This window comes from Roseburia zhanii, from assembly GCF_014287635.1.
In the GTDB taxonomy this organism is placed as follows: Bacteria; Bacillota; Clostridia; order Lachnospirales; family Lachnospiraceae; genus Roseburia_B; species Roseburia_B zhanii.
The window spans coordinates 1-47,003 of the sequence record NZ_JACOPH010000018.1; the positions used below are offsets into that span (position 1 = coordinate 1).

At 40.4% G+C, this 47,003-nt stretch carries 29 protein-coding genes; 2 read left to right on the top strand and 27 right to left on the bottom strand.

What is annotated here, in order from left to right; genetic code table 11:
* Positions 1 to 240: 240 nt before the first annotated feature.
* From H8S17_RS14220 to H8S17_RS14305, 18 genes are all read right to left on the bottom strand, one after another.
* Positions 241 to 4,242: an efflux RND transporter permease subunit gene (locus tag H8S17_RS14220; protein WP_186867720.1), complete on the bottom strand. Its 4,002-nt coding sequence runs from the start codon at positions 4,240 to 4,242 to the stop codon at positions 241 to 243.
* 82 nt (positions 4,243 to 4,324) lie between these two features.
* Complete coding sequence (locus tag H8S17_RS14225; protein WP_186867721.1) at positions 4,325 to 4,726, bottom strand: hypothetical protein; 402 nt, start codon at positions 4,724 to 4,726, stop codon at positions 4,325 to 4,327.
* Positions 4,727 to 5,201: 475 nt separating this feature from the next.
* Positions 5,202 to 5,918, bottom strand: coding sequence for a hypothetical protein (locus H8S17_RS14230; protein WP_186867722.1), 717 nt, complete (start codon positions 5,916 to 5,918; stop codon positions 5,202 to 5,204).
* A gap of 303 nt (positions 5,919 to 6,221) precedes the next feature.
* Entirely contained in the window at positions 6,222 to 6,383 is a 162-nt protein-coding gene (locus H8S17_RS14235) for a hypothetical protein (protein WP_178052100.1), read from the bottom strand.
* Positions 6,384 to 6,663: 280 nt separating this feature from the next.
* Positions 6,664 to 7,149, bottom strand: coding sequence for an HD domain-containing protein (locus H8S17_RS14240; protein ID WP_186867723.1), 486 nt, complete (start codon positions 7,147 to 7,149; stop codon positions 6,664 to 6,666).
* A 13-nt stretch (positions 7,150 to 7,162) separates the two neighbouring features.
* Entirely contained in the window at positions 7,163 to 7,696 is a 534-nt protein-coding gene (locus H8S17_RS14245; protein ID WP_178052098.1) for a methylated-DNA--[protein]-cysteine S-methyltransferase, read from the bottom strand.
* A 165-nt stretch (positions 7,697 to 7,861) separates the two neighbouring features.
* Positions 7,862 to 8,560, bottom strand: coding sequence for a hypothetical protein (locus H8S17_RS14250; protein ID WP_186867724.1), 699 nt, complete (start codon positions 8,558 to 8,560; stop codon positions 7,862 to 7,864).
* Between the two features lie 59 nt (positions 8,561 to 8,619).
* The gene (locus H8S17_RS14255; RefSeq protein WP_186867725.1) at positions 8,620 to 8,907 is read right to left on the bottom strand and encodes a site-specific integrase; all 288 of its coding nucleotides are present in this window, start codon (positions 8,905 to 8,907) and stop codon (positions 8,620 to 8,622) included.
* A gap of 270 nt (positions 8,908 to 9,177) precedes the next feature.
* Complete coding sequence (locus H8S17_RS14260; RefSeq protein ID WP_186867726.1) at positions 9,178 to 12,177, bottom strand: MFS transporter; 3,000 nt, start codon at positions 12,175 to 12,177, stop codon at positions 9,178 to 9,180.
* A gap of 30 nt (positions 12,178 to 12,207) precedes the next feature.
* Positions 12,208 to 13,155 carry a phosphatidylglycerol lysyltransferase domain-containing protein gene (locus H8S17_RS14265; RefSeq protein WP_186867727.1) on the bottom strand — a complete coding sequence of 316 codons (948 nt, stop codon included), beginning with the start codon at positions 13,153 to 13,155 and terminating at the stop codon, positions 12,208 to 12,210.
* Positions 13,156 to 13,167: 12 nt separating this feature from the next.
* The gene (locus H8S17_RS14270; RefSeq protein ID WP_186867728.1) at positions 13,168 to 15,330 is read right to left on the bottom strand and encodes an ATP-binding cassette domain-containing protein; all 2,163 of its coding nucleotides are present in this window, start codon (positions 15,328 to 15,330) and stop codon (positions 13,168 to 13,170) included.
* 13 nt (positions 15,331 to 15,343) lie between these two features.
* Complete coding sequence (locus tag H8S17_RS14275; protein ID WP_186867729.1) at positions 15,344 to 17,494, bottom strand: NHLP family bacteriocin export ABC transporter peptidase/permease/ATPase subunit; 2,151 nt, start codon at positions 17,492 to 17,494, stop codon at positions 15,344 to 15,346.
* Positions 17,495 to 17,505: 11 nt separating this feature from the next.
* Positions 17,506 to 18,417: an HlyD family efflux transporter periplasmic adaptor subunit gene (locus tag H8S17_RS14280; RefSeq protein WP_178052092.1), complete on the bottom strand. Its 912-nt coding sequence runs from the start codon at positions 18,415 to 18,417 to the stop codon at positions 17,506 to 17,508.
* Positions 18,418 to 18,437: 20 nt separating this feature from the next.
* The gene (locus tag H8S17_RS14285) at positions 18,438 to 19,559 is read right to left on the bottom strand and encodes an ABC transporter substrate-binding protein (protein ID WP_186867730.1); all 1,122 of its coding nucleotides are present in this window, start codon (positions 19,557 to 19,559) and stop codon (positions 18,438 to 18,440) included.
* An 85-nt stretch (positions 19,560 to 19,644) separates the two neighbouring features.
* Complete coding sequence (locus H8S17_RS14290) at positions 19,645 to 19,791, bottom strand: hypothetical protein (protein WP_178052090.1); 147 nt, start codon at positions 19,789 to 19,791, stop codon at positions 19,645 to 19,647.
* 14 nt (positions 19,792 to 19,805) lie between these two features.
* Positions 19,806 to 28,217: an Ig-like domain-containing protein gene (locus H8S17_RS14295; RefSeq protein WP_186867731.1), complete on the bottom strand. Its 8,412-nt coding sequence runs from the start codon at positions 28,215 to 28,217 to the stop codon at positions 19,806 to 19,808.
* 54 nt (positions 28,218 to 28,271) lie between these two features.
* Complete coding sequence (locus H8S17_RS14300) at positions 28,272 to 29,030, bottom strand: prolipoprotein diacylglyceryl transferase family protein (protein ID WP_186867732.1); 759 nt, start codon at positions 29,028 to 29,030, stop codon at positions 28,272 to 28,274.
* Positions 29,031 to 29,044: 14 nt separating this feature from the next.
* Positions 29,045 to 32,773, bottom strand: a complete 3,729-nt coding sequence (locus tag H8S17_RS14305) for an AMP-binding protein (protein WP_186867733.1) — start codon at positions 32,771 to 32,773, stop codon at positions 29,045 to 29,047.
* 201 nt (positions 32,774 to 32,974) lie between these two features.
* On the opposite strand from H8S17_RS14305, the gene H8S17_RS14310 reads away from it, so the two are divergent.
* Together H8S17_RS14310 and H8S17_RS14315 are read left to right on the top strand one after the other, a co-directional pair.
* Complete coding sequence (locus tag H8S17_RS14310; protein ID WP_186867734.1) at positions 32,975 to 33,706, top strand: LytR/AlgR family response regulator transcription factor; 732 nt, start codon at positions 32,975 to 32,977, stop codon at positions 33,704 to 33,706.
* Positions 33,703 to 35,070, top strand: a complete 1,368-nt coding sequence (locus H8S17_RS14315) for a sensor histidine kinase (protein WP_186867735.1) — start codon at positions 33,703 to 33,705, stop codon at positions 35,068 to 35,070. Before H8S17_RS14310 ends, H8S17_RS14315 begins: the two co-directional genes overlap by 4 nt.
* Position 35,071: 1 nt before the next feature.
* Here the strand turns inward: H8S17_RS14315 and H8S17_RS14320 are convergent, their stop codons facing one another.
* The 9 genes from H8S17_RS14320 to H8S17_RS16600 all read right to left on the bottom strand — a co-directional run bounded on the left by H8S17_RS14320 (position 35,072) and on the right by H8S17_RS16600 (position 46,756).
* Entirely contained in the window at positions 35,072 to 36,259 is a 1,188-nt protein-coding gene (locus H8S17_RS14320) for a MalY/PatB family protein (protein ID WP_186867736.1), read from the bottom strand.
* The gene (locus H8S17_RS14325) at positions 36,240 to 37,415 is read right to left on the bottom strand and encodes a trans-sulfuration enzyme family protein (RefSeq protein ID WP_186867737.1); all 1,176 of its coding nucleotides are present in this window, start codon (positions 37,413 to 37,415) and stop codon (positions 36,240 to 36,242) included. Before H8S17_RS14325 ends, H8S17_RS14320 begins: the two co-directional genes overlap by 20 nt.
* Before the next feature lie 144 nt (positions 37,416 to 37,559).
* The gene (locus tag H8S17_RS14330) at positions 37,560 to 38,471 is read right to left on the bottom strand and encodes a LysR family transcriptional regulator (protein WP_186867738.1); all 912 of its coding nucleotides are present in this window, start codon (positions 38,469 to 38,471) and stop codon (positions 37,560 to 37,562) included.
* On the bottom strand, positions 38,468 to 39,811 hold the full coding sequence (locus H8S17_RS14335; RefSeq protein ID WP_186867739.1) for an MATE family efflux transporter: 1,344 nt from the start codon (positions 39,809 to 39,811) through the stop codon (positions 38,468 to 38,470). Before H8S17_RS14335 ends, H8S17_RS14330 begins: the two co-directional genes overlap by 4 nt.
* Positions 39,812 to 39,939: 128 nt before the next feature.
* On the bottom strand, positions 39,940 to 43,167 hold the full coding sequence (locus H8S17_RS14340; protein ID WP_186867740.1) for a leucine-rich repeat protein: 3,228 nt from the start codon (positions 43,165 to 43,167) through the stop codon (positions 39,940 to 39,942).
* Between the two features lie 21 nt (positions 43,168 to 43,188).
* The gene (locus H8S17_RS14345; protein ID WP_186867741.1) at positions 43,189 to 44,685 is read right to left on the bottom strand and encodes a LuxR C-terminal-related transcriptional regulator; all 1,497 of its coding nucleotides are present in this window, start codon (positions 44,683 to 44,685) and stop codon (positions 43,189 to 43,191) included.
* Between the two features lie 377 nt (positions 44,686 to 45,062).
* Positions 45,063 to 45,194, bottom strand: coding sequence for a hypothetical protein (locus H8S17_RS16790; protein ID WP_279287818.1), 132 nt, complete (start codon positions 45,192 to 45,194; stop codon positions 45,063 to 45,065).
* Between the two features lie 127 nt (positions 45,195 to 45,321).
* Complete coding sequence (locus tag H8S17_RS14350) at positions 45,322 to 46,143, bottom strand: alpha/beta fold hydrolase (RefSeq protein ID WP_186867742.1); 822 nt, start codon at positions 46,141 to 46,143, stop codon at positions 45,322 to 45,324.
* On the bottom strand, positions 46,124 to 46,756 hold the full coding sequence (locus H8S17_RS16600; protein ID WP_243238094.1) for a TetR/AcrR family transcriptional regulator: 633 nt from the start codon (positions 46,754 to 46,756) through the stop codon (positions 46,124 to 46,126). The genes H8S17_RS14350 and H8S17_RS16600 overlap by 20 nt, the downstream gene beginning before the upstream one ends.
* Positions 46,757 to 47,003: the final 247 nt, after the last annotated feature.

The following is a 47,003-nucleotide window of genomic DNA, read 5'->3' on the forward strand; positions in this document are numbered from 1 at the left end:
GGGAAGTCTTTTTTCATGTCTAATTTTGATGTCACCTGCTTCTCATCTTAAGAATCCTGCATTGCAGGATTCTTACCGCATTTTTAATCAGGATTGCGAACTTGTTTCGCAATTACCTATCGAACAGTAACCACAAATCCCCTCGTTACCAGATGATCCGGTAACAAGGGGATATGTTTCATTCTGACAATTTCTATCTCTGATACGATCTGTTTCTGACATACCCATCCATAATACTTATTACAACTGTTCTTTTGTCATCTGCTCAATAAATTCTGCCGCATCATCCGGTGCATCGTCGATCGAACCATCTCCGACATCTACAACTTTCACTTCTTTACGGTATAAGATATCATACATCACAGGTACTACAAACATCGTCATAAAGGTTGCATAGAATAGTCCTCCCGCAACGACGACTGCCATACCATGTCCTAGCTCACTTGCCGTATCCTGACTAAAGATCATTGCAAGCATTGCTAAGATCGTTGTAAATGCAGTCATTAAAATCGGGCGCATACGTGTTTTTCCGGTTGCAGCTAATGCATCCCGCCTTTCCATGCCACCAATCCGAAGCTGGTTTGTGTAATCTACGAATACGATACCATTGTTGACAACAGTTCCCATCAATACTAAAAATCCCATCAACGTGATCAGTGACAACTGTTCTCCGGTCATAAGCATTGCCAAAAGTCCTCCGGTAAATGCCAGTGGGATCGTAAAGATAACGATAAATGGCGATAACAGGCTCTGGAACTGTGCTACCATAACTAAATAGATCAATAGGAAACCTAACAGCAGAAGTTTGATCATCTGCACTAACATATCAGATGTATTCGAAGTTTCGCCGCCAAATTCGATGCCATACCCTTCCGGCAGTTCATAGTCTGCCAACTGTTTTTCCACTTCTTTGGATAACAACGTTGTATTATAGCCGTCCATGGTATCTGCGGTCACACTGATCTTACGTTCCCCATTCTCACGGGCAATCGATGCCATACTGCTGCCATATTCTAAAGTTGCAAACTCACTTAACTTATGTGTTTCTGTTACATCTTTTCCATCATCATCTTTTGTCTGGGTTTCAAATTCCATATCCAAAAGATTTTCTTTGGTCAAAGGATTCGTTTCATTGACGATCTTCACGTCCATATCGGTATCATCCACCGTCAGTGTCACCGCTGTCTTATCCGTTGTCAGACGGTCGGATATCTCACTATAGATCTGCGCTCCGGTCAATCCTAAACGCATCGATGCATCTTTATCGATATTCAGATGGATTTCCTCATCTGCTTCTTCCTGTCCATTGCTGATATTTGAAAATCCATCTACCTTTCCTACGATCTCCATAATGTCTTCACTGACATTCTTTAACGTCTGAAGATCAGAACCACTGATATCCACCTGTAATCCGCTGCCAAGCATCTGATCCATTTCACCCATCATGGAATTGCTGACTTCCACATCACAATCAATCTCTTTGGTATCTGCTTCGATCGTATGACAGATATCCTCAACCTGTTTTTTGCTGCTATGATCCTCTTTCGGAAGTACATAAAAAGCAAAACTTCCATAATCATCCTGTGTATCGACACCCATTCCACCGACAAGACCTGCGGAACTGCCTGCATCCATTGCGCCGATGTAACCTACGGCATCTATTTTTGCGATCGCTGTCATAACCTCATCTGCTTTTTCAAATGCAGTATCCTTATCATCTTCTTCCGGCATAGTGACTGTTACGGAAATCTGGCTGCTGCCCATGTCCGGAATCAGGACAATACCCATATTGAGAACTGCCACAATACAAGTTGCAAGCAGTCCAACAGATATTCCAAGCGGAACGACCTTAAACCGCAGACAAAACCGGAGTATGACAGCATATCCTTCCTGAATCTTGTCAAAAATACGATGCTGTTTCGGTTTTGCTTTTTTCAAAAGTGCTGAACCCATCGTAGGTACGACGGTCAACGCAACAATCAGTGATGCCGCTAAAGAAAATGTGATCGTCAAGGCAAATGGCAGCATCAGTTCCCTTACCATTCCTGTTGTAAATACCATCGGGAAAAATACACAGATGGTCGTAAGTGTTGATGCGATAATCGCACCTGCTACCTGTTTTCCCCCCTGTACTGCTGCTCGTGGTGCTTCTAATCCACGATAACGCAGACGATAGATATTTTCAATGACAACGATCGAGTTATCGACTAACATACCAACTGCTAAAGACAATCCTGAAAGGGACATCATATTGATCGAAAGACCTGTAAAATACATGATCACGATCGCCGTCAGCACACTAAATGGTATAGAAAATGCAACGACTAACGTCGGCCTGATATCCATCAGGAAAATGGCAAGGATCACGATCGCAAGGAGCGCTCCGATCACCATACTCGATACAATGCTTTTAATCAGCATACTGATATAATCTCCCTGATCGACAAGCGGTGTGATATCTAATCCCGGATATTTTTCCTCTAACTCAGATATTGCATTTTTACAAGCCTTTGATACGTCACTTGTTCCTACTGTACTGCCTTTAAAGACAGAAAGGATCACGCCCGGACTTCCATTGACTTTTGCATAGGAATCTCCCGCATTATCAATGACTGTAATATCTGCCACATCTTCTAATTGAATATCCCCGATATCATCGATCTTACAGAGTACCATACTCTTGATCTGATCGGCAGATTCATAATTCTCACCGACTTTTAAAAGCCACTGATCATCTTTTCCATCATCAATATAGCCTGCCGGCATGGAAAAATTCTGTGCATAGATCATGCCTGATAATGCATCAAGTGTCAGCATCTGATCGATATTTGCATTTTTTCTTGCTTCTTCTACAGAATCCTGATATGTCTTATTTGCATCTTCTAATTCTTTCTGTGCGTCTTCCATTGCCGTTTTTGCGGCTGCAATCTGTGCTTTTCCAGATCCAAAACCAACAGCAGCAGAGATTTTTCCTTCTTCTGCCTGTTTATACGCATCGTCCACAGTACTCATCTTGCTTTCAACCTGTTTTAGCACTTCCTGTGCAGTTTTGATCTCGATCTCAAGATTTGCTACTTCGGTATCGATCTGCGGGATTCTGACATTGACAATATCATAAATCTGCTGCAGCGTCTTTTTATCTAAGTCTTTGATCTGCTTTTGCATATCTTCATCGATTTCTGCACCCGGCATGGAAGAAAGTGTACTGACCGCTGATTTAAAATATTTTAACTTTTCAGGCGAATCTATCGCATCCTTGATATCGATCGGCATCTGTGCGGCATCCAACGGACTGTTTTCCCCAAGCTGTGCCTGCATACCAGATACTGCTGCCTGCATCTTTACAAACATTTCGTTTAAACTGCTATAAGTATCTTCGATCTTCTTCTCTTTATAGACTTTCTTTTCGCCCTCTAAGGCTTTTTTACTTGCTTCAAGGCTCGTAAGCTGTGATTCATAAGCACTTCTGGACGCAACTGCCTGATTTAACTGCAAAGTTGCTTCTGCAAGCTGTGATGTCGTATCATTCTGCTGGTCTGTCAGTTCCGACTCCTGTGTATTGATCTTACTTTTTGCTTCGGAGAGTGAATTTTCGGCATCGGATAGTTCCGCCTTTGCATCTGCTAATTTGTCATTGGTCAGTAACAGGATCTGCTCATTGATCTTGTCGATCTTCTCCTGATTTAAACGCACTTCAATGCTTTTTTCGACCATTCCGATATCTGATACGCTTGCAACACCTGACTGACGTTCAAAATATGGGATCACAACATCTTTTGCAAAATCGGATACTTCATAAATATCTTTGCCTTCATAGCTGACACTTGCATACATGGTTGCCATCATATCCATGCTGATCTCCATGATATTTGGTGTTCCACAAGTGTCCGGCAATGCCGCCTCCAGCTGGTTTACCGCAGAAGACACTTTGACCATGGCTGAATCCATGCTCGTATCTTCGGCAAACTCTAACATGACCATGCTGTAATTTTCTGCACTGGTACTGGTTACATTTTCCACACCATTGATCGTTCCTAAAGAACTCTCTAACGGTTTTGTTACATTTTCTTCTACCTTTTCCGGACTTGCGCCTGGATACGTTGTAATGACGATCATATAAGGCATACTCATATCCGGAAGAAGGTCTGTCTTCATTCCTGATAACGATACCAGACCGATCACTAATACGATAATGACGGCAACTAAAACGGTAAATGGTTTTTTGACACTGTACTTTATCATTTTTCCTCCAACTATACTAAAATGAGCCACACGGTCATATCGATCGTATGGCTTTATTCACCTGACACCTGTGCTGAGCACTCTATGATACATGAAATTCCTGCATGGTTGCCTGCAGATTATTGACGCTCTCTAATACTCCCTTTGTTTCCTGAGTCATATTTTCACTGATAGAATACATACTGTCATTTGTATCCTGCATACGTTCTTTGATATTGCCGGATTCTTCTTTTGTCTGACGTATCACACCGATAAACTGTTCTTCTAATTCCCGGATCAAATAACGGATCTCTTCTGTTTCATCTTTCTGCTTCTGGCAATTCCGGCTTCCAATGACATTAACTTTAATAAATTTCTTCATGGTTTCCATTGGCAGCAGGCTTTTCCTTACGCTGTAAATTGTCAATACTGCAACTACGAACAGTAACACGATCCCCAACAGGATCACCAGAAAAATATTTTTCATGATCTGTTTTGTGACCACAGATTTATCCTCTGTAACCCCAAACACCCATCCGGTAGATGCAATTTCTGCTGTACTTACAAACCGGATTTTTCCATCATAATCCTTGATCTCGGAGGTATTGCTGATATCTACACCTAAGGCATCTGCGTTATGACGCTTACTAATTCACAGATAATTAGTGCGGTTAATAAATAAAGTATTGTTTGTACAGTTATCTTTCCTTTGATGGTTCTCTTCATCTGCTCTCTCCCACTACTAATTGATATGTTCTTAGAAATCCGGCCGAAATAATTCACATTAAGTAACTATTCAGTATAATCCAATAATTATACAACGCAATTTTATCACAGTCCACTTTCCATGACAAGCAGTTTTATGCTTCATCTGAAACCAAAACCGCATTTTCATTACTGTTCACTCCGTGACTAGTAACTCGTGATTTTTGCATGAAAGTTCGCTTTGCGAAGCAAAAATCACCACCTGAATCACTTTCTTACGCAGCAAGACAGTAAATGTCTGGCTGCTGTGTGAACAATACCGCATTTTCATCCGTACCTGCAGACTGGATACTTTCATCTGTAAGTTCGGTATCCGTTGTATATCTATTCACAGTCGTATAAGATTCGGGTGCTCCCAGACTTTGTCCGGGAGCATCCATACTGTTTTCTTTTGACGCAATGGTAATCGATATTGCATTACCGTCTTCATCTAATTCTATTGTAACCATCGTTCCTTTACCCAGATCAGAAAGTGAGATCGTATTACCATTTTCATCTGTGATAACGGCTGTAGTACTGACTGTGATCGTCTTAGATTCACCGCCCGGCATTCCGCCACCATTGTTATCCGGTGCTCCGCCGCTTGGCTTATCTCCGGTTCCATTCGCATCCGGGACTTCGCCGCCTGGCTTATTACTGTTATCACTGGCATCTGAAGCATCACTGTTTGACTGAGCACCGTTGCTATTATTATCTGCAGCTTCGCCAGTTGATGAATCATTTCCAGCATTATCCGGGGCTCCACCATCCGGTCTGCCTCCTCCATTTGGATTCATCACAGATAAGGTGATCATATTATCCTCAATACTTTCGATCATACCGGTTACGGTAGAATCTGATTTTTCATCGACTTTACCGCTTTCTGTATCGCTGACAGCTACTGTATTTTCTGTCGCTGTATTTGTAAAAGATACATTTCCACATCCTGTCATTAAGACACATCCTGCAAATAATATACATACAAATCTGTTCATTCTTTTCATATTTTTATTCAACCCTTTCTTACATTGAAAATTGTTTTCTTTGTTTTGTTTAGTTGAAGTATATAAATTGAATGTGATGGTTTTTTGTTGGATATGTGACAAATTTGTTTAGATTGATGCTATTTTAATAATAGTATCAATACTCTGTGGTCTTCTTTTCTTTCAAATACCACTTCATATATTCTGAAAAGTTCTTAATGACTCAATAAAGACTTTACACCTTAGATTTTTATTTTATATAGTTACCAGAATTTAATCTTCGATACTATTCTGTGTATCCTCGATCAATTCATTGAGAATTTTTTGTGCATTTTCATTATCGTTACTTTCAAGTGCTTTTTGTAATGCTTTTAACTGCCGCATTAAATTTCTTAGATATGCTTTAAATACTGCCATTTGTTCGTCTTTACTCACTTGCTACCACCTTCTTTCGTTAGCGATATTATATCATAGTGTAAGTCCTCTATTCAATTATCAATATGCTGTTATCGTAATGGATTTTATCTGTCAGAATTGACAACTATTAAATATAGAACTTATTGAATTTATAAACTATATTGGATTTATTGATATTTCATTTGATCTTTATATAATGCCATTTTTTCCTATAGACAAATATACACTATTAGGAAAAAACAGGCAATATATAATAATTTCTTACGATTTATCTTCTATCAAAAGAGCACGTACCCTGTCACAGATACATACTCTTCAACAGATGAATCCCTGTTTCAGTACGGAAAATATTCACACAAGCATTTTCAAGCACATCTTTTGCATAATTACTTTCACCAGCATTCACTAAAAAATCAGCTTCTAATAAAATCCGGTAATCCATACCCTCCACATTGGTATAGGTATGATGATGTTCCACCAGCCATTTAATACGGTCAACATTCAGTGTTCCTACCGTCAGATCCGCAAAAAATGCTTCAACCAGTGGTCCACTTTCTTCTTCCTGATGCTTTCCATTTGTGTTTCCATATTTTTTCCGGCATAACGGACAGGCAATATCATGGACAACGGCTGCATACTCTAAAATTTCCTGTGTCTGATCGTCGAGTCCTTCTTCTTCACCAATGGTCTTTGCCAATGCCCATACCTTCATAAAATGGTCTATGTCATGGACATTTCCTTCATAAAAATCGATCATTTTTTTTATCGCTGTTGTCACTTGCATCTGTATCCTCCTCTTAAAGTGTAATTCCATTCTTTGGAACGAACAAACCATTCATATCTGTATGTTCCAGCTTTAATAGTGCTATTTTTTTATCTAATCCTCCTGCATATCCTGTCAGACTGCCATTTGTCCCTACCATGCGGTGACAGGGAATGATAATGGAAATCTCGTTATGCCCTACTGCACCACCTACTGCCTGTGCAGACATATGGTCAACCTTTTGTATCTGTGCTAATTTTTTTGCAATCTCTCCATAGGTCATCGTCTGTCCATAAGGTATCTGTAATAAAATCTTCCACACAGCCTGTCTGAATGGTGATCCAGTCAGATGAAGTGCCGGTGTAAATTTGGGTTCTTCACCGGCAAAGTACATATCCAGCCAGCTTTTTGCTTCTGTCAGAATGGGAATTTCCTGCGAAACAGTTTCATCTGGAAGTGTATTTGCAAAATATTTTTGTCCTTCAAACCACAGACCTGTAAGTCCGATCTCATCAGCCGCCAGCAAAATATTTCCCAAAGCTGACTGATATGTACAAGTATATACCATTTTTCCATCCTTCTTTCTACTTCATGCGATGCTACATGATTATTATACCTCATTTTATTGTTTTTTTATAAATTTATATTCTGATAACATTCTATCATTTTTGAATAAAAATATTGTCAAAACGAATCGTCATTATGATAACATAAAAACCATTAAGAAAAATCATTATTTTAAGAACTCATATTCAAACAATGTAGGTACGATTTCACAATTATAGTATTCTTTCACCTTTTGCTTTAATGTCTTTAAAACACCATTCAGTTCAGGATAATCCGGTTTACTTTTTCCTGTTTCTTCATCAGCAGTAAAGGTATTAAGTTCTACAAAAATCTGATATGTTCCATATGTTAATTTATCATTATAATTATTAGTTTTCTTTGCCCATTTTAATATTGTTTTCCATATATCTAAAAGTTCTTTTTCTTTAACGGTAACCGTCAGTTTTTTTAAATCTTTGCTTGCTAATGTTTCGCCATTTGTCGTGTCAAGACATATCTCATTTCTGTAAAATCGATTATCAGTTCCATAAAAACTTCTCATATGATTTTGCATCTCTAAGCAAGTAAACAAAAGACACTTCAATAAAAACTGACTTAATTTTTCACTTTTTACATCTACAAAAAATCTATTGGCACCATCTGCTGATTTCATAATTCTTGATCTTTCTGTCCACTCTCTGTTATATGTAATATATCTACTTGCACAAAACATATTTAATTTGAATTCAAGCAGATTTCCATTGACAATACCATCAGTATTATTGCGAAAAATTTCGTCGTAGGTTAATACAGGATTGATAACCTTCAAATATTGTTCGTAAAACTCTATCTGTCCCTCAAATTCAACAGTGTATTTTTTTATCATTATCTCTACCTCTAAATTTTATGACTTTTCTGATTTATTACCCAAATATACGATTTTCTTTAAACAACAAAATCGATATTATGTTGTAAATATAAGAATACTAAAAATGAAAACAACCCGTTTATACTTGCAAGTACTGAATTAACACTTCGTACAGCATAGTTTTCTTTCAAATGATTTTTATATGCGATGACAGTTTCTTTTGTAATTGATTCACCATTTACAAAATTTGCAAAAGCAGAAACATCATGAATATATTTCTGAACGGTTGCCGAACTTTTCTCCTGTAAAATTAAATATTTTTTGAAATCATCAAGAATATCTGCACTTAAAACTCGTTCTTTCATCCTGTTTACCTCCTACATAAATACTGAAATTATTGTACCCAAAAAATATAAATTCAAAAAATATTAGATAAAAGTAACTGATCGGTATGATAAATAAAGTAGCACCTCAAAATAAATAACCTGAAAAACCGCATAAAAAAAGTGCAATCTCATTTCTAAGATTACACCTTTTTCCATATAATACTGTCTAATGAACCAACCTCAAAATCAACTGTCTATTTTATATGCTAAATCAATATTTCCAAAGCATCTGACTTACAACATTCTCTCCTATCTCCGTTTCCGCTCCCCGATCATAAATACTGCCATCAGGATCACAAACATCAATGCGATCACAAAGATACCTTTTCTCGTTCCAAGCAGTAAAGCCGCACCAAAGATCAGTGAACCACCGGCTGATGTAATACTTTCAACCGTACTGTTTACCCCCAATGCCTTACTCTGTCCGACATGTTTTACTTCATCAAGGGATGAGAAGTATACGGACTGTGCGGATAGCCCAAAGCTGTCTGCGATCGCAAATAATACAACGACAACATAGCAGCTCCAGATCGTCGGGTTAATGACAAGGTAGAACAGTGCTGCTCCATAGATAAAGGACGCAAGTACCATTGCTTTTTTGACACCTAACTTCTCTGTGATCGGCTCTGCCATGGAAGAACCGATATAAATGGAGATCAGACCGCTTAATAAGAACGCCATGGAGATATGCGTTGCGGAAAGTCCGTTGAGTTCTGCTTCGATCGGGAAGAAATATTCCAAAAATGCGGTGCAGACTAAATACGGTACAGTAATACACAGGAAAAACCGGACAACGGACGGTGTAAACAGGTCTTTTAATTTGCCGCCTTCTCCATCATCGGTTTCTTCCGGTACGACATCGATCTTACCGATCATCCACAACGAGAATAAAATGATCACAACAGCTCCGGCTGCTGCCACAAAGTAAACGGCTGCTACTCCGAAATTTTCCCAGATTAAAGAACCGATAACTGTACCACAGTTTAAACCTGCTAAATAAGCTGCATTGATATGGATAAATCCTTTATTCTGCATCGATTCTTCTTCGTAACTTGCTGCCCATGTATTCAGTCCGATCGTTAAGAATCCGCTTCCGATACCACATACTGAGTTTGCCACGATCAACATCCACAGATTTGGTGAAAATGCCGATAATAAATTTCCTGCAATATATGCTCCTGCACCTAAGATGCAGACTGCCTTTACCCCTGCTTTCTGGACAAAATAACCACAGAGGAAAGCTGCGATGGCTGCAAATACCATTTCTGCAGATAATGGGAGTGCCGCTGCCACTTCTGCCTGCATCGGAAAGCTGTCATTCCATAATTTCATACCATAGATTGGCAGAAAAGCGGTTGACATGTTTGCGATCATAAAAAACAAAAAGGAGATCGGACGTATCAGATCCGGCAGACAGATGCCGCCCTTTTTTTTACTCTCTTTTTTTAATAAAAATGCATGTCCGGTATGCATCAGCTCCGTAAACAGTAACATTACGATGATAACTGCCATAACAGCAAGCATCAGTACCTTTGTATACAGAGATTTTGTTTCTGTCTGGAAAGTTCCATAGTCCATGCCTGCCTCAATAAAGGCGATCGCATTATGCTCATTATCGTAAACCGGCACCAGGGCATACATATACGTTCCTTCGGATAATGCAAATTCATAGCAGACATCGTAATCATCCTCTGCCGCAATCCTTTCTTCGATCGAACCTGCATATTTTCCCGCCATCGGGTACATTGCCCCATGTACCATATCATCCCTGTAAGCCTCACATACCACGTCATTTTTTACTTTATAAATAACGCAGTACATTTCTCCTGATGCATTCACTTTACTTTGTAAGATATCTTCTACTTTCTTATCGAGTATCTGATAATCACCTGAATAATAATCATCCGGTGAATCTAACTCTGCAAGGAAATCCTTATCAATGTGCTCTCCAATCAGATATCCTACATTTGCCAGTTTTTCACCTGCTTCTTTTACAAAACGGCTGTTACAGTTTTCAAAGATCACATATGATACACCTAAGGTAATGACAAGTGCGGTCAGAACCAGGATCAACTGCATTTTCGTATTTTCTTCCGTCTTCATCTGCTTTAACATTCTGACTATCTTCACGCAGACATACACTGCGACTATCACAAGCAACAGGATCGACAGATAGACAAAAATAATGATCAGCCTGTTTTGCATCGATACCCCGATGGCATCTGAAGATGAATAGACTTCTCCATCTTCGGATACGATCGCTAATCTGTAATAATAGATTTCCTCATCTGCCTCTTCATCATAGACATATTCCGAAGAAAGCACCGACACTTTTCCATTGCTGACATTTAAGCCTGTATAAAGCGGTGTTTCTGCAAAGTTATCTGACTTTAAAGTAGAAAATTCATTCCGTTTTACAACTGTAGACACTGTCTTTTTATCAGGGAACAGACGATATACTTCACGCTGTCCCACATCACACAGATACAGACTGCCGTCTTCTCCATAAGCAAGTTCTTTCACCATACTGAAATAATCTTCGGTATCATGTTCCCTTGCCGCATAAATACAGGAAATGACTCCGCCTTCATTGACATATACATCCCCATTTTTCATGGCTGCTGCAATTTCCATATCATCACTGACTGCTGTATCTGATACCCGGTCATATGCATTCATAAATGGCATAACCGCACATTCTTTTGCTTCAAAACCTGCAAGAGAATAGACATGGATACCTTCATTATCTACTTTTGTAAAACAGACTGTTCCATGAATGATCTCTAGTGAATCTAAGAAAGATACCTGTTCTCCATCTTCATTCAGCGTATCTGTTTCATATAAGACTGCTTCACGCTTGCCGTCTTCTGAAAATTTCAAAATACGTTCACTATAAGTTGTTGAACCATCTTCTTCATATAATTTATCTAAGATATAGATCGAACCATCTTTATCACTGACAATCGCATCTGCATAGGAAAACGAAGTTTCCTCCATACCTCCGTCGATTGTATTTACCAGGCGGTTTTTCTGATCCGTGACCGATATTTTTTCTGATGAATCGGATATGTAATACTGATACTCTGTTCCCGTATATACCTGTACCGGATTGTATAATACCTCCTCTTTCTCGATCGGATTTTTTCCGATCACATCAAGATTTAAACTGATCCCGGCCGTCAGTAAAACGATCAGTGTGATCAGGAAAAATACCTGATTTTTTTTCCACCATTCTTTTCTGTTCTTCATCTTCTTAACTCTCCTTGCTATCTCACTATATCAGACTTCTACCATAATGAAATATTTCTTCTTCTGCTCACATGGATGCAGGCTTCTCTTATCCTCCCGAAGTCCGGGCAGGCCCATATCCTCTCCTAAATTTATATATGTGATATCAGTATCTGTCAATGCCATTTCCCGATTTAAATAGTAGGTCAACCCGCGAACCCTTTGTCTGTTCTTCTGGAAAAAATAACATACGGTATCCGCATTGATCCGTTCACTGATTGCAAATGACAGTGGTATACCGTCTGCATACGCAACTGCGATCTTATGATAATTGGCATTATAGATATCGAAAAAACGGAAACATGCTTGTTTTTCACAGCCGTAATAACAGTTTTCACAGCTATGGGAAGTACACCAGTCTTCAAATATACTCTCGCAGTCACGTCTGATCTGCGCATTACTGCCATCATACATACAGACACTTAGATTTTCATATTGTCTGTGAAGATTATTCAGATCTCCTCTTTTCCGCTTATTCTCTTTTCCTTCTAAGGATAAAAATGCTTCTGTTTCATAAATATAATCACTGTCTTCTTCTTTTGATATACTCTGCATCTTCATTCCTGCTGCCTGCACAGCTTTTTCATACACAGGCAGATCTTTCTCTGCCACATATTCAAAATATAACGGAAGTCCGGCTTTATGAAACATCTGATATAAAGTTTCTATCACATCACTGATATCTTCCTCCTTTTTTCTTAATAAGATACAGGACAGACGGTTATCCACACCTTTTTCAAGGACTACCAGATGCCCTTTGATCATACGGTATGCATAATGAAACTGCCCCTGCCATACATAGAGCAGGGAAAAAGAAGTATCTCCCACAACATTTGTATCATGGTATGGTGCAAAGACTTCCGCTGTTTCTACGCTAATCCTTTCAAATGCAGAAAATACCTGCTTTTCTTCTTCTGTTAAAGTATATATACCTCTCATAATCCCTCCAAATTATACCAACTGTCGTTCCGCCATCTTAGCGAATTTTCCATCTAGCTGCATGAGTTCCTCATATGTACCCGATTCTACGATTTTACCCTGATGCATATATATGATCCTTGAACAGTTACGGATCGTGGAAAGCCGGTGTGCGATCACAATCCTTGTACAGGTCATATTCTCTAATGTCTTTACTACAAGTTCCTGCGTGATATTATCCAGTGCCGATGTTGCCTCATCAAACATGATAAGGTCAGGATCACCGGCAAGTGCCCTTGCGATCAGAAGCCTTTGCTTCTGACCACCGGAGAGTCCGCCTCCCCCTTCGGAAAGCATCGTAAACATTCCCATCGGCATCTGCTTGATATCCTCCGCAAAACCGGAACGTTCAGCTGCCTCCCATGCCTCATCTACTGACAGCCATGGGGCACAGATCACGATATTCGAGTAAATATCACCGGAAAATAATTTTCCATTCTGCGGTACGACTCCGATCCTTCTTCTCAATGTCCGAAGGTCAAGTCCGTTCATATCCTGCATATCATAGTAAACAGAACCCGATTCCGGTTTTTCAAATCCTAATAAGATCCTCATTAATGTCGATTTTCCACAGCCGGAAGAACCGACGATCCCGATATAATCTCCCGGTTCAATATGCAGATTTAACCCATTTAACACATATGGCAGATTCTTCTGATAACGGAATTTGACCTGATTGACATCAATATCACCCGTAAGAGAGGTTACCTGATTTCTGTAACCGTCATTTTCCGGTTCGGCTTCTAAGATCGGTTTTAACATCTCAAGTGCCGGTTTTAAAGCCGCAAGCTGTGCCGAGATTGAGAGCATTGCCATGACGGCTGCTGTGATCAGTCCGAATGCCGTATGGAATGCAATATAATCAGATGCACTCATCTCTGCTAAAAATGCTGTCCGGTAAAGTAAGATCGTACCACCAAATGTCATTGCTGCATTGAGTGCCTCTGAACACAGTAAAAGTCCGTTTGGTATCTGCTTTTTCTCACTGTAGACTTTTGCCCATTTTTCAAATGCCCTTGTTTCTGCTCCCGCTGCTTTGATCTTCGTAATACCGCCTAAAAGTTCAAATACCATACCGGATAACCGGCTCTCTACGTGGTTATTGTGTGCAGTCTGCTTCATCTGTAGATAAGTAACTGCTAAATTGACTGCCACAATGCATAATACGATCACAAGTGACGGGCCTAAGAGCGTCGGTGAAATACTTCTGATCTCAAACAGATAGACCACAGAAAAAATGGTACTAAGCAGTGTCGGTACCAACTGTCCGCCTAAGATGGCACAGATCGTATTGACGGCTCCTGCACGATCAGAAAGTTCACCGGAACTGTAATCTTCAAAGAAACGTACCGGAAGGGATAAGACTCTTGACCAGATACCGCTGACCGTCAAAAGTTCCATTTTATTACCGATACGCATTACCCACATAGCTCTGGCAAGCTGACAAAATGCCTGCATAAATACAGTTCCCACGATCAGCACACCGATCCCGAAAAGTTCCTTTGACGTACCGGAAGGCACAACGGAATGAAATATGAACTGATTCAATTTTGGCATGATCAGTCCTAACAATCCTGCAAGCAGACTGATCGATAACAGCCAGATGACATCTGACGACTGAAAGCTCTTACATAAAAAATGGATAAAATCTTTTGTTGTCATGCCTGTATTTGGCATCGGCTGATAGAAACAGTAACAGGCATTTAAAAACTGCCCTGCGTTATTCTGCGTAACTGCGATCGTCTTCCCGTCTGCATGATACTGATAACCACCACCGCCTGCCGGCAGTAAAGCAACGGCATTGCCATGGATATCACTGCATAAAAGCGGTGTCACACCATCTTTCCACCAGTTTTTTGTCAATACCACTTTTCTTCTTAAGATTCCGCTCTCACTCATCATAAACTGCATCAATGATTCTGCATCCTGCATTCCTGATGGAAATTCCACATTCGAAATACCAAAGAACAGACAGATATCAGACAGTTCTGACGCAGTACGTTCCATGAAACCGTCATTTTGACCGATCGACTCTTTTTTCGTCTGCAATGGCTCATAGATACGCCTCGATACTTTGTCTAAGATCCTTGCATCATTTGCTTTCTTTTCCTGAATTTGTTTTGAAAATGTATTCATCGGAGATCTCCCCTTACTCACTCTGCACTAACTGTGCATATCTGCCATTTTTCTCCATTAGTTCCCTGTGGGTGCCGCTTTCTACTGCCCTGCCCTTTTCTAATACGATGATCTTATCTGCATCACGGATCGTCGATAATCGGTGTGCAATCACAAAACAGGTCATTTTTCTGCGTTTTACGGCATCCATTACCATTTTTTCTGTATTTGGATCTAATGCAGAAGTTGCTTCATCTAAAATAATGACCGAAGGGTTCATGGCAAATGCCCTGGCGATCTCAAGTCTTTGCACCTGTCCACCGGAAAAATTGCTTCCGCCTTCTGTTACAAGACTGTCATAGCCTTCCGGCAGTTTCATAATATCATTATGGATGCAGGCATCTTTACAGGCTGCGATCATGGCATCTTCTGATATGGTCGGATCCCACATCGTGATATTATCCTTTAAGGTTCCGGTAAACAGTGATATATTCTGGTCTACGACTGCAACGGAACTCGTAAATACATAGCGGTCGATCTCATGGATCTGCTTTCCATCAAATAAGATCTCTCCGCTTCTTGGTGCATACAGACCGGAAATTACTTTTGCAAGCGTTGATTTTCCGCTTCCGCTGCCGCCGGACAGTGCGATCATATCCCCTTTATTGACACTTAACTGAAAATCCTCGATCAATGCCGGTGCAAGTGTACTGTAACCAAAGGAAAGATCTTTGATCTCCACATGACCGGACAGTTTTTCATAATGTCCTTCTTCTTCACTATCAAGCCGTTCTGAAACATCTGCCGGATAATTCATCACATCTTCGATCCGTTCAATATTTCCTTCTGCTTCTTCGATTGCCTGTATTGATGATACAAATGAACCGACCGGTGTTAAAAACAGATTCATAAAACTCTGAAATGCCATCAAAGAACCAATCGTTAATTCACCATTAAATATGTAAAAGACTCCCATCATCAGAATAGCTCCGCTGCAGAGTCCTAAAATGACCTGCGGTAAGATAGCAAGAAATAGATTCCGCTGTTTCAATGCGGTCTGTGCATTGTGATATTTTGTCTGATATCCTGTGATCTTTTCAAAGAAACCAAACTCTGCCCCGCCTGCCTTGATCGTTTCGATCATTGACACTGCAGCTGTTTCCATACCGGCTGCTTTTCCTTCATCACGCTTGATAGAACGTGCAGCATTCGCATTCTGTTTTGCAACTGCACGCATCACAAGAAGGTTGATGCCAGCCGCTGCGGCTCCGACGAGCGCCATCGGTGCATGAAAACAGAGCATGACGATAAAATATAATCCTGCCATAAACAGATTTAAGATCACCGGGGCGATCTTATGGCAGACCACCTGTGCCACTGCATGGTTGCTCTGCTGCCTTGCAGCGATATCTCCTGCAAAACGCTGGCTGAAAAATCCGACCGGAAGATGCAGCAGATGCCACATAAAGGTTGATGAAGACTGGATACTTAGCTTTGCCTGCATCTTTGCAAGCAGAATATCTCTTAGGATTTCCGCTAAAAGAACTGCTCCTAAGACGACGCACATGGCAAGGATCAGTTTTGGCATCCAGTCTGACAAATGGGCGATCAAAATCTGGTCTGTAAAGATCTTATAGAATACCGGCTTGACCGCTGATAATATCGAAATGACAAATCCAAGGATACAGACAAGTCCTACGATCTGCTTATTGCCTGCGAGCTGCCGTTTTAAAAAAGCACTTGTACTCTTAGGCTCTCCTTCCGGTACAAATTCTTCGGATGGAGAAAATTTTAATACAATTCCGGTAAAAGAACGGTCAAATTCGTCCATATCCACACAGACCGTTCCGCCTGCCGGATCATTTAATACTGCCTGATTTTTTTTAAATCCGCACAATACTAAAAAATGGTTAAAATTCCAATGAATGATCACCGGAAACTCTGTTTCCTGTTTGATCCTCTCTAATGTCATGCGGCTGCCTTTCGCTTCTAATCCGTAATGCTTTGCCGCTAAAATAATATATTTTGCCGAACTTCCGTCCCTAGACACATTACAGTCAGAACGCAGCTGCTCTAATGGTATGTATTTCTTATAATATGCTAAGATCATTCCAAGTGAGGCTGCTCCACACTCTAATGCTTCCATCTGTAGGATAACCGGCACTTTTTTCACATTTTTTTTCATGCCGCACCTCTCTATTCAAACAGCAATTCGATCGGACGGTATTCATCTGTAACGATAATGACATCACACTGCGTACCAAGCTCCACAGATAACTGTTTTCCCTTTTCATTTGACCAGAGATAATTATTTTTGGAATCGGAATCAAGATTTAACTTGACCCTTACTTCCACACAGGAAGTTTCCGGCAGGATATTTTCTACATAAGAAAGTGTTCCCATCTGTTCTAAGATATTTTCTTTTGCTGCCGGCATATCAGAAATCTGTGTCACAACTCCTGACATATACCCATATTCTTCCCTTGGTGCATAAGATGGAGAAACCTGCACCGGCATTCCGACTCTTAAATTCTGCGCTGTCTGTAACGATACATAGGCAATGACTTCATGATAACCACTGTCCGGCATGATCGTTGCGATGCCATCTCCACTCATCAGTGCATTTCCGGTCGCACACACACTCTGGATATATCCGGCTGCCGTACTCTTGATCACAGTAGCTGCAACATACGAATCCCTCAGATTCTGTAATTTTTCTGCTGCTTTTTCATATGCTTCGTCCTCTGTTTCCATCGCATCTAAGGCAATGCGGTCAGCTTCGATCTCCTGTAAGAGTTCATCATTTGATACTACTGCAATGATATCTCCTGTTTCTACATATTCTCCCCTGACTGCTAATACATCTGTCACGATGCAATTCCGTTCTGCTTTGATCTGCACCACATTATGATTGCTGAACACAACCCCTTCTGCATTGACACCATTTGATATATGATAAGTAAAACTCCACAGGATAAATGTAACTACTCCGACTAATAATGCCATACAGACGATCCAGACAGATGGACGGACAATTTTTACCTGCTTATCTAACTGCTCCGGAGTGGCTAAGGTATCTAGGGCACTTTTGCGAAATAATTCTGCCATAGCTGTTTCCTCCTTTTTATCTATTGCTGTACAAAACTTCCATGCTCATAGATCAGCACTTCATTTCCGTTTGGGATCAGGCATCCCCGTTCATCAAACTGTAATGTTCCGGAAATTCCGTCGTATCCTTTTGAATTCTTGATATTATCGATCAGTTCTCTTGAACTTTTAATTCCCGATGTCAGTTCTTCACCTAACAGATAAGTAATATCATATGACTGGATCGCCTTCTCTGACATTTCCATCCCATACTCTGTTTCAAACCGCTCCATAATTTTGGTATTATTCGGTTTCTCATCATTGATATACATTCCGACAATTGCTGTTCCATCTAAGTACTGTCCGTTTGCCCGGATATCTTCGTTGGTATCCATAACATAATCGCCGACGACCTGTATGTCAGAACCTTTTTCACGAAGCATACGCACAAGGTCACTGTTTAGAATATCATAATTACTGATACATACCACATCGATCCCTAAATCCAGCCAGCGGACATATGCCTGATTAAAATCATCCTGGGTATAAGGTCCGATCAGTGTATCTGCCAGTGTGGAACCATTTCCTTCTATCTTGGCCTGAAAACCTTTTAACTCATCTTCCTCATAAGTAGTATCAGAATGACAGAATGCCACCGTCTTGTATCCATGTTCCATCACATACTCTCCCATAATACTACCTGCTGCTTTTGCATTGATACAGTCCACTAACATATAACTGTAGGACTGGTCGATCGTATTTTCATAACAGCCGTTTGTCAGTATGAATGGCATTTCTGCCTCCTCAAAGATCTCGGCTGTCGCATCTATATAATCTAGCTCCTGTTTGACAAGTACCGCTGCTATATCTCCCTCAGCTACAATTTTTTTCGCACATTCAATTCCTTCATTGTAATCACTGTTATCATTAAAGATCACAGCTTCTATTTCAACACCTGTTTTTTCATAAAAATCTTTTGACGCCATCTCCATTGCTTCCATTGCGCCATTATCTGCTATATATTCTTCATCTCCGATGATCGCTATTTTAATCTTATCCCCCGTATTGAGAAAACCCGTACTTTCTTCTACTTTTCCGCAGGCAGCGAGTCCCCCGGCTAACAAAAGAACTGCTCCTATACATACTGCCTTTCTTATCTTCATATGGCTTTTCCTCCTGAATCCTATAACGCAAGAAAAACAGAGTATGCAATGCATACTCTATTTTCCTGCCATTTACTGTCTGAAATTAGATCTTTGATAATGTATCTTCAGAAATTTCGACAGTCTGCACTTTTTTCACATGGCGTAAGCCTGCGCCACCTACTACCTGATCTAAATCCTCTTCAGATAATACTTCTTCTTCAGGGATCTCTTTTTTGGTCTTTTCTTCCATTGTCATTACCTCCTTTATTTTACAACTACCTTAACGGTAGCTTTTTTACCATTATATGTCTTAAGTGTAATCTTGGTCTTTCCTTTCTTCTTACCAGTGATCTTACCGTTTTCATCTACAGCTGCGATCTTCTTATTGGCAGATTTAAAGGTGATCTTTCCACTTGCAGAGCCTTTTGTAAGTGAATAAGCAATCTTCTTGCTCTTGCCTTTCTTTACCTCATACTTTGCACGTTTTGCCTTAATGGATTTTGGTGCTTTCTTTACGGTTACTTTTAAGACAGCCTTTGCTCCGCTTGTTGTGGTGACTGTGATCTTTGCACTGCCTTTCTTCTTACCGGTGATCTTTAATTTGCCGCCTGCTGCTTTCTTGACTGTAGCGATCTTCTTATTCGAAGAACTTACTTTGACTTTTGAAAGTTTATCAGTACTTCCTTTCGATAATACCGGTTTGATCACATATTTTTCTTTTAATCCGATATTTACGGAAGATTTTGCAAACTTCACACTGTTTACGGTAATCTGACAGGTTGCTTTGATATGGTTTGCAGTTTCTGCTGTGATCACTGCTGTACCGCCTTTTAATCCTGTTACTTTACCATCTGTAACAGTTGCTACGGAAGGATCACTGCTGCTCCATGTCACCGTCTTATCAGTTGCATCATCCGGTGAAACTTTTGCTGCAAGCAGTATACTGTTTCTAACTGCGATCGATGCTTTTGTCTGATTTAAGATAATACCTGTTGCTTCTTTTGCTTTTACCTCCGGTGTCACTGGCACCTCTTTTGCTCCACCGACATTGACAATGATCGTCTTTGTCTTGATTGCTTCTTCCGGAATCGTTGTAAAGTTATCCTCTACTAATGTTCCGTCTTCCTGACTGTATGTTACATGATTGTTTTCAGGAAGGATATATGCGGTAATGGTTGCTTTTCCTTTCTTTAAGCCTTCAATATAGCCGCTGTCGTAAATGGAAACAACATCTTCATTGTCTGTCTGATACAGTACACGAAGTCCATTTGCATTATCTTTGTTTGTTTCATCATCCATTCCTTCATAACGGCTGCCGCCATAAGGAACAGATTTGATCGCTGTCTGTAACTGTCTTACTTCTCCGGTTCCAATCTTGAATCCCTGATCTGTGATCTGGTTATCTGCATCATCTAAGATCTGGATATTCTTGATAGATTCCATACGAAGCCGCTGCTCTTTTGTAGCTGTCAGCTCGATTTCTGTTGATGCACCATTTCCCATACCTGTTTCTGCGGTAAAGGTCGTAATCGCTTCATAGCTTTCAGAATCCACATCAATATACGTTGAGAACATATCTTCATAATCTGCAAATGTGATCTCACGCTCATAATATACGGTATCACCCGGTTTTAAGGACTCCGTCTGGATAGAAAGAAGCTGTTTGCCCTTCTTGCCGCTCTTTGCGATATTGATTGTCTGTACACCGGAATTTCTTGCTCCGTTGTTCTGAACACCAACATTAAATACGATTGTATTTCTGTCTGTTAAATCTGCGGTAAACTCTGTTACATCTACCACTAATGGGATTTCCTGCTCAAAGGAATCCTCAATCAGTACATTCTTATCTGCATCCATCACCGTATATGTAAATGCACACTTCGTTGCATCTTCTGCCGGTGTGATCGGGAAATTGATATGTACTGACCTTCCACCAAAGATCTTTGTTTCAGATTCTCCGGTTGTGATTGGTGCACTATACAGTTCCTTACCATCTGCATCTACTGCTGTAAATGTAAGACCATCGAGTGTTTCTAATCCGTCATTATACAGATCGATATTTACTGAAGATGCCACACCTGCCATCAGTTCTTCCACTGATACATCTTCAACTGCAAGTGAGCCTTTCGGTGAAAAGTCAAGTGCTAAAAATGTCTTGTTGTCTTCATCTGCAACCGGATAAGAAATCTCAACACCATCATCTGATTTTGTTGTTTCTACCTTACTCGGTGCTTTTGTTGCTAATGCTTTGATCGTTCCATCTTCATTCACTGCAAATGCAATATTATCGAAGTTTGCACCTGTTTCTTCCGTGATCTGTACCGGATCTGTTACTACATTGTTTGCATTGTCAAACCGGACTGTATAAAGCTGTGCTTCGGCAATACGGTTCTTTGCATCCTGTGCTTCTTCACTGTTTGGATCAATGCCTTCTTTTACAACTGTCTTGTTCTGTGTCCAGATCGCATAGATATAATTATCTGCTGCAACAAAATCAAATGCTGCGATCGATCCGTCATCTGTCTGTTCTGTCTGCTCCTCGGTATCATCTTCTGAACTCTGCACATAAGAAGCATCTTTTCCTGCGATTGTCATAACAGGTTCGTATACACCGGCATCTGCTGCATCTGTATCAGATGGTGCGGAGCGGTTGATATAATACAATTCTTTACCATTTACCTCTGTTTTGATCAGTCTGCTGCGGACTAACTGTGAAATATTGATCGCTTTTAACGTGCCATCTGAAATATAGGCAAGTATTGTTGCATTACATCCATGTGCTAACCGGATATTAGATTCGGAAGCTGTATCATTTGTGATCATGATCGGATAAGTAAAGCTGTTTTCCGCATAGTTATAAATCTGTAAGAAGATATCCCTGTCGTTGATCGTTTCTTTATTACCATCATAATCCATAACATAAGTAAATAAGGAAAGTCCGTTATAAGTGATCGCATCACTTTCAATGACGATCGGATCTACAATCGTTCCATCTTCTAATGTTTTCGGCTGGTATGCACTGATCACCGGATCTTCTGACCAGTAACCATCATCATCTAATTTTTCTGTAATGGATGCTAATGGTGCTAAATCTAAGAATCTCTGTCCATACCATGTTTTTTCATAGTCCTGTGTAACTCCTTCGGAAGCATCATATGTACTCTGCCATTTACCAGTCTTCATATCATAAATACGATATGCGATGACGCTGTATGGATTGACTGCATCTCCGATCACACCATCTTCCTCTGTAGAAGAACTGGCATACTCGCTCTTTGTATAGTAGATGAGCATCTTATTCGCAGCTTTATCATAAGAAATATGTGGATCTACATCTGCTGTATTATCAGCCATGATGTCACCATCCTCTGTTTCATAATGAAATGGTGCTGTTTCTGTGATCTTATCAATCTTTCCAAGCTGGTACGTTTCTTTATCGAAGAATACACCATGGATATTCATCGAATTTAACGCTTCTAATGTACCCGGTTTTTCTGTAAATGCCCTGTCTGCTGTAGACCATGCGATATAGATCTTATCACCAACATCAAACATTGCCGGTGCTTCATCTAATGTATTGTCATCTTCGATCAGTGCCGGTACTGACCATCTATCATTCTCCTCGCTATAGATCGTATAGAATAATGACTTGCCATTCCACTCATTACGGTCTACATCATCTGATATAAATACTGCTAAGTATTTACCTTTGGAAATTTCTAAAATCTGTGTATCCATATCCGGATAAGCACCGTTGAGCAATACCGTTTCTTTTACTCCGCTTGCATCCGCAATACTTCCTACCTGATCAATGCTATCGGCTGTCGTACTATTCCATTCTGTACGGTTAGCAAAATAACTTCTGTCATCGACTTCTAAAGTATCTAAACCTACATAACGGTAATCTTCTTCACCTAAGCTTGCTAAAGCTCCTGTAGAATCTACTGCATTGCCAAACAGTGAGAAGTTATGGCTTGCAATATTAAACCGTTTTGTAAAGAATAATACTTTTAACCTTACGTAAGCAGATAAGTTGACACTTCCTGTATTGCTGATACCGGAATCGGTATAGAAGTTCATGTCAAAGTCTGCACGTCCGCCGATCGACAGCTCTAAGAAGTCAAAGCCAACTCCCGCACTTAAATCGATATACGGTGCGATCGTAAAGATTCCATAAGCATCAAATGCCCTGTCCTTATTATTCATATTGAAGTTGAACAGATCGATCTTGCTTGTTGTGGTATCTTTTACATCTGAGAAATAATATTCCTTCTTCAGATAATTCTGCTCAATGATAAAGGTTGCGGAACCACTTGCACCTACAGATAATGCTGCAACAACCGGAATACCGATCGGTGTTACATAAGATGCTTTTACATTCACTCCGCCTTCTGCTTTTACACAGAGCATCATGTCTTTAAAATACCATTCACTAAGATGATCCGGATCTTCTGATTTACACATGGTGACACCAAGTGAGAAGGATACTGCTACAGAACCGCTTGCTCCCACTTTTGCAGAAGATTTATTTTTCTTATTTCCGCTGTCTATTGCATCCTCTGCAGCTTTCTTCTGGGCTTCTTTCTGCTGTTTGCTGACACCTGCATTTTTCGCTGCGTCTTTTACAGCTTCTTTCTTGGCTGCATCAGAGCCTGCTTTTTTATCACTTTCGTCATCCTTATCATCGGTTTCTGCTTCATATGCAAAATCAAAGCCAAGAGTCAGTGTCTTTGTGCTCCTGTCGTCAGATATGATGACATTATCAGATTCCTTATCGATATTACCGTCCCAGCCGAAGTTGAATGCAGAATCGATCGTTCCGATGATCTCTAATGCTTTTTCTGCACCACCAAAGTTAAAACTGGATAAGAAACTTACCATACCTAAGGACTGTGCAAAATTAAATCCAAGTTCATGTTCAAAGTAGCCGATATCATTCTGGTCATAGAACTGTACCGTCATACTTGCACCTGTCGGAATACTTAATGTCTTCGGGTTAAAGTCTAAGGTAAATGAACCATTATCAGTCGTTACCGTCTGGTCTGCTGCATTGATATAACTTCCATCTTTGCGGTAAAAACGGAATACAGCTTTCTTTGCTGATATTGCATCATTTGTGGAATAGGTATCAATGGCAATTCTGTACTTGATATCACCGCTTGCCATATCTGCTGCATTGATCTTCACTGCCGTATTCTGATCTTCTAAACGATAAGCTGCTGCATTTGATACACGGATCGTATCATATGCATCTAATGTATAGATCGCTGCTGCATTGACTGCCTGTGTTGCACTTAAACTTACATTATTATAGGAAATATTAACAGTTACATTTTCGCCTGATGTGAAATCTTTATCGCTGATAGAGAAGTAACCATCACCACCGTTTTCTTTCACACCACCATATTTTGCATTGCTGCTCGTACCAACCGTTTTACCTGCTACAGATACCTGTGCACCATTGACTGCTACAAGTGTTTCTTTTTCACTAAAGATCGGTTTTGTCTTTAATGTAACAACACCGTCTATAAATCCCGGATAGCGGTTCTCTGATACCGGATTAAATCCATAATAGATCAGGGAATTTGCAAGCTGTGGACGGAATGTATAAGCATTTCCATCGTTGGCTGTACGCACGATACTGTACTGGGATACTAATTTTTCTTCGGCGGTTGTGATCCTGCCGTCTTCATTATCATCCCCGGTAAAATTCTTCCAATATGCCCTGTAGCCATCTTCTGTAACCGCATTGAATGTATATTCCTGATTTAAAGTAACACCGGATACAACAAGTTCCTGATCCTTGCTGCCATTTAATACACTGGTTTTATCTACTACTTCATCTGCCCCCGGTGTATAAACAACTGCACCTTTATCCTTGTTATTATTTTTTGGATCGATCTTTACACGGATCTTTGGAGTTGTATAAGTCATATTTAAAAATACATATTCCTTATCCGGTGTAAATGTGATCTTATTTGAGATTGTCTTAAACCATTTTGCATTTGCTACAGCCACTTTCTGGTATCTGCTTGATGAGATACGCTGCGTTTCTGACTTAATAAATGATGCATTCTGGTTATAGAAATTCTCTCCTCTCTCTGATAAGAGATTTGCAGAAATACCTCTCTGATGCAGCCAGCCGTCCTGATGTGCTGCAAGAGAGAATCCCTCTACGGAATAACCCTTTACTGCAATACCATTTAATTCGATCGTATCTAACTGTGTACAGCGCAGTACAGAGTTGTTCTTAAATGAATTGTTATAATTTCCCTTCTTGCTGTCTGAATTCTGGAATGCAACATTTGTAGTAAACGGACGGTATACCGGACGTACTAAAAATACATTTCCGGAACCTAAATAGTTCTTATATTTTTGGATAAATGCCTTTGAGAATTTGAAATCGTCCGGTTTAATGACTTCACTCCATGTACTTGAGGAACCATTTTTCTGAAGCTGGTATCCGACAATATAAACGTTTCCGTCATTTCCTTCTTTGATTCTTACACCATTTCCATTGGCATTCGTATCATAAGTATGTTTGAAATTGATCGAATCTGAAGATTTATGTAATACAACAGAATCTCCAAAGTTATTTGCACCATTTTTGGTAACCTGGATCGTACCGATCGTAAATCTTGTACCATCTTTGTAACGGTGTCCGTCGCTGTCCTTTTTATTACCGGATTCTGTGTAGATCTTCTCTACATACTGGTTACTGTAATTGCCGCTGACATATGGTGTATTGGCAACTGTAAATGTATACCCCGGGTAATGGATCACAACTTTACTGATATCGATGGATGCCTGATTATTGTTATTCTTTGTCTTTACTTCTGCATCAATATAAGCATTGGTTGTCTGCATCGCATCGCTCAGATTGATCCTTGTATCTGTCCAGTCAAACGTATTGGTATATCTTGCTGCTCCCTGCTGTCCATTGACATAAAGATATGCATCTCTGTCCGAGTAAGTAATTGTTTCTTCCTTTTCATCACAGCCATCTTTGTATGTTCGCGTAGTTACATTGCTTCCCCAGTCAGCTTTCCATGTTACTGTAATATAATCTGCTGTGCTAAGATCGATATCAGAAAGCAATCTTTTTCTTCCTGAGTAACAGTCCATGCCACGGTTTACAGATACCCACCAGTCTTTGAATGTACGAGTATCATTGATCTCATTTGTTGCTGCATTTAATTCTTTGGAAACTTCGATCGTTTCTGTTTTGTTTTCCTGTGAAGGCAGGATATTTACAGTTGTGATCGCTGCACCTTCCTGTACAAGAGCAGTTTCCGGATCTAATGCCACCTGAAAAGAAAGTGTTTCTGCCACATCCCTGTGCTTTAATGGTATCTCTACGACCTGTTCTGTCATGCCCTGTGTGAAAAGCACTTCTGTATTCACAGCTTCGTAATCAACGCCCGGCTGTGCACTGACTGCACCTGTACCGACAACAACACTTGCGATCTTTTCTACACCGGATACTCTCTTTACGATCACTTTTGCAGTTTCTGCTACTGCATCTACTGTGATCTCACTATCTGCCATTGCAAAGATCGTCTTTTCATCTTCATCATTATCTTTGATATTTAAGTATGCAGTTGTAGATCCTGCTAATTCTCCATTTACTGCATTGCTCAGTAAGAACATTACCTGTTCATCAGTTTCAGAAACCGTATCATCAATGATGTCAATATATACGGTTTTCTTATATTCGCCCGGTGCAAAATCAAAGGTATAGGATGCACCCGGAATATTCTGTGCAAATTCTTCCATCGCAGCTTCATTTTCTGCAAACTGTTTCTCTGCCTGTGCTTTTGATTCTTCATCTAATTCCGTCCAGTTTACCGGATTAGAATCTTGCTGTAAATAGGTATCTTTTGCAGCCTGTAAACTGCTCTTTTTCTGTGAAGCATCTGTAAGCTGTACACGTTTTGCTTCTGTAGATTTCTCCGTTGATGCCTCTGTGGATTCTTCTGTGGATTCCTCCGTTGATGCCTCTGTGGATTCTTCTGTGGATTTCTCCGTTGATGTCTCTGTGGATTCTTCCGTTGATGCCTCTGTAGATTCCTCCGTTGATGCCTCTGTGGATCCTTCCGTTGATGCCTCGGTGGATTCTTCTGTTGATGCCTCGGTGGATTCCTCCGTTGATGCCTCTGTGGATTTCTCCGTTGATGCCTCGGTGGATTCCTCCGTTGATGCTTCGGTGGATTCCTCCGTATCAGCTTCTTCTGTCGATGCCTCTGTCGTTACGGCATTCTGTCCGTAATCCTCTGTTAAAGTTTCATTGTCTGCTGTCGACTCTAATACTCTCTTAGTAAACATCGACTCGTCGACTGAGAGGGTGTAGTCTTCCCCATAGGCTGCAGATATGCCAACGGCTTTAAAGTCAACGGATGCTTCTGCTCCGTTCCCTCCTCGTCTGACAATGGTCAGTTCCATTTGTGGATCTCCTTCTGTTCCCTCTAACTGGGACAGAAAAAATTCAAATGCTCCATCAGGATAAGTATCTGATTCTGCTTCTAATGCTTCTTTTAATGCTTTATCATCGATAGCGTCAGTTTTTTCTGATTCTGCCGGTTCTGCATAAGTAACCGTACCGGAAAATACCATGACCATACTAAGCATCAGTGCCAGAAAACGTTTCCCGATTGCTTTGAGATGTTTGTAATCCATAAATTCTCTCCTTTCTTCCTTGCTCTTTGAGCGTATTATTTTTATATTAACCACTTATGAAGTGTGATTAACCTTTTTTGTGATTCCAAGTATGATCAGCAGAAGTGCCGCATATTGTACAATCGTCAGTCCTGCGATCTGTATCGTCCCGGAATGATCCATCATAAATTCTGATAAGAAGATCACAAGTCCAAAGACGATCTCGAATAGTTTTGTCATGTCTTTTTTCTTTTTTATTCGTATCAGACCGATGATAAATAATACGATCATGCTGATACATTCAAATAAAACTGCCGGATAGACCGGATAACTATAGCCTGCTCCGCTTCCTGTCCCTGTGTAACGTAAGGCGAAGATGCCATCGTAATATTTTCCGACACAACAGCCGTTATAAAAACAGGCAATCCTGTTAAAGATATGCTGAAATATCAAAAACATACAATATCTGTCCATCACAGCATCCAAAAGTGTCCTATATTTTTGAAACAGTAACCGGAAACAGACCGGATAGAGTATGACGCATAACAGTATACGCCCTATAAAATGGCTGCCCGGATATGTGATAAATAATTCCAATAATCCACGAAAATCTTCTACATTTCCATGTGTCAGTCCACGTACCGCCCTTGCCGGAAATGCACCAAGGCATATCACAACAAACATACTAAGATAGATGAGCAGTGTGTCTTTTTTATCTTTGATGAGTGCATACATGCTGATGAGTAGTCCGATAGCACCCGTTACACTTCCGACATTGATCCAGAAGTCGTATGCGGATACCTCTCCCCATGGCATTTGCAGTAATTTGCACATATTGCATCCTCCACTTATGCTTTTATGATCTGACTTATCAGTTCTGCCGCCTGATCGCTGTTCTTCCTGAGGAAAAAATGTCCTCCATTCTCTATTTCATAAACTCTGATATGAGATGGTTCTTTGTTTAAAAATGCTGCCCAGTCCGTACGGCATTTCTTATGGCTGCCTGTGAACGGATCTTTTTTTGCAAAGAGCAGGGTGCATTGCCCCTGTACCTTAAGGGATTTCTTTCTCGAAAAATATTCCAAAAAACGTCTGACATCCACCCGGAACTGTTCTGCCATTTCTTCGCTAACGATCTCATTTTTTCCCTGCATTGCGGATAAGATCTTTCTTAACATATAATTATTGCAAAGATCCCAGCCGCTTCTGATGCAACGGTTCACTTGTATTCCATGTGCGATCTGTGATGCGGCAATACAGAGTTTTACTTTTCTGCCGCTCTTCTCTAACCTTGCTGCGATTTCTATTGCCAGCGCACTTCCCACACAATAACCAAAGAGAACATATTCTTCATATTCTTGTAAAGCTAACAGCTGTTTTACGGTTTCTCTTGCAACGGCTTCTATTTTCTTTTTCGGACAGCTGTTTAATGAAAGCGCATAACAGTCATAATCCAAAAATGCGTTCTGCCTGCAAAGCGGGGCATACAGCCAAGGCGTTCCGCCCGCATAGGGGATTCCTAAGAACAGCTTTTTTGTATCTGAACTGCCTTTGTGCAGACAACATAACAGTTCCTCTCTGCCTCTGTTTCCTGCTGCTAATTCCCGTATATTTCTGCAGCGGTAAAAATCTTCATAGGAAATAACAAATCCATGTTCCCGTAACCCGGTTACGATCTCAAAGATCAGAAGGGAATCTAAGCCTGCTTCAAAAAAGGACTGTGTGACCGATAAAGAAGCCATGCCTAATTTATCAGCAATGATCTCCCGTAAAAACTCTTCTCTTTCTGTCTGTGCCGAAACATCGATAGCTTTCGCCATTCTGTTCTGCTCTATGGCTTTTTCCCATAGGAGTGTTTCATCTAACTTGCCATTTTTGTTATATGGAAATGTGGAAAAGAAATAGATCTTTGCCGGAATCTGCTGCGGCGGCAGCCGTTTTTTTAACCACAGCCGTAAGTTGGGTATTTCCTTTTCGCTCAGACAACAGACTTCAATCCGGTTATTTCTGACCGTAGCTGCTGCCCGCTGTATCTTCTCATGCATCAGCAGTACATCTTCTAATGCAGATAAGTCGATACGCATTCCGCGTATTTTATGTTGTGTATCTTTTCTTCCACAGTAATAAATATTGCCATCGAAACCGAGCATACCGTAATCTCCGGTATCATATGCCCGTTCTCCCATAAAGCTGCCAAATGCTTCTGACTGCATCTGGTAATAGCCCTTTCCGACTAAATCTCCTGTAATACAGATCTCACCTTCCACACCGGCGGGAAGGAGTTTATGCTCTGCATTTACGATATATGCCCTGGTATTATAGACCGGCTTGCCGATTGGGATCTTTTTCTCATGTTTTTTGCAGACATGATGTAATACATCGATCGTACATTCTGTCGGTCCATACAGATTCACCACGGTACACTCCGGGAAGATCTCATATGCCTGATCTACTAACGGTGCAGATAATGCTTCTCCACTGCAGATCATTGTCCTTACATCCGGATAGATCTTATGATGATCTGCTGCTTCTTTTAAAAATACCTGTAACATCGTCGGTACAAAATGCAGCATATCGATCTTACCCTGTGTAATCACTGTTCCGATCTCATCCGGAAATCTCTCTGCCTGTGGCCGTAACATATAAGATGTTTTTCCTGCAAACAGTGGTAAAAAGATCTCCCAAATCGAAACATCAAAAGTATATGGTGTTTTCTGTAACACATTTTCCCCACAGCCATAGGTTTCTAACATCCACATCAGCCTGATCGCAAGTGATTTCTGTGAAATGATGGCTGCTTTTGGTATTCCGCTTGTACCGGAAGTATACATCAGATAAGCATCATCTTCTGACAGGACAGAGCGTTGTTCTGCCTGCATGAACCTCTTTGCTTCTAAGGCATCGATTGCTTCCATGTGTCTGATATCTGCTTCGGTGATGCAATAACTGCTGACTGCACTTAATGTATCTTTTCTTGTATCACTTTCTGCGGTATTTATCGTAAGAAATGATGCTCCTGCTTTCCAGATACCTAATAATACTGCCGATAACCATAAACTGCGGTCTAAACAGACACTGACGATCTCTCCTGCCTGCACTCCGCTGTTCCTTAAATAATATGCGCACTGATACATACGTGTTTCTAATTCTTCGTATGTGATCTTATCCTGTGCCATGCAGACTGCTGTTTTGTTCCGATTATCCTGCATCTGTTCTTCGATCACTTCTAATACAGATCTTTGGTATGTGATCCGCTTACTGTCTACTGCTTTATTGATAAAAGCTTCATCTTGATCTGTAACAGCCGAAAGTTCTGCGACTTCCTCTTTTCTGGTCAGCTGCTCCATCAGATCATACAGTCTGTGGTAAATGGCATCGATTTCTTCTCTCTGATAACATGAACATTGATATTGCAGGGTAAAATGCAGTTGTCCGTCTAATTCGTCCACAAAAATCCGGAGCGGTATCTCACTGCATCCGTTAAATAATTCTAATCCGACATTATGCATATCTGCCGGAAACAGTTTCTTCGGACGGTAAGAAATGGAAATATCATACATCTGCTCTGAAAATCCCATGGCATCTGCTAATTCTTCATAGTCACAGCCTGCGTATTTCTGCTGCTCAAACAGCATATTCTGTATTCTTTTTAAAAATTCTTTTACGGTTTCTGTTTCTCTGCGGCTGATAAATAACGGAAGTGTATTGGCATACAGACCATAGGATTCCATATCCTTCTTCGTCCTGTTTGCTAATACTCTTCCGATCGCAGCCGTTTTTTCTCTTTTCTGTATAAATATATATGAATATACAGCCCCATAAATCAATGTTTCATAAAAAAGCCCATTCTCTTTTACAAAACCGGTGATCTTCTGCATCCACGCTGCATCGGGCAGGTAGGAAACCCTAAGTGCCTCCGGTGACTGTCCCGCTTCTTTTAATTTCCACGAAACCTGATCAAATTCTGCGCATGATAAATACCACTTTTTTGCTCTTTCTCTTAACTTTTGCGGCATATAAAAAGCATCTTCTAACAGTTTTAAATAACGGTTATCTTCAATCCTTCCTGCCTTTGCACAGACTTCTGATAAAAAGTCCTCTCTGCTTTTCATTTCACTTTCAGCTAACAGAAGTTCCTGCATCTGTTCTTCTTCTTTTACCATCAGTACAAATGTCAGCCCATCACCGATTACGTGATGCAGTTTTGAAAAAGCATAACTGCGGTCTGCTCCTTCTATGTAACGCAGATCATACAGATCATGGTCATACATGGGAATGATCTCTTTCATCCACTGTTCTGCCATGGCTATGATCTCATCTTCCGTACACTCTTTCATATCATAGTAAGGAATCTTGATCTTCTCATACGGCTTAAGGTAAAACGTCCCGTCTTTTTGCAGCCGCAGGCGCATTACAGGATGCAGTTCTACCATCTTCTGAAAGATATCTGCTGCCATATCGTAAGAGATTTTTCTGCGATAGCAGTCAAGACCTCCGATATTTGCGATCGGTGTGTCCGCATAACGTTCTGTCATATAGATAATATTTCTCTGGTATGGCGAACTTCTGTATACCATGATGTCTTACCGCCTTTCCCCATCTCCCTTATTCTGCACATATCTTATCTTCTCCCACTATTATAACTTGTTTTTTTCTCTAAAGACTTACATTTCACACCAAAAAATATACACTTTACGAAAAAACGACAGAATGTTATAATTACAAAAAAAATTGTAAGTTTATGTAGGATCATTTTTAAAATAAAGGGAGCGGCTGCCATGCACTTAACGATAGCTATTTGTGATGACAACCCGGGGGATATATCAATTTTGAAAGATTTCATTGAAGATTACAAGACTATGCGACAGGTCTGTATGGATGTTGACACCTTTTCTTCGGGTGAAGAATTTCTTTCGGGTTTAAAACAGAAGAATTACGATATTATCTTTATGGATATTTATATGACAGGATTGAGCGGTATCGAAACGGTCCGGACGATCCGTAACAGCAGTCCGGCATCTTCCTCTGTCATTTTCACTTCTACCAGCAGGGAACATACGATTGAAGCATTCGGGGTAAATGCTACCCACTACCTGCTCAAGCCATTGACTTATGATGCAGTGGAAGAAGCTTTAGAACGCTGTATCTTAAAGTTTGACGGACATTTGTCAAAACAGATCACATTTAAATGCAGTCAGGGTGATATTACGATCCCTCTTGACAGTATTTTATATATTGAGGTATTCAATAAAGTCTGTACGATCCATACTGCAAAACGCAGTTTCCAGACCTATATGACTTTAAATTCCATTTTTGACCTTCTCGATGATTCGTTTATGAAAGCACAGCGCAGCTTTATCGTGAATATGCATACGATCGAATCATTCTATTTTGATCATATTGTGCTGGCAAATGGCAAAGAAATTGTCTTATCACGCAAAAACCGCTCCGGTCTTAAGAAACAATATCAGGATTTTCTGTTCCACGCAGCCAGAAAGGGGATGATATGATGCTGTTTTTACGCTTTTTTACCGGATTTTTAACACAGGTATTTCCGTTTGGATTTTTATGTATTTACCCTTTTAAAAACCACTTCCGCTTTACTCAGAAAAAAACCGTTTTATTTTCTCTGATATTGATCCTTTCACTTGCCGGCATCTTTGCTGCTGTAAGCTGTATATTTGCGTTTATTTCAGAAGATCCCGACTCCTATTTCGGATATGCAGTCATCAACAGCTTTTTCTTCGTATGCCTGCTTGTCTGTCTGATCTGGTATCTGTACGCCATCAGAACCATCTGGCAGAAAAAATGTTTTATCTTTTTCTTTGCACTGACAAGTGCCTTAACGATCACATCGATCTCAAATCTGATCCTTGCCGCAGTTCCAAGCAGACAAAAATACCATCTGCTGCCTTATGCAGCATGTACGATTCCGGTCCTGATGCTGACAACTGCTATCATTCTGCCTTTTTTATATCTGATTTTAAAGCATTACTTTATCCCGATGAAAGAGACTTTAAGTAAACGTGAATACAGTTATCTTTCTGTTTTTTCCATACTGATCTTCATCATGCTCGCAGGTGTGCTCTCCTACCTTGATTACGGCTACCTGTTACATACACCAATGGCACTCTTTTTATATATTTCACTGTTTATCACGATTTTTATTATTTATGCGATTTTCTTCCGTATGTATCTGTTATCCCATGAAAAATATATTGCACAGCAGAATTCTCTGCAGATGCAGTACCAGATCGAACTGCGTGACGAACAGTACCGCCATATCCAGGAAAATATTGAAAACAACCGCAGACTGCGTCATGACTTAAAGCATCACCTGCTCACACTGCAGGGATTTTTAGCCGATCATTCACCGGAAAAGGCAGCGGCTTATTTACAGGAATATGTTGCTACTTACTCTGATTATGAAGTGGAAAATTTCTGTGCAAATCCAATCGTCAATATGCTGCTTACACATTATTCTGCACTTGCAAAAGACCAGCAGATTACTTTTAGGATCCGCATCAATATTCCCGATCAGTTATCCATTCAGGAATCTGACTTATCTGTCCTGTTAGGAAACCTGTTAGAAAATGCGATGCTTGCTGCAGGCAATGCTGATAAACCGCATCGCTTTATCCATTTAAACATGACCTGTTCCGGCAATTCGCTTGTCATTACGGTAGATAATGGGTTTGATGGAAAATTACGGACGGAAAACAATAAATATCTCTCCACCAAACCGGAACATACCGGCATCGGCTTAAGCAGCCTTTCCCTGCTTGCAAAGAAATATCATGGCGGCGTATCTTTCTCAAATGAAGATATGGTCTTTCATTCTTCGATCATGCTCGAACTCGAAGAAACAAGATAATTTAAACAGACTCTTTCACAGCTTTCTCTAAGCGTTCTAGTGCTTCTGTTAATATCTTTCTCGGACACGCCACATTGATCCTCTGGAATCCCCGTCCGGCTTCTCCGAAGATATTTCCACTGTCTAGCCATAACTTGGCTTTCTTTATGATCAGATCTTCTAACTCCTCTGCGGATAATTGTAGACCGGAGCAGTCTAACCACAACAGATAAGTGCCCTCATGCGGTGATAACTGCACACCCGGAATCCGTTCTTCCACAAACTGTTTTGTATAGGCAATATTCTCTTTGACATACTGATACATTGCCTGATACCATTCTTCGCCATGTGTATATGCGGCTTCGGCTGCAACTAATCCCATGATATTTAGCTGGCTGTAACCGGCTGCTGTCACCTGTTTTCTAAACTGGCTTTTTAACTTTGGATCCGGGATAAAAATATTCGATACCTGCAATCCTGCAATATTAAAAGTCTTACTCGGTGCCATTGCTGTAATGGCAATCTCCTGATATTCTTTTTTGATCGCTGTAAACACCTGATGTGAACCTTCAAACACAAAATCAGCATGGATCTCATCACTGACCACGATCACATGATGTTTATAACAGATATCCCCGATCTGCTCTAATTCTTCCCTGCTCCATACTCTGCCGACCGGATTGTGTGGATTGCACAATAAGAATAATTTCACATTCTCATTCACGATCTTTTGCTCAAAATCCGTCACATCCATGTGGTAATATCCATTTTCATCCCTTACGAGTGTATTGCTTACTAAACGTCTGCCATTATCTGTAATGACTTCACTGAACGGATAGTATACCGGCTGCTGAATCAAAACGGCATCTCCTTCCTCTGTAAATGCCTTAACTGCCATTGCAAGTGCAAATACGACTCCCGGAGTTTTTATCAGCCACTTTTTTTCGACCTGCCAGTCATAATGTTTCCTGATCCAGTTTTCTAATGCCGTAAAATAGGATTCCTTTGCTTCACTATATCCAAAGATCCCATGCCCTGCCTGTTTTACGATCGCATCCTGAATATAAGAAGATACTGTAAAATCCATATCTGCCACCCAGAGCGGCAGTACATCTTCTGGCATATGCCGTTCTTTTGCAAAATCATATTTCAGACAATTACTGTTTCTTCTGTTGACAACTGTATCAAAATCAAGATTTCTCTCTGCCATCTCTTTCTCTCCTTGCTATCTCAAATACTCTTTCAAATTCCAAGATCAGGTCGTTTGCAGCTTCAATCCCTACGGACAGGCGAAGTAACCGTTCATTAATCCCGTTTTTTTCTAACTGGTCTTTTGGCACATCTGCATGTGTCTGTGTGATCGGATAAGTGATCAGTGTTTCGACACCACCTAAACTCTCTGCAAACTGTATCAGTTTCACATTGCCTAAAATACTCTTCGCGAATGCTTCACTTTCCACTTCAAATGTGACCATTCCGCCAAATCCGCGGCTCTGTTTTTTCATGATCTCATATCCCGGATGCTCTTTTAAGCCCGGATATAATACTTTTGTGACTTCTTTCTGTTCTGACAGGTAACGAGCGATCTCAAATGCGTTCTCCTGTGCCTTTTCCATACGCAGTCCTAACGTTTTGATACCACGCAGTATAAGCCAGCTGTCAAATGGTGCAAGTCCGGCTCCTGTCGTCTTGATGATAAAACGGAGCCCTTCAGCGATTTTTTCCTCTCCTGCCACTAAAAATCCGGATAATGTATCGTTATGTCCGCCTAAATATTTTGTGCCGCTGTGTACGACGATATCTGCACCAAGATCTAACGGATTCTGAAAATACGGGGATAAAAATGTATTATCCACGATCAGAAGTGCCCCATGTGCATGGGTAAGTTCTGCAAGTCTTTTAATATCATAGACATTCATCATCGGATTTGTCGGTGTTTCGATGTAGACTGCCTTTGTATTTTCCCTGATGTTACGCTCAATTTCAGCTTCAATGCAGTCTATTTTGGTGATCTTAAGACCGTTTTTCTCACTGATATGGTCAAACAGACGGATCGTTCCACCGTAGAGATCTGCGTCTACGATCAGATGATCCCCCGGTTTAAATAATTCCATAAGCGTAGCGATCGCCGCCATTCCGCTTGAAAAAGCCAGTGCATCAATTCCGTTTTCTAAAGATGCAACCACTTTTTCTAATTGTTCTCTTGTCGGATTCTGCAGTCTGCTGTAATCATAGCCTGTGCTGTTTTCTACTCCCGGATGTGCAAACGTTGCCGTCTGAAAAATCGGAAAACTGACTGCCCCATACGGACTTTTCTTATCTTCGTTTTCTAAATGAATACATTTTGTTAATACGTCTACGCCCATGATATTTCACCTCTTATATCTGATATTATCAATACATTTCCTATCTGTTTAATATGGTATAAGAGTAGCACAGATCTGACATCCTGTATAATACCTATAAACTAGAAATGGTTATAGGAAAAAGTTATATACAGCCATTCCTTCTTATCCAAGTGCTTTATCTTTGTATTTTGAAAGTTCTTCGATATATTTTTTTCCAAGAGAACTGATCGTCACGCCTTTTCTCGAAAGATAACCGATCGTCATGCTCTCGTCGGATCTTAAGCGGACGGCGCAGTAATCAGAACCGTTTAATTCTTCACAGATAATACCGGAACACAACGTATAGCCGTTTAGCCCGACCATCAGGTTTAACAGTGTTGCCCTGTCATTTGCCCGGATCAGCTGCTTATAATGATAGGTGCTTAGTACTTCTTCTGCAAAATAAAAAGAATTATTATTGCCCTGTTCAAATGCAAGGCATGGATAATCTTCTAATTCTTCAAGTGTCAGTTCTTCCTTGTCTGCTAATGGGTGCCCTTTCCACATATAGACAAAGATATGGCAGTCTAGGATCGGATGAAATTCCAAACCATACTCACTGAATAGTTTATGTAAGATCTTCTGGTTAAAATCATTCAGATATAAAATACCGATCTCACTTTTGAAATTTTTCACATCTTCGATCACTTCATAAGTCTTTGTTTCGCGGATCGCAAACTCGTATTCTTCCATACCAAACTGTCTGACCATTTCCACAAAAGCATTGACAGCAAATGTATAATGCTGTGTTGATACACCGAATTTCTTTTTTACAGTTTCTTTATCCACATATTTTGCCTCGATCAGCTTATACTGATCCACGACCTGACTGGCATACCCGATAAATTCTTCGCCTTCCGGTGTCAGGTAAGCACCTTTGTTGCTTCTTCTGAATACTTCGATCCCGATTTCCTCCTCAAGATCGCGGATTGCTGCGGATAAACTCGGCTGGGAAATAAATAACTGTTTTGCAGCCTCATTCATGGATTTTGCATTTGCAACGGTAAGTGCATATCTTAACTGTGTTAATGTCATGATCTCATTCCTTTCGTTTTCCAGACTCCTTTTGCATAAAATAACAGTGACAGCATAGTTCCAATCACCCAGCCTACCGGCCATGACATCCAGATGCCTGTCGTTTCAAACGGTACGGCTAAAATATATCCTAATACGACACGCAGGATCAGATCTGTAAACGTCGATGTCATAAAGCTTTTCATTGCACCCGAACCACGCAGTAGACCATCGGTTGCAAGTTTTAAAGATACGACAAGATAAAACGGTGATACGATCTTTAAAAATTCAATTCCTGTATGTAATGCATCTTTTGATTCTTCTTTCATAAACAAATGGATCAGAAAATCTCCCTTAAAGAAGCACACCAAAAAGAATGGTACGGCAAGCATGATTCCTATGCGTAAGCCTGCACGGAGTCCTTTTCGTATCCGGTCTTCTTCTCCTGCTCCGATATTCTGTGCCGTAAAACTCGATACCGCATTTCCTAAGGTACTAAAACAGTTGATCGCAAATGTATTGATCTTGATCGCTGCGGAATATCCTGCAATGACTGACGAACCGTACCCATTGATCAGGCTCTGGATAAAAATATTTCCGACTGAGATAAAACTCTGCTGTAAAACACTTGGTATTGCGATCCATGTGATCCGTTTTAGCATTGGAAACGAAAATAACTCCGGTGTACCGTCACTTTCGATTGCTTCTAAACGTTTCCTTAAGGTAAACATTGCCAGAAGACAGGCTGCACCCTGACAGATAAACGTCGCCCATGCAACACCTGCAACGTCCCAGTGGCAGACTGCTACAAATACCCAGTCTAACGCAATATTGCTTAATGACGATGCGATCAGAAAATAAAGCGGTGTTTTAGAATCCCCTAATGAGGTAAAAATTCCTGTCACAACATTATATAAGAATAAAAATACAAATCCTCCGATATAGATCCTTAAATAGATATCTGCATCTGCAAAAATATTCTCCGGTGTGCGGATCGCATACATCATACTCCTACAGAAGATCAGCCCGATCACCGTCAGAAATAGTGACAGTACAAATGATGCAATCAGCGTTGTCGATACGGCTGTTTTCATCTCCTGATAGCGCTTCGCCCCGAATAACTGCGAAATAATGACTGCACAGCCGACATTACACCCCATTGCGATCGCCATAAAGATCATGGTGATCGGATAAGAAGCGCCAACGGCTGCTAATGCATTTTCCCCATGGGAAGAAAAATTCCCCACGATCATACTGTCTGCGATATTATAAAACTGTTGAAATGCCACACTTACAAACATCGGAAGTGTAAACTGCCAGAGTATTTTCCCCGGTTCTCCTTTTGTCAGATCCTTGATCATGTTCTCTCTCCTTACATACTGATTCCTGTAATTTATTATAGTTTTGTCGTCGGACATGTCAAGAAATACAAAAAAATACAGTCCACAAAAATCTGCAGACTGCATTTTCTTATATCCTTTGATCCATGTTAAATCGCTTTTACAGTGATTTTTTTATTCAATCCTTTTTTCACAAACAGCTTACGATATGTGGTGCGTTTTGACTTTTGCACTAAGATTACCGTATTCTTTTTGATCCCTTTAAATGCACCCGATGCGATGCTCTTTTGTGTCAGCTTTTTGGATTTGATCGTGATCTTCTTTAATTTTGCACTCTTGCCAAATGCACTTTTACCGATCTTTGTCACAGTTGCAGGAACGGTGATCTTTGTCACCTTTTTTCTGTTCTTAAATGCATTTGCAGAAACTTCGGTCACTTTATACTTCGTTCCATCTAAGGTAACGGAAGATGCGATCTTAACACTTCCCTTTGCTTTCTTAGATGCTTTATAGAAAGCTGCCTCTTTTTTCTTTGCACTGATGACTTTATATACGGTACCATCTTCCATGGTGACGATATCATGATCCGATAGTCCCGTCGTTACAGTTTCTGCCGGTGTTTCCGTTTTACTTCCGTCTGATGTCGTTTTATCGTTCGTACCAGCAGGTGTTTCCTCTGTTTTGGGATCTGTTTTGTGATCTGTTTTCTGATCTGTTTCTCCTGATGGCTTTTGTACTTCTTTGATCTCCGGCACGACCTCTCTGCTCAAGATCATATAACTCTTATCTTCCGGCAGAAAAGCGATGAGCACCGTTTCTGTCGTACCCACAGGCAGCACTTTATCTAAATCATTTTCATAAACTTCCCATCTTCCGGCTAAGACTTCTCCGCCTTCTTTCGTATAGACCTTACCGCCTGTAAATTTCAGATATCCAAGCTTATCTCCATAAGTACCGGAAAGTTTTGGCAGTTCTGCAATGTACGGATGCTTGAAATCTGTATAAAAATAAAGGCTGTGGCACTCACCGACATTGCCGGCTTTATCTACCGGTCTTACTGTCATATAATAGCAGGTATTTTCCGTAAGATCCTTCAAAGGAAAAGCAATCGGTTTTCCCACCTGTTCCGCTGTAATCGTTCCTTTTCCATACTTTATACTATCTATGCCGGCAAGATCTGAATCTGGACTAATATCCGGTTCATCATAAGTCAGCACATACTCATATGTACATTCTTCTGAAAAGCTGTACGCTAAATCTGTTGTTACATCTGTGCTTTTTCTGTCCTCTAAATTCACAACCGGTCTTGTCCAGTCTGTCACAAAACCATCTGTGCAGATATAACCACTACGATTTCCGGCATTGTCAACTGCATAAGCATAGACTACCTGTGCACCTTCGATCTTGGAATTTAATTCAAATTTTCCATCTTCTGCTTTTTTAAATTCTTTTTTGACTAAGGATTCCGGTAGCAGTACCTGATAGGACTGTGGATCTGTAACAGCATCAATATAATAATAGTAATCAGCCACTCCTGACATACTGTCTTCTGCCACGATCGTCCCTTCCCGCCATGTACCATGCCGGTCAAAGGAAAACTTATCTAAAAGTGTCTTTGATGTTTCTCCATCTATCGTGATTCCACCATTTGCAAATGACGGACCTGTCTGGTCAATCCGAAATCCCGGAATAGTAATCTTTTGTGTGACACCGCCATTTTTATGGCGTAACCGTATATACTGCGGATCATATACTTTATCCTCGGAAAAGACGAGTTTATCTTCCCAGACCAAATCCGCCATATCTTCCGATTGACCAATCTTCGATACTTTATAATCTTCTGCACTGATCACAACGTCAGAACAGTACCAGTCATTTACTTTTGTTCCATGCACATAATTATCCTCATTATCCCACGGTTGATGGTAATAATTGACACTGACAGATGCTTCTTTATAAGCACCAGAAATCCTATAACCTGCACATTCCGCATCAAACCAGTAGCGGTATTTACCTCCTGCATCAAAGCCGGTCGGGATCGTTAAAGCTCCATTTTCATCTATGCTGTAGCCTGCGGTACTATCTGCCTTCTTTGTATCACTTTCCCCAGCTTTCTGATAATACCATGTATAATTGATCTTTTTGCCTTCATATTCTTTACTCTGTTTGATCCATGGTTTGATCACAGCATTTTCTTCCATATAACCTACCTCACGAGCTTCCGGTATCTCGGTGAAACTGATCGGGGCTTCTCTTACATCAACCTCGGATATGTTATCACTATTTAAAATATCTTCGTCTAAGATCAGTCCCTCTCCTTCCTTTCTGGAATAGAATGTATATCCTTCTGCTAACAGATTTTTGATTGAACTCGCTGATGTGATCCCCTGCACTGCAGTTCCAGGAATAGATTGCTCCTTAGCATAACTGCCGCCTTTTAAGACTACTTTTCCATCGCAGTCAATTCGTCCGGCAAAACTGCCATCATTGACCACCAGTGTTCCATCACTGTTCACATATATGGAATTACCGGCAGTGATAAATGACGCTCCATCTATGACTGCTGTTCCACCCATTACCGAAAGTATACCTATTACACACATCGGATTTGATGTAATATTTTTTAAAATCAGGTCTTTACCTAATGTCAGATTTCCACCAGTCAGTATCACTGTTGGTGAAGAATCAACATTTTCAACAATCATACCATTATCAACGGTCACATCAGCCATATCCGAAATCTTGATATAGTTGAAGTCCCCGGAGCCGTAAGGTCCTTCCTGCGTAATCGTATGCCCGTTTAGGTCAAGCTTTACCTTTCCTTCTGTAAACTTCACCGGATCCCATAAACTATAATCTTCTAAAAGCTGTACGACTGCTCCGTCTTTTACATTTTCTGCTGCCTCCTGTAAACGCGAATATCCTTTTACCTCTCCGGAAGGATCTGTCACATTGACTACGATTTCTTCTTCTGAACGTACGATATACATTACTGTCAGTGTAATAACTTTTGTATCAACATCTGTGCACTCACAGTAATAAGTATATGTTCCCGGTTCAAGTGTTTCCGGCATGGAATATCTATATTGATTGGCTCCTTCAATCGCTTCTGCTTCATTTTCTCCTTTTTTTACATACCATTGATATGTAGTAGAATCAGACTCTACACGCCGCCTGGCAAACTGTATTCTGTTGTCATCTACACTCATATATTTCTGATATTCCGCTGTTGTATATCTATAAGGACGTATTTTTTCCTCATCTTCCGCCGTCTGATCCACATCGTCCTCTGCATAAACCGGTGTAAGATCTGCCACATTTACCACAGAGCCTGCCATCACGGCTGCCAATAACATTGCTAAAAATCTTTTTCTCATCTTTCTTCCCTCCTGTCCGTACTATAACAAACCAATCTCTCTACCCAGATTGACAGCCTGCTGCCTGTTCGTCACATCGAATTTCTTGAATATATTATTACTGTGAAACTTCACTGTTCCTGTTTTTTTACCCAGTATATCTGCAATCTCACTGTTGCTCATGCCCTGTCCCATCAATCTTAATACTGCCTCTTCTGTTTTTGTCAGAGGCTCATAATATTCGATCGGGGATTTCAGATAATCCGGAAAATGTCTGCCCACTTCTGCTGCAAACTGCATGATCTTGTCTGTAAATCCATCTGTACCATATTTTTTCTGATAGGCAAATATCATCTGTGCCATACAGCTTCCCTCATCAGCAAGAAGCCGGATATACTGACGTTTTTTTGCGATTTCTAATGCCTTTGACAGTTCTGTAAACATCCGGTCCTCATCATTTACCTTATAACAGATGACCGCAGATAACATATAACATTCACACAGATCCATCGGGCGGTTTCCCTGCTGCAACAATACTGTGAGCTGCTGTACCAGCACATGGGCAACCATATATTTTCCCGTCTGTATATAACAGCGGATTTTGACCAGATAAGCATACACATCCATCATATAGAGTTCATGGTTCTCATCCGGTGCCACATGTTCTAACCACTCTGTGACTTCCTCCTGTCTGCCGTCATAGCAGGCTGCTAAACATTCTAATGCATCTAAACTTGTGTTCAATTCTTCCCAGCCGGTCTTATGTATCCGATCCCTGATCTTAATGACAAGAGGACCTGCCGCTTTCGTTTGTCCGTTTACGATCAGTATCTTCATCTGAAGTGCCAGTGCCACGAACAGACAACGCATATCCTGTTCCTGTTCGATAAGCGGTATCGTACCTGTGACAAGTACTAATGCACGGAAACAGTCATTCTTCTGGTAATTCCACTCTGCTAACATGATCTCATACACGCTCTTTCCCGCATTGCCATATAATTTTTCGATCGTATCTGTGATCACATCTTTGTATTTTTCCAAATAACGTCCAAATCTTGTAAAATCACGGAATCCATTGAGTATGCCCGGACGCGATGCTGAAAGCGTCAGATTTGCAACCGGAACCTGTCCATGTTCGATCAGCCAGAATACATCTTTTAAAAATCTGATATCTGTTGTATACGGCATAACAATCTCTGTCGCACACCGGCAGACTTCATGATAGATCGTATTTTCGGATGCCTGATACTTCAATGCCATTTCCATTGCATCCACATATGCCCTTGCTTCATCTAACCTTCCTGTCATTGCCGAAAGCAGTGCCAGGTGAGAAAACAATACCGGATATCTGACACATTCTTCATTTCCCAACTTACGAAAATATTCCCTGCTCTCCCATAAAGCAGGCATGGAAAATGTGTGCTGTACAAATTCCTCTAAGATCACCGGAAGTAACTGTCCGTTTTTATCCGCAGCCCGCATGATGCGTAATATCTCTTTTTTCGGCCGCGGATATGTCGTTTGTACCTTCTTATCCATTTCTTATCCTTCTATCCTAACTTTATATACGGTTAACCTGTCTTTATTTTTTTAATCCCCCATCGTATGGGTTTGTACTGAAAATCTAGGTGATTCTAATATTATGAAGTGAGTGTCAAAAGCAGATTTTGCCACTCACTGATGTATCCGGATGGCTCCATTGCTACTTATTGACACTTATATCATATTATTGTAGCTGATTTGCAAGTATTTGTATAGCAAACTAAAGTATAGTTTTTATGGTTGTTTTATACAAACTTTCCCAGGAATCCCAAGCGTAAAAGAATGATAGAACCGGCATTTTTCATAGCGTTGCCAACACCTGCAGCTTCTAAGGAACGCATAACATGATATTTATTTTTGCCTGCGTTCAGAATCTATACCTGATTATTACGGTCAAGTTCCGGAAAGACAACAATTGGATGAACTCCATGTTTTACAAGTGCAGGTTCTTCTGCTTCAAATTTGATTTCACTTAATGTAATATAAGTTCCTACTAATATTACCAATACCGATATAACTGCAATAATCTTTCTTTGCTTGTCAAACTCACAGATTAATTGTAAAAATCGTTCATCATATGCTTCCTCAAAAAAGCACTGTGTACTACCTTAGTAAACCCACAAACATCTACTTTCATATACATTCTACCCCTCTGATAAATTTTTCTATCAGTCTGTTTACTTCATCCGGCTGGTCAGCGTTGGAATTATGACCAGCATTTTTTATCCATTTAAGCGGTAAGCCTTCCCTCTGATGCCATTTTTTATTGTAGCTTTTGGCTGAGCCCGCTTTATCCTTTTCACCACAGATAAGAAGTGCCGGACAACTGATATGATATGGCAGATCCGCCTTAATTGCCTCAGCAAGCATTCTGTACCCGAAGCCGGCAAGCCTTGCATATTCTTTAGGATCTGAATCATAGGACATCATCATCTTTCGCATAAGCTTCTGACCATAATCCGTCTCTGCGCACCCTCTTGAACCAGCCCTAAGAAGTGCTTTCCATGGATATATTCTATATAATGGCTCTACTCTTTCAAGAAGCCATATTTCCATTGCACTAATATACGACTTTTTAAGCGGTGCAGAATCAATGGAGATAAAGCCTTTTATCTTATCCGGATATAATTCCATATACATTTGAGCCAGATATCCACCCATAGACTGACCGATAATGATGGGATTATAAATTTCTTCTTTTGCTAAGATTTCATCAAGCCATTCTGCCATGTCAGACAGACTGTAATTATTCGTAAATGGTCTGGATAACGCATGTGACGGTGCATCCCATACAAACACATTCTGTTTCTTTTCAAAATATTCTATCTGCTTTTCAAAAAGCCTGTGGTCTGCTGTAAGTCCCGGTAAAAACACTAACGTAATTTTCTGCTTGTCTATTATATTTACAAAATAATGGATGCAGCCACAGGGTGTCTTATAACTGTTTTCGGTCATTTTCCATCCCCTTTCCATAAACCCTTTCCCAATGATTTATCATTTCCAGATATTCCTGCTCAAAAGCAGTTACATCATAATTCTCTGTTCTGTACCAAGACTTCAGCATCCCTTCTGAGGCATACAGAATTTCTTTGTATATACGAGCAAACTCTATATCCTTACGGATGGAATCAAGATTCAAAATTGACAGAAGCATTTCCGATGTCGTTTGGGCTGCATCCTGTACATCCGGTTGGATGATGGATTGAATATCCGGCTCGGTTTCAAAGTATGAATTAATGGAAAACAGAGATAAAAATGTGTATTTTCTCATCACTGCACACTTAGCCATCAGACCACGACGCATCATTTCAAAAAAATCATCTGTTTCATATACCTTATATTTACACATATATTTTTTTGTTAAATCCGCTGCATGCTTCCATAAAAAAATATATAGCTCCAGTTTATTATGAAAATAATGAAACAAAAGTGATTTGGAAATTCCGGCTTCTGCTGCAATTTCTGAGGTTGATGCCTTCTTATATTGATTCATTGCAAATACTTTATATGCAGCATTCAATATTTGCCATTGTTTTTCCACAGGCAAAGCATAAAATTTTTCATTCATAAGCTACCTCCGTTGACCGATTCGGTTAATGCGAGTATATACCCATTGACCGATTAACGGAAGACCTTACTCTCTTGTTTTTTACTTTCATATTTATTGTTTTATATGTTACTTCTCTATTAGTTCTGCAGTCGAGTAGACTAAAGCCTTGCAACTTTAGCCCCTCACAGATCCGTACGTGCGGCTTTCCCGCATACGGCTCCTCATAATAACATTCACTTTAATATAAGCAATAGTACGTCTTTGG

Coding starts and splice junctions, on each gene's coding strand:
- H8S17_RS14220 (WP_186867720.1), bottom strand. CDS start 4,242: ATGATAAAGTACAGTGTCAAAAAACCATTTACCGTTTTAGTTGCCGTC.
- H8S17_RS14230 (WP_186867722.1), bottom strand. CDS start 5,918: ATGACAGGATGTGGAAATGTATCTTTTACAAATACAGCGACAGAAAAT.
- H8S17_RS14240 (WP_186867723.1), bottom strand. CDS start 7,149: ATGCAAGTGACAACAGCGATAAAAAAAATGATCGATTTTTATGAAGGA.
- H8S17_RS14245 (WP_178052098.1), bottom strand. CDS start 7,696: ATGGTATATACTTGTACATATCAGTCAGCTTTGGGAAATATTTTGCTG.
- H8S17_RS14250 (WP_186867724.1), bottom strand. CDS start 8,560: ATGATAAAAAAATACACTGTTGAATTTGAGGGACAGATAGAGTTTTAC.
- H8S17_RS14255 (WP_186867725.1), bottom strand. CDS start 8,907: ATGAAAGAACGAGTTTTAAGTGCAGATATTCTTGATGATTTCAAAAAA.
- H8S17_RS14260 (WP_186867726.1), bottom strand. CDS start 12,177: ATGAAGAACAGAAAAGAATGGTGGAAAAAAAATCAGGTATTTTTCCTG.
- H8S17_RS14265 (WP_186867727.1), bottom strand. CDS start 13,155: ATGAGAGGTATATATACTTTAACAGAAGAAGAAAAGCAGGTATTTTCT.
- H8S17_RS14270 (WP_186867728.1), bottom strand. CDS start 15,330: ATGAATACATTTTCAAAACAAATTCAGGAAAAGAAAGCAAATGATGCA.
- H8S17_RS14275 (WP_186867729.1), bottom strand. CDS start 17,494: ATGAAAAAAAATGTGAAAAAAGTGCCGGTTATCCTACAGATGGAAGCA.
- H8S17_RS14280 (WP_178052092.1), bottom strand. CDS start 18,417: ATGGCAGAATTATTTCGCAAAAGTGCCCTAGATACCTTAGCCACTCCG.
- H8S17_RS14285 (WP_186867730.1), bottom strand. CDS start 19,559: ATGAAGATAAGAAAGGCAGTATGTATAGGAGCAGTTCTTTTGTTAGCC.
- H8S17_RS14290 (WP_178052090.1), bottom strand. CDS start 19,791: ATGGAAGAAAAGACCAAAAAAGAGATCCCTGAAGAAGAAGTATTATCT.
- H8S17_RS14295 (WP_186867731.1), bottom strand. CDS start 28,217: ATGGATTACAAACATCTCAAAGCAATCGGGAAACGTTTTCTGGCACTG.
- H8S17_RS14300 (WP_186867732.1), bottom strand. CDS start 29,030: ATGTGCAAATTACTGCAAATGCCATGGGGAGAGGTATCCGCATACGAC.
- H8S17_RS14305 (WP_186867733.1), bottom strand. CDS start 32,773: ATGGTATACAGAAGTTCGCCATACCAGAGAAATATTATCTATATGACA.
- H8S17_RS14310 (WP_186867734.1), top strand. CDS start 32,975: ATGCACTTAACGATAGCTATTTGTGATGACAACCCGGGGGATATATCA.
- H8S17_RS14315 (WP_186867735.1), top strand. CDS start 33,703: ATGATGCTGTTTTTACGCTTTTTTACCGGATTTTTAACACAGGTATTT.
- H8S17_RS14320 (WP_186867736.1), bottom strand. CDS start 36,259: ATGGCAGAGAGAAATCTTGATTTTGATACAGTTGTCAACAGAAGAAAC.
- H8S17_RS14325 (WP_186867737.1), bottom strand. CDS start 37,415: ATGGGCGTAGACGTATTAACAAAATGTATTCATTTAGAAAACGAAGAT.
- H8S17_RS14330 (WP_186867738.1), bottom strand. CDS start 38,471: ATGACATTAACACAGTTAAGATATGCACTTACCGTTGCAAATGCAAAA.
- H8S17_RS14335 (WP_186867739.1), bottom strand. CDS start 39,811: ATGATCAAGGATCTGACAAAAGGAGAACCGGGGAAAATACTCTGGCAG.
- H8S17_RS14340 (WP_186867740.1), bottom strand. CDS start 43,167: ATGAGAAAAAGATTTTTAGCAATGTTATTGGCAGCCGTGATGGCAGGC.
- H8S17_RS14345 (WP_186867741.1), bottom strand. CDS start 44,685: ATGGATAAGAAGGTACAAACGACATATCCGCGGCCGAAAAAAGAGATA.
- H8S17_RS14350 (WP_186867742.1), bottom strand. CDS start 46,143: ATGACCGAAAACAGTTATAAGACACCCTGTGGCTGCATCCATTATTTT.
- H8S17_RS16600 (WP_243238094.1), bottom strand. CDS start 46,756: ATGAATGAAAAATTTTATGCTTTGCCTGTGGAAAAACAATGGCAAATA.